At 71.6% G+C, this 57,468-nt stretch carries 47 protein-coding genes, 1 tRNA gene, 1 rRNA gene and 2 pseudogenes (1 of these 51 only partly in view); 20 read left to right on the top strand and 31 right to left on the bottom strand.

The genetic code is table 11. The features are described from left to right. From dapF to miaA, 3 genes are all read right to left on the bottom strand, one after another. On the bottom strand, positions 1-180 hold the start of the coding sequence (gene dapF / locus IO33_RS0117235; protein WP_031165671.1) for a diaminopimelate epimerase. Its footprint begins 690 nt before the window's first position; 180 of the gene's 870 nt are visible here — the first part of the coding sequence; the start codon lies at positions 178-180; its stop codon lies off the left edge, out of view. 126 nt (positions 181-306) lie between these two features. Beyond that, entirely contained in the window at positions 307-945 is a 639-nt protein-coding gene (locus IO33_RS0117230) for a hypothetical protein (protein ID WP_031165669.1), read from the bottom strand. Positions 946-1,052: 107 nt separating this feature from the next. After that, positions 1,053-1,991 carry a tRNA (adenosine(37)-N6)-dimethylallyltransferase MiaA gene (miaA, locus tag IO33_RS0117225; RefSeq protein ID WP_031165667.1) on the bottom strand — a complete coding sequence of 313 codons (939 nt, stop codon included), beginning with the start codon at positions 1,989-1,991 and terminating at the stop codon, positions 1,053-1,055. Between the two features lie 183 nt (positions 1,992-2,174). Here miaA and IO33_RS44250 point away from each other — a divergent pair, with 183 nt between their 5' ends. Both IO33_RS44250 and IO33_RS0117215 read left to right on the top strand, forming a co-directional pair. Next, on the top strand, positions 2,175-2,465 hold the full coding sequence (locus IO33_RS44250) for a hypothetical protein (protein ID WP_031165665.1): 291 nt from the start codon (positions 2,175-2,177) through the stop codon (positions 2,463-2,465). Between the two features lie 26 nt (positions 2,466-2,491). Next, complete coding sequence (locus IO33_RS0117215; RefSeq protein WP_031165662.1) at positions 2,492-2,776, top strand: antitoxin; 285 nt, start codon at positions 2,492-2,494, stop codon at positions 2,774-2,776. A gap of 316 nt (positions 2,777-3,092) precedes the next feature. Here IO33_RS0117215 and IO33_RS0117210 read toward each other — a convergent pair whose 3' ends face one another. The 4 genes from IO33_RS0117210 to IO33_RS52530 are packed head-to-tail and all read right to left on the bottom strand — an operon-like array spanning position 3,093 to position 6,292. Further along, entirely contained in the window at positions 3,093-3,806 is a 714-nt protein-coding gene (locus tag IO33_RS0117210) for a class III extradiol dioxygenase subunit B-like domain-containing protein (RefSeq protein WP_031165660.1), read from the bottom strand. A gap of 28 nt (positions 3,807-3,834) precedes the next feature. Beyond that, entirely contained in the window at positions 3,835-4,122 is a 288-nt protein-coding gene (locus IO33_RS0117205; protein WP_051926832.1) for a hypothetical protein, read from the bottom strand. A gap of 55 nt (positions 4,123-4,177) precedes the next feature. Beyond that, entirely contained in the window at positions 4,178-5,704 is a 1,527-nt protein-coding gene (gene miaB, locus IO33_RS0117200) for a tRNA (N6-isopentenyl adenosine(37)-C2)-methylthiotransferase MiaB (RefSeq protein WP_031165656.1), read from the bottom strand. Between the two features lie 3 nt (positions 5,705-5,707). After that, the gene (locus tag IO33_RS52530; RefSeq protein ID WP_245235828.1) at positions 5,708-6,292 is read right to left on the bottom strand and encodes a hypothetical protein; all 585 of its coding nucleotides are present in this window, start codon (positions 6,290-6,292) and stop codon (positions 5,708-5,710) included. A 437-nt stretch (positions 6,293-6,729) separates the two neighbouring features. Here IO33_RS52530 and IO33_RS0117190 point away from each other — a divergent pair, with 437 nt between their 5' ends. The 3 genes from IO33_RS0117190 (at position 6,730) to IO33_RS0117180 (ending at position 9,301) form a co-directional block, all read left to right on the top strand. Next, on the top strand, positions 6,730-7,089 hold the full coding sequence (locus tag IO33_RS0117190; RefSeq protein WP_031165652.1) for a DUF6204 family protein: 360 nt from the start codon (positions 6,730-6,732) through the stop codon (positions 7,087-7,089). A gap of 83 nt (positions 7,090-7,172) precedes the next feature. Next, entirely contained in the window at positions 7,173-7,616 is a 444-nt protein-coding gene (locus IO33_RS0117185) for a MarR family winged helix-turn-helix transcriptional regulator (protein ID WP_031165650.1), read from the top strand. Between the two features lie 221 nt (positions 7,617-7,837). Continuing rightward, the gene (locus IO33_RS0117180) at positions 7,838-9,301 is read left to right on the top strand and encodes a hypothetical protein (RefSeq protein WP_051926830.1); all 1,464 of its coding nucleotides are present in this window, start codon (positions 7,838-7,840) and stop codon (positions 9,299-9,301) included. A 100-nt stretch (positions 9,302-9,401) separates the two neighbouring features. Here the strand turns inward: IO33_RS0117180 and IO33_RS0117175 are convergent, their stop codons facing one another. Continuing rightward, on the bottom strand, positions 9,402-9,830 hold the full coding sequence (locus IO33_RS0117175; RefSeq protein WP_031165646.1) for a pyrophosphohydrolase domain-containing protein: 429 nt from the start codon (positions 9,828-9,830) through the stop codon (positions 9,402-9,404). 106 nt (positions 9,831-9,936) lie between these two features. Between IO33_RS0117175 and IO33_RS0117170 the strand changes: the two genes are divergently transcribed. After that, positions 9,937-10,935, top strand: a complete 999-nt coding sequence (locus tag IO33_RS0117170) for a TAXI family TRAP transporter solute-binding subunit (protein WP_031165644.1) — start codon at positions 9,937-9,939, stop codon at positions 10,933-10,935. 54 nt (positions 10,936-10,989) lie between these two features. Here the strand turns inward: IO33_RS0117170 and IO33_RS0117165 are convergent, their stop codons facing one another. Continuing rightward, on the bottom strand, positions 10,990-12,393 hold the full coding sequence (locus IO33_RS0117165) for a sensor histidine kinase (protein WP_031165642.1): 1,404 nt from the start codon (positions 12,391-12,393) through the stop codon (positions 10,990-10,992). 9 nt (positions 12,394-12,402) lie between these two features. Beyond that, positions 12,403-13,089, bottom strand: coding sequence for a response regulator transcription factor (locus tag IO33_RS0117160; RefSeq protein ID WP_031165640.1), 687 nt, complete (start codon positions 13,087-13,089; stop codon positions 12,403-12,405). A gap of 290 nt (positions 13,090-13,379) precedes the next feature. Here IO33_RS0117160 and IO33_RS0117155 point away from each other — a divergent pair, with 290 nt between their 5' ends. The 8 genes from IO33_RS0117155 (at position 13,380) to IO33_RS0117125 (ending at position 19,695) form a co-directional block, all read left to right on the top strand. After that, complete coding sequence (locus tag IO33_RS0117155; RefSeq protein ID WP_031165638.1) at positions 13,380-14,156, top strand: amino acid ABC transporter ATP-binding protein; 777 nt, start codon at positions 13,380-13,382, stop codon at positions 14,154-14,156. A gap of 74 nt (positions 14,157-14,230) precedes the next feature. Next, positions 14,231-15,070 (top strand): glutamate ABC transporter substrate-binding protein, encoded by an 840-nt coding sequence (locus IO33_RS0117150; protein ID WP_031165636.1) that lies wholly within the window; start codon positions 14,231-14,233, stop codon positions 15,068-15,070. 75 nt (positions 15,071-15,145) lie between these two features. Further along, positions 15,146-15,811, top strand: a complete 666-nt coding sequence (locus IO33_RS0117145; protein ID WP_031165633.1) for an amino acid ABC transporter permease — start codon at positions 15,146-15,148, stop codon at positions 15,809-15,811. Beyond that, positions 15,808-16,728 (top strand): amino acid ABC transporter permease, encoded by a 921-nt coding sequence (locus tag IO33_RS0117140; RefSeq protein ID WP_031165631.1) that lies wholly within the window; start codon positions 15,808-15,810, stop codon positions 16,726-16,728. Before IO33_RS0117145 ends, IO33_RS0117140 begins: the two co-directional genes overlap by 4 nt. 178 nt (positions 16,729-16,906) lie before the next feature. Beyond that, entirely contained in the window at positions 16,907-18,520 is a 1,614-nt protein-coding gene (locus IO33_RS0117135) for an FAD-dependent monooxygenase (protein ID WP_031165629.1), read from the top strand. Positions 18,521-18,597: 77 nt separating this feature from the next. Further along, positions 18,598-18,684, top strand: a complete 87-nt coding sequence (locus IO33_RS54090; RefSeq protein ID WP_313960178.1) for a putative leader peptide — start codon at positions 18,598-18,600, stop codon at positions 18,682-18,684. 67 nt (positions 18,685-18,751) lie between these two features. After that, on the top strand, positions 18,752-19,285 hold the full coding sequence (locus tag IO33_RS0117130) for a cupin domain-containing protein (protein WP_031165627.1): 534 nt from the start codon (positions 18,752-18,754) through the stop codon (positions 19,283-19,285). Then, on the top strand, positions 19,282-19,695 hold the full coding sequence (locus IO33_RS0117125) for a rhodanese-like domain-containing protein (RefSeq protein WP_031165625.1): 414 nt from the start codon (positions 19,282-19,284) through the stop codon (positions 19,693-19,695). The genes IO33_RS0117130 and IO33_RS0117125 overlap by 4 nt, the downstream gene beginning before the upstream one ends. A gap of 98 nt (positions 19,696-19,793) precedes the next feature. On the opposite strand, the gene IO33_RS0117120 is transcribed toward IO33_RS0117125, so the two are convergent. The 4 genes from IO33_RS0117120 to IO33_RS0117105 all read right to left on the bottom strand — a co-directional run bounded on the left by IO33_RS0117120 (position 19,794) and on the right by IO33_RS0117105 (position 25,986). Next, on the bottom strand, positions 19,794-22,322 hold the full coding sequence (locus IO33_RS0117120) for an ABC transporter permease (RefSeq protein ID WP_031165623.1): 2,529 nt from the start codon (positions 22,320-22,322) through the stop codon (positions 19,794-19,796). A gap of 219 nt (positions 22,323-22,541) precedes the next feature. Continuing rightward, on the bottom strand, positions 22,542-23,405 hold the full coding sequence (gene recX, locus IO33_RS0117115) for a recombination regulator RecX (RefSeq protein WP_031165621.1): 864 nt from the start codon (positions 23,403-23,405) through the stop codon (positions 22,542-22,544). A 3-nt stretch (positions 23,406-23,408) separates the two neighbouring features. Continuing rightward, positions 23,409-24,536 carry a recombinase RecA gene (recA, locus tag IO33_RS0117110; RefSeq protein ID WP_031165619.1) on the bottom strand — a complete coding sequence of 376 codons (1,128 nt, stop codon included), beginning with the start codon at positions 24,534-24,536 and terminating at the stop codon, positions 23,409-23,411. Between the two features lie 268 nt (positions 24,537-24,804). Continuing rightward, the gene (locus IO33_RS0117105; RefSeq protein ID WP_245235827.1) at positions 24,805-25,986 is read right to left on the bottom strand and encodes an oxygenase MpaB family protein; all 1,182 of its coding nucleotides are present in this window, start codon (positions 25,984-25,986) and stop codon (positions 24,805-24,807) included. Positions 25,987-26,219: 233 nt separating this feature from the next. Between IO33_RS0117105 and IO33_RS0117100 the strand changes: the two genes are divergently transcribed. Continuing rightward, positions 26,220-26,963, top strand: a complete 744-nt coding sequence (locus tag IO33_RS0117100; RefSeq protein WP_031165614.1) for a hypothetical protein — start codon at positions 26,220-26,222, stop codon at positions 26,961-26,963. 46 nt (positions 26,964-27,009) lie between these two features. On the opposite strand, the gene IO33_RS0117095 is transcribed toward IO33_RS0117100, so the two are convergent. Together IO33_RS0117095 and IO33_RS0117090 are read right to left on the bottom strand one after the other, a co-directional pair. After that, positions 27,010-28,254 carry an AI-2E family transporter gene (locus IO33_RS0117095; protein WP_209438870.1) on the bottom strand — a complete coding sequence of 415 codons (1,245 nt, stop codon included), beginning with the start codon at positions 28,252-28,254 and terminating at the stop codon, positions 27,010-27,012. A 127-nt stretch (positions 28,255-28,381) separates the two neighbouring features. Then, a complete protein-coding gene (locus tag IO33_RS0117090; RefSeq protein ID WP_031165611.1) occupies positions 28,382-28,576 on the bottom strand; it encodes a DUF3046 domain-containing protein in 195 nt (64 codons plus the stop codon). An 80-nt stretch (positions 28,577-28,656) separates the two neighbouring features. On the opposite strand from IO33_RS0117090, the gene IO33_RS0117085 reads away from it, so the two are divergent. Further along, positions 28,657-29,601 (top strand): hypothetical protein, encoded by a 945-nt coding sequence (locus IO33_RS0117085; protein ID WP_031165609.1) that lies wholly within the window; start codon positions 28,657-28,659, stop codon positions 29,599-29,601. A gap of 111 nt (positions 29,602-29,712) precedes the next feature. Here IO33_RS0117085 and IO33_RS52525 read toward each other — a convergent pair whose 3' ends face one another. The 3 genes and pseudogenes from IO33_RS52525 to IO33_RS52515 all read right to left on the bottom strand — a co-directional run. Next, positions 29,713-30,021: an AzlD domain-containing protein gene (locus IO33_RS52525; protein ID WP_031165607.1), complete on the bottom strand. Its 309-nt coding sequence runs from the start codon at positions 30,019-30,021 to the stop codon at positions 29,713-29,715. Beyond that, positions 30,018-30,446, bottom strand: a pseudogene (locus IO33_RS52520) (AzlC family ABC transporter permease); the annotation flags it as partial. The pseudogene IO33_RS52520 and the gene IO33_RS52525, both read right to left, overlap by 4 nt. Before the next feature lie 58 nt (positions 30,447-30,504). Next, positions 30,505-31,326: pseudogene (locus IO33_RS52515) on the bottom strand (AraC family transcriptional regulator); the annotation flags it as partial. Between the two features lie 170 nt (positions 31,327-31,496). Between IO33_RS52515 and IO33_RS0117065 the strand changes: the two are divergent. The 3 genes from IO33_RS0117065 to IO33_RS0117055 all read left to right on the top strand — a co-directional run bounded on the left by IO33_RS0117065 (position 31,497) and on the right by IO33_RS0117055 (position 38,404). Further along, the gene (locus IO33_RS0117065) at positions 31,497-36,500 is read left to right on the top strand and encodes an ATP-dependent helicase (protein ID WP_031165601.1); all 5,004 of its coding nucleotides are present in this window, start codon (positions 31,497-31,499) and stop codon (positions 36,498-36,500) included. Positions 36,501-36,652: 152 nt separating this feature from the next. After that, complete coding sequence (locus IO33_RS0117060; protein ID WP_031165599.1) at positions 36,653-37,498, top strand: Fpg/Nei family DNA glycosylase; 846 nt, start codon at positions 36,653-36,655, stop codon at positions 37,496-37,498. Between the two features lie 141 nt (positions 37,499-37,639). Beyond that, complete coding sequence (locus IO33_RS0117055; RefSeq protein ID WP_031165596.1) at positions 37,640-38,404, top strand: SDR family NAD(P)-dependent oxidoreductase; 765 nt, start codon at positions 37,640-37,642, stop codon at positions 38,402-38,404. Between the two features lie 370 nt (positions 38,405-38,774). Here the strand turns inward: IO33_RS0117055 and IO33_RS0117050 are convergent, their stop codons facing one another. The 9 genes from IO33_RS0117050 to IO33_RS0117010 all read right to left on the bottom strand — a co-directional run bounded on the left by IO33_RS0117050 (position 38,775) and on the right by IO33_RS0117010 (position 53,230). Beyond that, complete coding sequence (locus tag IO33_RS0117050) at positions 38,775-39,245, bottom strand: Dps family protein (protein WP_031165594.1); 471 nt, start codon at positions 39,243-39,245, stop codon at positions 38,775-38,777. 193 nt (positions 39,246-39,438) lie between these two features. After that, positions 39,439-39,813 carry a helix-turn-helix domain-containing protein gene (locus IO33_RS0117045; protein WP_030655977.1) on the bottom strand — a complete coding sequence of 125 codons (375 nt, stop codon included), beginning with the start codon at positions 39,811-39,813 and terminating at the stop codon, positions 39,439-39,441. A 109-nt stretch (positions 39,814-39,922) separates the two neighbouring features. Then, entirely contained in the window at positions 39,923-40,468 is a 546-nt protein-coding gene (locus tag IO33_RS0117040) for a CinA family protein (protein ID WP_031165591.1), read from the bottom strand. Next, on the bottom strand, positions 40,465-41,232 hold the full coding sequence (gene pgsA, locus IO33_RS0117035; protein WP_031165589.1) for a CDP-diacylglycerol--glycerol-3-phosphate 3-phosphatidyltransferase: 768 nt from the start codon (positions 41,230-41,232) through the stop codon (positions 40,465-40,467). The genes IO33_RS0117040 and pgsA overlap by 4 nt, the downstream gene beginning before the upstream one ends. After that, on the bottom strand, positions 41,229-42,701 hold the full coding sequence (gene rimO / locus IO33_RS0117030) for a 30S ribosomal protein S12 methylthiotransferase RimO (protein WP_031165587.1): 1,473 nt from the start codon (positions 42,699-42,701) through the stop codon (positions 41,229-41,231). Before rimO ends, pgsA begins: the two co-directional genes overlap by 4 nt. A gap of 95 nt (positions 42,702-42,796) precedes the next feature. After that, on the bottom strand, positions 42,797-43,642 hold the full coding sequence (locus IO33_RS0117025) for a helix-turn-helix domain-containing protein (protein ID WP_031165585.1): 846 nt from the start codon (positions 43,640-43,642) through the stop codon (positions 42,797-42,799). A gap of 280 nt (positions 43,643-43,922) precedes the next feature. Continuing rightward, positions 43,923-46,664 (bottom strand): DNA translocase FtsK, encoded by a 2,742-nt coding sequence (locus IO33_RS0117020; RefSeq protein ID WP_031165583.1) that lies wholly within the window; start codon positions 46,662-46,664, stop codon positions 43,923-43,925. Between the two features lie 124 nt (positions 46,665-46,788). Then, the gene (locus IO33_RS44240) at positions 46,789-47,451 is read right to left on the bottom strand and encodes a response regulator (protein WP_245235831.1); all 663 of its coding nucleotides are present in this window, start codon (positions 47,449-47,451) and stop codon (positions 46,789-46,791) included. A gap of 316 nt (positions 47,452-47,767) precedes the next feature. Beyond that, positions 47,768-53,230, bottom strand: a complete 5,463-nt coding sequence (locus IO33_RS0117010; protein ID WP_107069330.1) for a HAMP domain-containing protein — start codon at positions 53,228-53,230, stop codon at positions 47,768-47,770. 409 nt (positions 53,231-53,639) lie between these two features. Between IO33_RS0117010 and IO33_RS0117005 the strand changes: the two genes are divergently transcribed. After that, positions 53,640-56,399 carry a SpoIIE family protein phosphatase gene (locus IO33_RS0117005; RefSeq protein ID WP_037685581.1) on the top strand — a complete coding sequence of 920 codons (2,760 nt, stop codon included), beginning with the start codon at positions 53,640-53,642 and terminating at the stop codon, positions 56,397-56,399. A gap of 38 nt (positions 56,400-56,437) precedes the next feature. Here the strand turns inward: IO33_RS0117005 and IO33_RS0117000 are convergent. The 3 genes from IO33_RS0117000 to rrf all read right to left on the bottom strand — a co-directional run. Next, positions 56,438-56,510: transfer RNA gene (locus IO33_RS0117000), tRNA-Thr, on the bottom strand. Between the two features lie 85 nt (positions 56,511-56,595). Further along, positions 56,596-57,258, bottom strand: coding sequence for a DegT/DnrJ/EryC1/StrS family aminotransferase (locus tag IO33_RS0116995; RefSeq protein WP_031165578.1), 663 nt, complete (start codon positions 57,256-57,258; stop codon positions 56,596-56,598). A 115-nt stretch (positions 57,259-57,373) separates the two neighbouring features. Further along, positions 57,374-57,468: ribosomal RNA gene (rrf, locus tag IO33_RS45950) — 5S ribosomal RNA — on the bottom strand; the annotation flags it as partial.

Raw genomic sequence — 57,468 nt, 5'->3', positions numbered from 1 at the left:
CTCCGGGTGCGCGGCCGAGCGCACCACGTGCAGCACGCCGTCGCCGCCGATGCCGGCCCGGCGGTCGCACAGGACGGCGACGGCGGCCGGGCTCAGGTCGAGGGCGTTCTCCGGGTCCGGGACGATCACGAAGTCGTTCTCGGTGCCGTGACCCTTGAGGAAGGCGATCCGTGTGCTCATTCCTCGATCGTACGGGGTCGTCCCGCTCCGCCGGGCCGGGCCGGCGGGGCTGGTACGGGGCGGTGGAGCGGTGCGGGCCGGCAGGGGTTGATCGCGCGGTCACCCGCCCCCCGGAGAAGGCACGCTTCAGCGGAGCCTTGCCACGCGCCACATCGCGAGGATCACCACTACGGCCACCAGCAGGACGTATCCGAGGACGACCCGCCAGTCGGGGCGGCGGCCCGAACCCCGGGCCGGCAGGCCGGGCCAGGTGTAGCCCACCCTGCGGGCGGCCATCATGCCCCAGCCGGCGGCGCAGGAGCAGATCAGCAGGCCGAGCATGGCGATCACGGCACCGCTGTCGCCGAAGTCGAAGGCGAGCGGGAAGGCGAACATCAGGGAGCCGACGGCGGACAGGCCCACGATGGGAGCGAGCTGCCAGATGCGCAGCCGGCGCTGCGGACGCAGCTCGACCTCGACCTCCGGACCGCCCGGGTACATCTCCTCGGGCTCCGGCCCGTCGTCGGTCACGCCGTCCGGCGTCTCGTCGGGCCCGTCGTCCGTCAGCCGGGCTTCGGCGAGGACCTCCTCGGTCAGCCCGTGCCCGGCCGACCGGCCGCCGGTGACCAGGCCCTCGGCCGGCCGGGCGTCCGTGCGCCGGCCTTCGGCCAGCTGGTTCTCAGCCCGGCAGTCCCCGGGGGCGCGGCCCTCGGCCCGGTCCGGTTCGTCACCCTCGGTGGTGACGTGCTCGGCACTTTGTGCGGTGTCGCGAGGGCTGGCCTCCATCGCCACGCGCCCTCCCAACTAGGCTCCACTTGGTCGATCGAAGCTCGATGATGGCACGGTCCCGAAGTCCGCGATGACCGGCGGCGCATCCCGATGCCATGACGTGATCAGGCTGTGACCGGTCGTTCGACCAACGCCAGGGCCTGCTGCGGAAGTTCCCCGCGATCCACCACGGCCCCACTCAACCAGTGCACCCGGGGATCGCGCCTGAACCATGAATCCTGACGGCGCGCGAAGCGTTTGGTCGCACGGACGGTCTCGGCCCGCGCTTCCGCTTCGGTGCACTCCCCGGCGAGCGCCGCGAGCACCTGCTGGTAGCCCAGCGCGCGCGACGCCGTGCGCCCCTCGCGCAAGCCCTGCGCCTCCAATGCGCGTACCTCGTCCACGAGGCCCGCCTCCCACATCCGGTCGACGCGGCGTGCGATGCGTTCGTCCAGTTCCGGGCGAGCCACGTCGACACCGATCTGGACGGTGTCGTAGACGGAGTCGTGACCGGGCAGGTTCGCGGTGAAGGGCCGGCCGGTGATCTCGATCACCTCCAGCGCCCGGACGATACGACGGCCGTTGCTCGGCAGGATCGCGCGGGCGGCCTCCGGGTCGGCGGCGGCCAGGCGGGCGTGCAGCGCGCCGGAGCCGCGTAGGGCCAGCTCCTCCTCCAGGCGGGCCCGGACCTCGGGGTCGGTGCCGGGGAACTCCAGGTTGTCGACGGCACCTCGGACGTACAGGCCGGAGCCGCCGACCAGGACCGGCCAGCGGCCGTCGGCGAGCAGCGCGTCGATCCGGGCGCGGGCCAGTTTCTGGTACTCGGCGACGGAGGCGGTGACCGTGACGTCCCAGATGTCCATCAGGTGGTGCGGGATGCCGCCGCGCTCCTCCGGCGTCAGCTTGGCGGTTCCGATGTCCATCCCTCGGTACAGCTGCATGGAGTCGGCGTTGACGACCTCCCCACCGAGGTGCTGGGCCAGGAAGACACCGAGATCGGACTTTCCGGCCGCGGTGGGTCCGACGACGGCGATGACGCGGGGGGTGGAGGGTGCGCTGCTCACCGCACCAGTCTCGCAAACCTCCCGGCGGGGTCTCGAACGAGTTACGTGACAGGTGGGGTCCCTGGTCGTTGCCCGTGGCGAGGTACCGCCCTCCGGTCCGCCGGAGGCGGTGACCCCGGCGGCGCAACCGTACGCACCGGGTAACGCGGGAATTCGCCCGCACGAGTACCGTATGGAGTGGATATGGGCGTTTTTGCACGACTCCTCGGCAGGTCGAAGGCGACTCCGGAGGCGTCGGTCGCCGAGGCGGAGACCGGCGCGGAGTCGGCGGGGGCCGAGGTGGCGGAAGCGGAGTCGGCGGAGACGGAGGCGGCCGGTTCGGCGGAGGCGAAGGGTTCGGCCGGGGACGGGAGCGAGGACGTGGCGGCGCCGGACGCCGGTGCGGACGACGCATCCGACGGTTCCGGCATCCCCAAGCAGCAGTCCGCCGATGAGGCCGCCGACAACGAGGCCGGCGAGGGCGCCCGCAGGTAGGTAACTCCCGCGAGGGAAGGTGGACCATGGGTCTGTTGGACAACATGAAGGACAAGCTCGGCCCGGCCAGGGACAAGGTGTCGGACCTCGCCCGGCAGCACGGCGACAAGGTCCAGCACGGCATCGAGAAGGCCGCGAAGGCCGTGGACGAGCGGACCAAGCACAAGTACAGCGACAGGATCCAGGCGGGCACCGGCAAGACCAGGGAGGCGATGGACCGCCTCGCGCACAAGGAAGGCCCCGGCCCGCAGAAGGCCACCGGCCATCCGATGCCCCCCACCCCGCCGGAGGGCCCGCCACCGGCCTCGTGAGTCTGCTGAGGGGCACAGGGATCGGCGGACGGTCGTGGAGCGCACCGGCTCCCGGCCGTCCGCCCTTGTGCGCGCGGGGCCGAGGCTCCGCGCATACCTTCGCCGCGGCCCGTGACCAGGGGCCGTCACACCCCCCTGCGCCCACGTGACACCCCGGCCGGCACGCGCACCACTGCAGCCACACCCGCGAGGCCGCCCGCACCCCGCCGTGCAACCGGGCGCCCGCACGCACCCCGCCACGCCGCACTCGCCGCGACCGGACAGCCGCCGCACCCCGCCGCATGCCCGCGTACGGCCACAGGGGCGCCGCGCCGGGTCAGGACCAGGTGGCCACCACATACCCCACGCCGTACGGCGCGTCCTCGTACAGCAGCGCGCCGGCCAGGTCCGCGCCCTCGGCTGCGCCGGCCAGGACCTGCCAGGAGGACCGGCCGGAGGCCTTCAGCTCGTGCGCCAGCCCGGCGTCCAGCGCCCGGACGGCCGCCACGTCCGCGGCGCCCAGCGCCCGCGCGACCTCCGCGTCGAAGGGTGCCGCCCGCTCGTCCAGGTAACCCGGCGCCTTGACCGTGCGGCACGCGCTGGCATCACCCATCACCAGCAGCGCCACCCGCCCGGCCCGGGCGCCGATCTCCCTTCCGGCTTCGGCACACCGCTCGGGCGCGAGCGGTACCCCGACCCCGAGCCCCTCGATCGGGACATCGCCCCAACCGGTGCGCTGCAGCAGCCAGGCGCCGACGGCCAGCGACGGCGGCAGTTCCCGCTCGACGGCGGCGCCCGTCGCGGTGCCGAGGCGTACGTCGAGGTCGACCCCGAACCCGCGGAAGGATCCCGGGCTGCCCTGCGGAAACGATCCGCGCCCGCTCTGCTCGGCCGGACCGACGACCACCAGGAGGTCCGGACGGGCCGCGGCGAGCACACCGAGCGCGTCGGAGCAGGCCGAGCGTGCGGCGTCCATCTCGGGAGCGGCACCCGCGGCGACCTCGGGCACGAGCAGCGGAGGGCAGGGACAGAGTGCGGCGGCGACAAGCATGACCGGCAGGTTACGCGTCCGGGGGCGGTCAGTAGGTGATCGGCCCCGAGTCCCACTCCAGCTCGGTGAACAGGAAGTGGTAGGTGAACACCCCGCCGGACGAGCCGTCCCCGGCCAGCATCCAGCCGTCGGCGGTGCGGTACCGGCGCATCCGCACCGGATACCGCGGATGCCGGGGCTGGTACAGGCGTACCAGCTCCCCGAACCGCGCCTCGGCCTCCTCGCGCGTACCGTCGATCGTGGCCATCAGCTCGTACTGCCTGCGGTACGGCCCCTCACCAGGCGGTGTGTCCAGCAGCAGCGCCCATCGAGGCATCAGCTCGCCCCCGTCCCCCGTTGTCACATGGCCGGCACGTCGCCGGGCGTGTCCGTCAGTCGCAGCCGCAGCCGGAACCCGTGGCGACCGGCAGCGGGGCCGGCACGCCGATCTTCGGCAGGCCCAGCATGACACCCGCCGGCTTGGCCGCCTCGGCGGCGTTGCGCTTCTCCCAGGCGTCCCCCGCGCGCGTGCGGCGCACATCGAGGACGGGGCCCTCGGCGAGCAGGTGGTGCGGGGCGGCGTACGTCACCTCGACCGTGACCACGTCACCGGGGCGGACCTCCTGCTCCGGCTTGGTGAAGTGGACCAGCCGGTTGTCGGGGGCGCGGCCGGACAGGCGGTGGGTGGCGCCGTCCTTGCGGCCCTCGCCCTCGGCCACCATCAGCTCCAGCGTGCGGCCGACCTGCTTCTTGTTCTCCTCCCAGGAGATCTCCTCCTGGAGGGCGACGAGCCGCTCGTAGCGCGCCTGGACGACCTCCTTGGGGATCTGGTCGTCCATGGTGGCGGCCGGGGTTCCGGGGCGCTTGGAGTACTGGAAGGTGAAGGCCTGCGCGAACCGCGCCTCGCGGACGGCGTGCAGGGTCTGCTCGAAGTCCTCCTCGGTCTCGCCGGGGAAGCCCACGATGATGTCGGTGGTGATCGCGGCGTGCGGGATGGCGGCGCGCACCTTCTCGATGATCCCGAGGTAGCGCTCCTGCCGGTACGAGCGGCGCATCGCCTTCAGGACCGTGTCCGAACCGGACTGCATCGGCATGTGCAGCTGCGGCATGACGTTCGGCGTCTCGGCCATGGCGGCGATGACGTCGTCGGTGAAGTCACGCGGGTGCGGGGACGTGAAGCGGACGCGCTCCAGGCCCTCGATGGACCCGCAGGCGCGCAGCAGCTTGCTGAAGGCCTCGCGGTCGCCGATGTCGGAGCCGTACGCGTTGACGTTCTGGCCCAGCAGCGTGATCTCGGAGACGCCCTCGGCGACCAGCGCCTCCACCTCGGCGAGGATGTCGCCGGGCCGGCGGTCCTTCTCCTTGCCGCGCAGGGCCGGGACGATACAGAAGGTGCAGGTGTTGTTGCAGCCGACGGAGATCGACACCCACGCCGCGTACGCGCTCTCGCGCCGGGTCGGCAGGGTGGACGGGAACGCCTCCAGGGACTCGGCGATCTCGACCTGCGCCTCCTCCTGCACACGGGCGCGCTCCAGCAGGACCGGCAGCTTGCCGATGTTGTGCGTGCCGAAGACGACGTCCACCCAGGGCGCCTTCTTCACGATGGTGTCGCGGTCCTTCTGCGCGAGGCAGCCGCCGACCGCGATCTGCATGCCGGGCCGCGTGGCCTTCCTGGGCGCGAGCCGGCCGAGGTTGCCGTAGAGCCGGTTGTCGGCGTTCTCCCGGACGGCGCAGGTGTTGAAGACGACCACGTCCGCGTCCCCGTCCGACCCCTCGGGGGCCCGGACGTACCCGGCGTCCTCGAGCAGCCCGGCCAACCGCTCCGAATCGTGGACGTTCATCTGGCACCCGTAGGTGCGGATCTCGTAACTCTTGGGTGCGTGAACGTCCACTGCGGGGCTCCGGTCGCTGCTGGTCATGTGTCAAGGGTAGGCGGTCTTGGGAGAGCCTCCGTCGCAGCGCCTCACGGCCCCCGCCCGCCCTCGTTGACCAGCGGTTTCCCGCCGAAGTCGGCCCATGGTGCGCGGTGCGCCCGCGGCAGGGCCGTCAGCGGGCCGCCCGTCGGTCGGGCGCCGGGCGGAGCCGAGCAGCGGGAGGCACACCGAGCGCAGCGGCGGCAGGAACCGGGCGTGCTCCTCCGCAAGGACCGCGAGGGGCCGGGACGTGGCCCGGGTGACGTCGGAGGGCAGCACGTCGTAGTCGTTGGTGCCGGCCCGCGGGACCGCGACCGCCGCGTGGTAGATCCGCCGGACGCCGCGGTCCGCCAGGGCGCCCGCACCGGTCGCGGCCACGGTGCCGGGCAGGACCGCGCGGCCCGGGACCCCCTGCGCGGCGGCCCACGCGTGCAGTTCCTGGGTGTGTCCGCGCCGCTCCCGTACCTGCTCGGTGTGTTCCCGCTCGCGCCGGCGGCTGCGGTCGGCCGCGCGCTGGGTCAGCAACGCGCACAGCAGCGTCCCGACGACTCCGACGACCGCGACCACGGGTGCGGTCGCTCCTCCGACGTCCACGCCGTCCCCTCCCGCCGTCGCCCTGTCCCGGCCCGTCGCTCGGTCCCGGCCCGTCGCGATGCGCCGACCCGTCGCCCTGTCCCGACGCAAGCGAAGCAGGAGGCGCCGTGCGCGGTGAACTCGCGGCCCGTTCGTCGCCCCGGATTCGCCCCGGCGCCGCCCACGGGACAGCGGGAGAACCGGGGAACCGGGCGCCGGACGGTCGAATCCCGGTTGTTGTACGGGAATCGGGCGAAGCGGAGGGACGGATGGTCCGGTCCGGGGCCATCATGAGGCACCGGGGGACGACGGGCCGGCAGGCGGTGGGGGGATCCCGCCGGCCCGTGTGCCGGGGCGGACGCAGGTCGGGTGAACGGCGGAGACGTCGCCCGGGACCATCGGCGGCGCCCCCGAAAACCCGGTGGAGGCGGCACACTCCCTGTGCCTAAGGTCGCGGCATGAGTACGCGTACCTTCCGGATCACCGTCCGCGGCGCCTTCGACGGCCTCACCGACGCACAGCGGGCAGCACTGCTGGCCGACGCGGCCGAACACGACGTGCTACGCGCCGCGTTCACGCCCGAGGGCAGCCTCACCTACGACATCGCCGCCCGGCCGGCCTTCGTCTTCCGTTACTCCGACACGGGAGAGGAAGAGGAGGACATCCTGGAGGCGACCGAGCGGGCCGAGGAGGCGGCGAAGGCCTGGCTGACCGAGCGCGGCTACGGCTTCAAGAACCTCCGTTCCACCGCCGAGGACCTCTCCCAGGCGCCGATGGGCAAGCGGCAGCGGCGCGCGGCCCGTTCGAACGGCGCATAAACTTGACCACTCAAGGACATGGCAATGATTGGATGCCCGTTCGTACGGCAGGAAGGCCGGGGCAGGGGCGGTGAGCGGCGGCGATGAGTGACACCCTGGACGCGGCGCTGCGGCTGGTACGGGCCCAGGCGGCGCTCGTACGGCGCTTCGACTCCCGGCTGAGCGGGCTGCACGGCGTCAGCCTCGCCGACTTCACCGTGCTCCTGCGGCTGTCGCAGGCACCCGGTGGACGGATGCGCCGCATCGACCTCGCCGAGGCACTGGGTCTGACCGCCTCCGGGGTCACCCGCGGGCTGGCTCCCCTGGAGCGGATCGGGCTGGTGACCCGCGAGGCGGACGCCCGGGACGCGCGCGTGGCCTACGCGTCCCTGACCACGACGGGCCGACGGCGACTGCGGGAGATGCTCGCCACGGCAGAGGAGACGGCCGCCGACCTCTTCACCGCCCCGGCATGGGACGCCGAGGACGTCACACAACTGGCGTCCCTGCTGGCCCGCCTCGGAGGCACCGGCCTGACCGGCCGCTGAACCCACTCCTCAACGTGCCCGGCCTGCCGGCGGTTTCAGTCAGCGCTTACCTGAAATCGCCGTGGCACAGGTCACGTTGAGTTGTGGCCGGTTTGTGAGGGAGCCATGTACGCGCGCATGGCATGCTCATGGCTCGTCACGAGTTACCGACCGGTTCTACCTACGAGTAGACCGCGTGTCCGGTACCTCTCTGCCACCCCCCACTTCACACAGGACCCTCCATGCGCAGACGCATGCGGCACAGACGTGCCCTGTTGCCCGCCTTCGCCGTGACCGCCCTCTTCCTCGCCTCGGCCTGCTCCTCGTCCGCCCCGCACGCCGAACCGCCGGCGACCGCCGGGCACGGTCCCCGGGCCGCCGGGGCCACCGGCACACCCGACGACGGCACGGACCACCCGCTCGCCGTCGCCGCCGCGCCCGCCACCGGTGCCACCGCCACCGCCACCGCCACGGCGGGACCGGCCGGTTCCGGACGACGGGCGCACAAGACGACGCTCGCCATCAGCTCGTACGACAGCCACACCCGGCGGGCCGTGCTCACCGCCAAGCCTGTTCACAGGGGGAGTTCAGCGGGTACCCCCTCCCCCACCACTTCCCCCTCCGGGCGCCCCTCCGGCAGCCCCTCCGCCGCCCCGCACAAGGCCGCCGTCGGCGACGTGATCGCCAGTGCGCCCGCGCCCGGGGCACCGCAGGGGCTGCTCGCCAAGGTCACCAAGGTGATCGGCGAGACGGACGGCGGCACCGAGGTGCAGACCGCACCGGCCACGCTCAACGCGCTGCTCGGCGACGAGACGGCGAAGGGCGAGGTGCCGGTCGACCCGTCGTCCTTCACCGTCGACAAGCTGCTCCCCGATGTGAAGGTGTCCTGGGCCAAGGCCGGTGACGTGCACGTCGGCCCCAAGGGTGCGACGGTGCCGCTCGGCAGCCTCCGCCTCGACGTGAGCGCCGGCCTGCCGACGGCCCAGGACGCCCCGGCCTCGGCCGGCGCCGCGGTGAAGGGATTCGTCCAGGTCGCCCCGCAGGTCGACTTCACCTATGGCGGCGCCGGCACGGACACCCCGCCCGGCTCCGCCTACCTCGGCGTGTCCGGCGACTGGACCTCCGGCTGGGCGGTCAAGGGGCGGGCCGCCGCCACCACGGGGGCTCCGCTGCGGATCCCGTTCGCCAAGCTGCACGCCGATCCGGTCCTCCAGGTCGGCCCTGTCCCCGTCGTCGTCAATCTGGACCTGACCTGCTACTTCCAGATCAGCGGCGACGGGCATGTCACCGTCGACGTCGAGCAGAACCTCAAGGGCGACTTCAAGGCGGGCGGCACCTTCGGGCCGGCCAGGGGCTGGACGCCGGTCAGCTCGTCGGACATGACGAGCACGCCCGTCCGCGCCTCCCTCACCGCCGCCGGGAACGTGAAGACGGCGCTGGGCGCCGAGGCCTCGGTCGGCCTCTACGGCGCCGTCGGTGTCACCGCCGACCTGGCCCCGTATCTGCGCGGCGAGGCCTCCGGAACGGTCACCTCCTCCGCTGGGGGCGGGACGAAGGCCAAGGGCTCCTGGGACGTGTACGGCGGGGTCGACCTGTCCGGGACCCTGCGCTTCCAGCTTTCCGTCTTCGGTACCCCGGTGATCCAGCGGAGCATCCCGCTGGGCACCCTGAACCGCGAGTGGAAACTGGCAGGCGGCACCTTCTAGGCACCCGGACCAGGCCCCCTCGGACCCCAGGCACCCGGGCAACTGGAACCCCGGGCACGCGGCAACAGGAACCCCAGCTACCGGACAACAGGCACTCGGGCTACGCCGTCGGATCAGAGGCACCACGCTGCGCCGCCGGTATCCATCCCTGGTGGCGCAGCACGGACGACACGTCCGGCGCCTGGTAGTGCTCCCCCTTGAGGACCTTGCCGTCGGCCCGGCGGGCGACCTGCCCGTCCGGGCCGAGCTTGCTCATGTTGGCCCGGTGGATCTCGGCGATCACCTGATCGAGGTCGATGCCGTGGACCAGAGCCGTGCCGTACGCCACGTAGACCACGTCGGCCAGCTCGTGCGCGAGCCGGTCCAGCGGACCCTCGACCGCGACCTCGGCGACCTCCGCCGCCTCCTCGGCGAGCAGTTCCCCTCGGTGCGCCGCCAGTTCGGGGTCCACCTCCGTCGGCGTACTGCGGGCGTCGAGACCGAAGGCGCGGTGGAACTCACGGACGAGGTCGGCGGGAGAAGTGCTCATGCGACGACTGTAACGGCCGCCACTGACAGAGCCCCGGGTCCGCCGGCGGCCCCGGAGTGACCCCCGGCCCTGGTCAGCGGCGCTCCCGGCCTGGCAGGATCGCCGCATGTCCAAGGTGTTCCCCTCCCTCAGCAGGCGCCGGGCGCTGCCGGCCGCGGCCGCCGGTTCCGTGCTGCTCGGGCTGCTGTTGTGGTGGCTGCTGCCGCTGGGCGAGAAGCCCCCGAGCGGGACGATCGTCTTCAGCACCGGCACGCCCCGCGGGGTCTACCAGGAGTACGGCGAGCGGCTGCGCGCCGAGTTCGCCAAGGACATGCCCGACCTGACGGTGAAGCTGCTGAACAGCGACGGTTCGCAGGAGAACGTGCAGCGGGTGGCGACCGGCAAGGCCGACTTCACCATCGCGGCGGCCGACGCGGTGGAGGCGTACCAGCTGAGGCACGGCCGCGGTGCCGGACGGCTGCGCGGGGTGGCCCGGCTCTACGACGACTACGTGCAGCTCGTCGTGCGCAGCGACTCGGACATCAGGACCATCGCGGACCTGCGGCACAAGCGGGTGGCGACCGGGCTGCCCGACTCCGGGGTACGGCTGATCGCCGAGCGGGTGCTGAAGGCCGCCGGCATCGATCCGCGCAAGGACATCACCCCCGCCGCGGACGGCATCGACACCGGCCCGGACCGGCTGGCGCGGCACCGGCTCGACGCCTTCTTCTGGTCGGGCGGGCTGCCCACCAAGGGACTGGTCACGCTGGCGAAGAAGCCCGCCTTCAAGTTCGTGCCCATCGAGGGCGACCTCGTCACCAAGCTGCACAACGAGGGCCAGGCGGCGCGCTACTACCGTGCCACCAACATCCCCGAGTCGGCCTATCCGACCATGCAGCAGGGCAGCGAGGTCCCTACGATCGCCGTGTCCAACCTCCTGATGACCCGCACGGACGTCGACCCCCGGTTGACCGAGTGGGTGACCCGCACGGTCATCAAGAGCCGCGACGGCATCGGTGCCCACGTCCACTCCGCCCAGCTGGTCGATCTGCGCACCGCCATCTACACCGACCCCCTGCCCCTGCAGGAGGGCGCCCGGCGCTACTACCGCTCGATGAAGCCATAGCTCGCGGGGGCCGGCCCCTGGGCCCGGCGGACCGCGGAGGCGGGGCTCCCCGCGTCAGGATTCCCTGTGCCGAGGCACGGCCACCGTCACCCGCAGCCCGCGCGGCTCATGGTGGGCGTACTCGATCGAGCCGCCGCCCGCCGCCAGCAGGGCGCGGGTGATGGACAGGCCCAGTCCCGAACCCTTGACGTTCTGATGGCGGCCGCTGCGCCAGAACCGGTCGCCCACGCGCGCGAGTTCCTCGTCGGTGAGACCGGGCCCGGTGTCGGTGACGACGACCGTGGAGGTGTCGCCGTCGGCGGCGACGGTGACCTCCACCGTGCCGCCTTCCGGGCTGAACTTCACGGCGTTGTCGATCACCGCGTCCAGGGCGCTGGACAGGGTGACCGGGTCCGCCCAGGCGGTCGTGGGCGGGCAGTTTCCGGCCAGCCGGACCCCCTTGGCATCGGCGGCCGGAGACCAGGCGGCGACCCGCTCCGCGGCGAGCGCGCCGATGTCGGTCAGTGTCAGGTCCGCGTCGACGTGCTCGGCCAGCGCCAGGTCGAGCAGGTCGTCCAGGACCTGCGCCAGGCGCTTGCCCTCGGTGCGGACCGAGGCGATCTCCTCGTTGCCCTCGGGGAGTTCGAGGGCGAGCAGTTCGATGCGCAGCAGCAGCGCCGCGAGCGGGTTGCGCAACTGGTGCGAGGCGTCCGCGACGAAGGCGCGCTGCTGCTCCAGCACGTCCTCGACGTTGTCCGCCATCTCGTTGAACGAACGGGCCAGGCGTCTGAGTTCCGGCGGTCCGCCGGCGACCGCGACCCGGGACTTCAGCCGCCCGGTGGCGATGTCGTGGGTGGTGGCGTCCAGCACCCGTACCGGTCTGAGCACCCAGCCGGTCAGCCGCAGCGCCGCGCCGACGGCCAGCAGCATCGCCGCGCTCTCGCCGGCCGCTATCAGCAGCCACCCGCGCAGCGTCTGCGAACGCATCTGTCCGGTGGGCGAGTCGGTGACCACGACCGCCACCACGTCCCCGTCCCGGATCACCGGCGAGGCGACCACCAGCCGGCTGCGCTGCCAGGGCCACACCTGCTTGGGGTCGTGGCTGCGCCTGCTGAGCAGTGCCTCGTCGAAGGCCTCCCGCACCTCCCCCTTACGGGGTACGAACCAGTCGCCGGGCGCATTGGCCATCGCGGAGCCGTTGCGGTAGAAGACGCCGGCCCGGATGCCGTAGACGCCGTAGTAGCTGTCCAGTTCGCTGCGCAGGGCCTCCTGGCGCTCGTCGGTGCCGGTGCGGCGCGATCCGCCGGGCCGCTCGGTGACGAACTGGGCGAGCGCCGCGAAGCGTGCCGTGTCGTCGATGCGGTCGACGACGACCTTCTGCTGCTGTGCGGCGGCCACGCTGAGGGCGAGGGGGAAACCGAGGGCGAGGAGGACGGCCGCCATCAGGACGATGAGCAGCGGCAGCAGGCGTGCGCGCACCCGTCCCCGCTAGGCGGCCGGGGCGACGAGCCGGTAGCCGACGCCGCGTACGGTCTCGATCAGCGCGGGCTGGCGCAGTTTGGCGCGCAGGGAGGCGACATGCACCTCCAGGGTGCGGCCGGTGCCCTCCCAACTGGTGCGCCAGACCTCGCTGATGATCTGTTCCCGCCGGAAGACCACACCCGGGCGCTGCGCGAGCAGGGCGAGCAGGTCGAACTCCTTGCGGGTCAGCTGGACCACCGAACCGTCCACGGTGACCTGCCGGGTGGGCAGTTCGATGCGTACGGGACCGAGGTGCAGGGCGCTCTCGGCGCCGGCCGCCGGGTCCTCGGGGACGGTGCGCCGGCTGACGGCGTGGATCCGGGCGAGCAGCTCGCCGGTGTCGTACGGCTTCACCACGTAGTCGTCGGCGCCCAGGTTGAGCCCGTGGATGCGGGAGCGGACGTCGGAGCGCGCGGTGACCATGATCACCGGGGTGCTGGTGCGCTTACGGATCTTGCCGCAGACCTCGTAGCCGTCCTGGTCGGGCAGGCCCAGGTCGAGCAGGACCACGCCGAAGCCGGCGCCCTCGGGGACGAGGGCCTGCAGGGCCTCCTCGCCGCTGCGTGCGTGGGTGACGTCGAAGCCGTGTCGCGCGAGTACGGCGGACAGGGCCGCGGCGACGTGGTTGTCGTCCTCGACGAGCAGCAGTCTCATCCCGGCCCCCTCCGGTTCAGCGGTCGTACGGTCTGGGTACTGGCGCGCCGTGTAGCTCACGCGCGCGTGCACCATGGCAGTGACGCCGATGGACAAAGACGGCGTCAAGAGCGTTCCGGTTGCCCGTCGGTTCCGTTATCCGGCCGATACGCACACGAGGGGCAAGTGCTACGACACGTGTCCGTTTGCTATCGGATCGTGATGCTCAGATCTCCCTCAGATGTGATGACGCAGGTCACAGCCCCTCATTACTGTCCTCGGAAACCCGAGGAGGACGGAGTCCGAGAGCGATGACCAAAGTACCGGTGGCCAAGGAAGACGTGGCCACGTCCGACGAACTGGTCGTCCTGAAGAGCGTCAACAAGCACTTCGGCGCGTTGCATGTGCTCCAGGACATCGACCTGACGATCGCCCGCGGCGAGGTCGTCGTGGTCATCGGGCCCTCCGGGTCCGGAAAGTCGACTCTGTGCCGCACCATCAACCGCCTGGAGACGATCGACTCGGGCACCATCGCGATCGACGGCAGGCCCCTGCCCCAGGAGGGCAAGGAGCTGGCCCGGCTGCGGGCCGACGTCGGGATGGTCTTCCAGTCCTTCAACCTCTTCGCGCACAAGACCGTGCTCGAGAACGTGATGCTGGGGCAGCTCAAGGTCCGCAAGGCGGACAAGAAGCAGGCCGAGGAGAACGCCCGGGCGCTGCTCGACCGGGTCGGCGTGGGCACCCAGGCCGACAAGTACCCCGCCCAGCTGTCCGGCGGCCAGCAGCAGCGCGTGGCGATCGCGCGGGCGCTGGCGATGGGCCCGAAGGTCATGCTCTTCGACGAGCCGACCTCCGCCCTCGACCCCGAGATGATCAACGAGGTCCTCGAGGTCATGCAGCAGCTCGCCCGCGAGGGCATGACGATGGTCGTCGTCACCCACGAGATGGGCTTCGCACGATCGGCTGCGAACCGGGTGGTCTTCATGGCCGACGGCCGGATCGTCGAACAGGCTGCGCCCGACCAGTTCTTCAGCAACCCGCGCAGCGACCGGGCCAAGGACTTCCTGTCCAAGATCCTGCACCACTGACGGCGCGCCACCCGGGCGCCCTGGGTCGCCTTTTCCCACGGACCTCGTTCCTCACCATTCGAAGGATGTTCAGCATGAAGCTCCGCAAGGTCACCGCCGCCTCGGCCGCCGTACTCGCCCTGACCGTGGGCGCCACCGCGTGCGGCGGCGGCAAGAAGGACGACAACGGCTCCTCGGGCGGTGGCGGCAAGAAGATCGCCATCGGTATCAAGTACGACCAGCCGGGCCTCGGCCAGCAGACCCCGCAGGGCTACGCGGGCTTCGACGTCGACGTGGCCACCTATGTCGCCAAGAAGCTCGGTTACAGCGCCGACCAGATCGAGTGGAAGCAGTCGAAGAGCGCCGACCGCGAGACCATGCTGCAGCGCGGTGACGTGCAGTTCATCGCCGCCACCTACTCGATCACCCCGGAGCGTCAGCAGAAGGTCGACTTCGCCGGTCCGTACCTGCTGGCCCACCAGGACGTGCTGCTGCGTGCGGACGACACGAAGATCAAGGCTCCCAAGGACCTGAACGGCAAGAACCTGTGTTCGGTGTCTGGTTCGACGTCGGCCCAGAACCTCAAGACCAAGCTGGGTCTCAACCCCAACCTCCAGACGTACCCGACCTACTCGGCCTGTCTCTCGGGCCTGCAGAGCGGCGCCATCGAAGCCCTCACCACGGACGACTCGATCCTCGCCGGTTACGCCGCCCAGGCCCAGTTCAAGGGCAAGTTCAAGCTCGGCGGCTTCAAGATGACCAACGAAAACTACGGCATCGGCGTCAAGAAGGGCAGCGACCTCAAGGCCAAGATCAACAAGGCCCTCGAGGAGATGGTCTCCGACGGCTCCTGGAAGGCGGCCGTGCAGAAGAACTTCGGCCCGGCCAACTACAAGAACGAGCCCGCCCCGAAGATCGGCGACATCAAGAGCTGAGGCAACCCCCGCCCGGTGCGCCGCTCCTGACGGCGGCGCACCGGGGCATCCTTACACGCGGAAGCGCGGGAGATCGTGTTCGACTTTCTTGACAAGTACGACGTGCTGGGAGCGTTCTGGACGACAGTGCAGCTGACGCTGCTGTCGGCCGCGGGCTCCCTGGTCTGGGGCACTCTGCTGGCCGCCATGCGGGTGGGCCCGGTACCGCTGATGCGCGGTTTCGCCACCGCCTACGTGAACATCGTGCGGAACATCCCGCTCACGGTGATCATCCTGTTCTCCTCGCTGGGCCTCAGCCAGACGCTGGGAATCACCCTCGGCGCGCACGACTTCCAGGTCCAGGGCTTCCGGCTGGCCGTGCTCGGTCTGATCGTCTACACCGCGACCTTCGTGTGCGAGGCGATCCGGGCCGGCATCAACACCGTGCCGGTCGGCCAGGCGGAGGCCGCCCGCGCCATCGGTCTGAGCTTCCCCCAGGTGCTGTTCCTGGTCGTGCTGCCGCAGGCCTTCCGCGCGGCCGTCGGCCCGCTGACCAACGTGCTGATCGCGCTGACGAAGAACACGACGGTGGCCTCCGCGATCGGCGTGGCGGAGGCAGCACTCCTGATGAAGAAGATGATCGAGAACGAAGCGCAGTTGCTGGCGATCTCCGCGGTCATCGCCCTCGGGTTCGTCTGCCTGACCCTGCCGACGGGTCTGATCCTCGGCTGGGTCGGCAAGAAGGTGGCGGTCAAGCGATGACTTCGGTTCTTTACGACGCCCAGGGCCCGCGCGCCAAGCGGCGCAACGTCCTCTACACGGCCCTCTTCCTGGTCGCCATGGCGGCCGTCGTGTGGTGGGTGTACAAGGCCCTCGACGACAAGGGACAGCTGGAGTGGGCCCTGTGGAAGCCCTTCTTCAGCGGCACCGCGGCGTACTCGACGTACATCTGGCCCGGTCTGGAAAACACCCTGAAGGCGGCGGCGCTGGCGATGGTCATCGCGCTTCCGCTGGGTGCCGTCCTCGGTATCGCCCGGCTCTCGGACCACATGTGGGTGCGCGTGCCGGCCGCGGTCGTGGTCGAGTTCTTCCGTGCGATCCCCGTCCTGGTCCTGATGATCTTCGGGCTCGCGCTCTTCGCCCAGTACACCGACGTCAGTTCGGACGACCGACCGTTCTACGCGGTCGTGACCGGTCTGGTGCTGTACAACGCGTCGGTGCTCGCGGAGATCGTCCGCGCGGGCATCCTCACCCTGCCGAAGGGCCAGTCCGAGGCGGCCATGGCGATCGGCCTGCGCAAGGGTCAGGTCATGCGGCTCATCCTGCTGCCGCAGTCGGTCACCGCGATGCTCCCGGCGATCGTCAGCCAGTTGGTCGTCGTCGTGAAGGACACGGCCCTCGGCGGCGCGGTGCTCACCTTCCCCGAACTGCTGTCCTCGGCCAACCCGATGTCCGGCTACTACGGCAACATCATCGCCTCGCTCACCGTCGTCGCCGTGATCTACATCGTCATCAACTTCTCGCTGACCTCGTTCGCGGGCTGGCTGGAGGGCCGGCTGCGGAGGCGCAAGAAGTCGACGGGCGTGGTGCTCGGATTCCAGGACGTGGCGGACATCGCGGGTACGGCGGCGACCGGAGACGGCGTCGGCGCCGGGGCCGGCCCTGCCGGGCTCGCCTGACGCCTCGTCACGTCACCCGTACGGCGCGCAGAGGCAGTGGCATGATCGCCACTGCCTCTGGTCACTTGACGCAAACTCTGCCAATGGGTTGCATACGTTCTGTGACCGTGCACCTCGCTTCACCTTCCTGTTCCTCTCCGTCCGTCAGGGCACCACTGCGGACAGGAGGCGCTGCGCCGTGGACCCGGTGATCATCGTCGGAGCGGGGCCGGTCGGGCTCACGCTCGCCCTGGCGCTGGCCCGCCAGGAGGTGCCGTCCGTCGTCCTGGACGAGGGCCCCGGCAAGGGCGAGCCACGCCCGGCGCGCACCGCCGTGCTGCGCGAGGACACGGCCGCGCTGCTGGAGCGGCTGACGAAAGTGGCGCTCGGTGAGCACGGCGTGCGCTGGGCCGGATGGCGGTCTCTGCGGCGCAAGCAGGTGATGAACGAGGTCGTCTTCGGCGAGCGTGACGCCGCCCCGCTGCACATCGCCCAGCACGTCGTCACGAGCGCCCTGCGCGCCGCCGTCGCCGACGAGCCGCTGGTCAAGGTCGCCGTGGACAGCCGCCTGGACTCGATCGAGCAGGAGCGTTCCGGCGTCACCGCGCACACCCGTGGGCCGAAGGGCATCTGGTGGCGTGGCAGTTATCTGGTCGGCTGCGACGGACCCCGCTCCACCGTGCGCAAACTCCAGGACATCCGCTTCCCGGGCCGTACCGCGGTGGAGCGACACGCGGTCGCCGCGCTGCGCGTGGAACTTCCTTGGGAGGGCCGGGCGTTGCTCCATCGGATGCCGCCGTGGCGGCAGTCCGGGCCCTCGGCCGGGGAGGTGACCGCCCGCCCCCTCCCGGACGGCGTGTGGCGCCTGGACTGGCTGCTGCCACCGGGCAAGGAGCTGGTCACGCCCGAGACCCTGGTGGCCCGGATCCGCGAGACCCTCGCGGGCTGGACGAACGGCTCCACACCGGCGTACGAGCTGCTCGACACCGGTGTCCACATGGTGCACCACCGGCTGGCCCGCCGCTGGCGCGTCGGCCGGGTCCTGCTCGCCGGGGACGCGGCCCATCTGCTCGGCGCACTCGGCACCCAGGGGCTGGACGAGGGCCTCCGGGACGCCGACAACCTCGCCTGGAAGCTGGCCGTGGTCTGGCACCACGGCCCGCACGAGGCGCTGCTGGACAGCTATCAGGCCGAGCGGCGCGCGCTGATCACCGCCCGGCTGCGCGCCGCGGACCTGGCGCTGCCGGTGCTGCGCGGGGCCGGCGGCCTGCGCCAGATGGTCCCGGGCACGGCCCGCGGCCACGACGTGCTGCTCACGGACGGTCACCTGGGGCGCGGTCCCCTCGGCGCGCCGGGGGCGTACGCCGACTCCCCGCTGGCGCCCCGGCACCTGCAGGGCGAGATCCCCGTCGACACCCCGCCCGGCGCACAGGTCACCGACGTACGGGTCACCGCGGAGGACGGTTCCTTCGTCCAGCTGCGCGACCGGCTGGGCCGCGGCGCGCTGCTCGTCGTGCTGATCGCGCCGGGCACGGGCGTGTGGGCCCGCAAGCACTGGGTGTCCGCCGGGGTCATGCCCCGCCTCGCGGCCGCGGTGACCGCGCTGCCGCACCCGGCCGAGCTCCTGGTGGCGGAGGAGTACCCGGGTGCGCCGGCGCACAGCGTGCTGCTCGTGCGCCCCGACGGCCACCTGGTCACCACGTTGAGCGGGGTCCGTCCGGCCGACCTCTACGCGGCGGCGGAGGCGACGCTGGGCGGCGCGGTGAAGGAGGAGGCGGAGGCGGAGGCGGAAGCCGGCTCCGGCGTGCGCTGACCGCGCGCCCTGTCACCCTCCGTCCACATGGTGACGGTGAGTTGACCGGAGTACCCCGACATGCTGTACTCCGGACCATGACCGACACCTGTGTGCGCCTGTGGCGGAGGGTCCATATGGACCTCGTCCGCTATGCGGGCTGCGTGTGTCGTCCGTCCTGCTGAATTCGCCTTCCTTTTTCGGGCGCCGTCGCGCGCCCGTTCCGCGAACCCACTTCAGGACGGTGTGTCCGTGTCTGTTCCCTCTCCTTCCGCGTCCCCTGCCGTCGGTTCGGCACCCACGCAGGCGGACCTCTTCGACTTCGTACGACGTACGGCCGCCGACGCCGAGCTGATCGCCTCCCTGCCGCTCGACCCCGAGGGCCGCACCTGGGTGCGGCTGCAGGGACCGGGAGGCAGTGAGGCCTGGCTGATCGGCTGGCCGCCCGGCACCGGGACCGGCTGGCACGACCACGCCGACTCGGTCGGCGCGTTCCTCACCGCCTCCGGCGAACTCAGGGAGAACTCGCTCGCCGCCCGGCTGCCCACCGACGGCTGGAAGACCCTGGAACTCTCCGAGGGCGTGGACCGCGAACGCCGGCTGCCGGCCGGCGAGGGCCGTGCGTTCGGCCATCACCATGTCCACGAGGTCCTCAACGAGTCCCGCGAACGCCACGCGATCTCCGTCCACGCCTACCACCCGCCGCTGCCGCGGATCCGCCGTTACAGTCGCACCGGCCAGGTGCTGCGCCTGGAGCAGGTCGAACGCCCGGAGGACTGGCAGTGAGCGGCACCCTCGGCCGAGCGCCGGTCGGCATCGACGCGTTGCTGGAGCGGGTCCGCGCGGACTACCGGCGCATCGAGGCACGTGAGGCGCACGAGGCGGCGCGGAGCGGTACGGCGCTGCTGGTCGACATCCGCTATGCGGCCCTGCGGGAGCGGGACGGGCTGATTCCCGGTGCCCTCGTCATCGAGCGCAACGAGCTGGAGTGGCGCCTCGATCCGCAGGGCAGCCACCGCGTTCCCGAGGCCACCGGTCACGACCTGCGCGTCGTGGTGATCTGCAACGAGGGCTACGCCTCCAGTCTCGCCGCCGCCTCCCTCCACCAACTGGGCCTGCACCGGGCGACGGACCTGGTGGGCGGCTTCCAGGCGTGGCGCGCGGCGGGACTCCCGGTGGAGCCGGCGAGCCCCTGATCCGCGGCGCCCGCGGGGACCTGGAGCACAGCGGGCACCGGAAGCGCTCGGAACCCCCGTGTCCCGGCACGGGGGTTCCTCGCGGTCCGTCCCGGCTCCTACTCCTTCGCCGTGGCCACCGTCACCGCCGGCACCCGCAGCACCGCCCGCCCCGGAACCGAGCTGGCCACGAGCGCGAGCAGGCCCGCGATCCCGACGACGGTGACATAGAGCAGAGGCGTGACCGACGGCGCCGCACGGCCCGTCATCCCGGCGCTGAACGCGGTGAGCACGGCGAGGGCGATCCCGCTGCCGAGCGAGGTGGCGAGGAACAGGACGGACAGCACCTCGGTGCGCAGCATCCGGAGCACCTGACGGCGGGTCGCGCCGGCGAGGCGGAGCAGGGCGAACTCCCGGACACGCTCTGCCACGGACATGGCGAGCGTGTTGACGACGGCGATGGCGGTGAAAGCCAGCACGAGCCCCATGGCGAGATAGTTGACCTCGGCGTTCGTCCGCTGCCGGTCCGCCTGCAGAGCGTCGGCGTCGGCCGGCGAAAGAATCCGCAGCCCCGGGAACTCACGGAGTGTAGTCGCGAGTTGTGTCTGTGTACGGGTCGTGCCGACGAGGACGGAGGAGGCGAGCGGGTTGTCGACGTGGCGGGCGACGAGGTCGTGGGAGAAGGTGAAGTCACCGAAGCCGAGACCCCGGGCGTAGACGGCGGCGACGGTGAGCGTGGCGGGCGTGCCGTCACCGAGGGTGAGTTTCAGGGTGCTGCCGGGCTTCACATGGTGCTGGTCCGCGGCCAGCTGACTGACGGCGACCGTGCCGGGGCCGAGCCGGTCGAGGGAGCCGGCGGTGACCTGCGGATCCCAGGTGCGGGTCAGACCCGCCGGGGTGACGCCCTGCGCGGGGTACTTGTCGAGGCCCACGCGGATGGTCGTCCGGACGACTTCGGTGACGGTGTCGTCTCCCGTGCGCAGCCGTCGGGCGGCCTCTGCGGGGACGCCCGGCCCCTGCGCGGCGACGACCCAGTCGGCTCGGACACCTGCGCGGGCCTGGCTGCGGGCGGCGTCGCCGAGCGTGGACTGGACGAACAGCACGGTGCAGGTCATGCCGATGAGCAGGGTGAGGGGGGTGACGACGGAGGCCATACGGGCGGCGTTGCCGCGCAGGTTGGCGGTGGCGAGGCGGCCGCCGTGGCCGGTGAGCCGGAGCGGGCCGGCGAGCAGCAGCGCGGCCGCCTCGACGAGCAGGGGACCGAGCAGGGCGACGGAGGTGGACAGGACGACGACGGCGAGGAAGGTCACGGGCGTCGAGGCGGGCTCGGTGCGCAGGGAGGTGAGGACGACGACGAGGACGGCTCCACCGGCGAGCAGCAGCAGTCCGGCGGCTGTCCGCCCCCAGGCGGGACGGGTCCGCTCGGCCCTGGCCTCGGCCAGAGCCTCGGTCGGGCGGATCCGGGCGATCCTGCGGGAGGCGATCCGGGCTGCTGCCCAGGCACCGAGCAGGGTGGCGGCGAGGGCGGCGAGCGGCGGGAAGACACTGACGGTGTGCTCGAGCGTGTCGGGTACGGCGCCCAGGGCGACGAACCTGGCGTGCAGCCAGCTGCCCAGCGGCAGCCCGAGCAGCGCGCCCGTGGTGCCCGCCGCCGTGCCGACGATCAGCGCCTCCCGGCCGAGGAGCTTGCGGATCTGCCCGGGCGTGGCGGCGATGGCGCGGAGCAGGGCGAGTTCGCGGTGGCGCTGCTGCACGGTGAGCGCGAAGGTGCCGACGACCACGAGCACCGCCACCAGCAGTGAGGTTCCGCCCATGGCGCCGCCCATGCTGACCAGCCGGGTGCGGGCGGCAGCGGCGTCCAGGAACTCCACGGGCCCACGGGCTGCCCCGGTGCTGACCTGGGCAGTGGTGCCGTGCAGAGCCCGCGCCACGGCGTCGCGCACCTGCCCGGCGTCCGTCCCCTTGGCCGGCAGTACGCCGAAGGCGCTGACCTGCCCCCGGTGCGCGGCCAGCCGGCGGGCCTCGGCGGCGGAGAAGAACAGGGACGTCTGGTGGCGTACGGCGGTGGCAGGGGTGGCGATACCGGTGATGCGGTAACCACGCGGGGCCCGCGTGGACTGCACGGCGAGCCGGTCACCGGGCCGCAGCCCGGCCCGTGCCGCGAGGTCGCTGTCGATGACCAGATCCCCGTCGGACGTGGGCGCGCTGCCGGCGGTCAGCCGGTACGGCGTCAGCACGGCGGATTCCCAGGCATGTCCGTAGGCGGTACGGCCGCCGGTGCCGGCCGGGGTCAACGGCTGGGCGAGGAAGGTGAGTTCGGGCACCACCCGGGCCACACCGGGGACATGGGAGAGTCTGGTGCGCAGTTCCTGTGGGAGCCAGGCGCGCTCGGCGATGGGTTTCGCCTTGTGCTTGACCTTGGTCTTGCCCTTCTTGTGCTTGACGGTGGTCTGGTGGACGTACTGGTCGCCGGAGACCACGACGGGGGCGGCGGCGTAGCGCTCGGTGCGGATGGTGCCACGCAGGCCGGTGTCGAGGAGGGTGCCACAGGCGGTGATCAGAGCGGCCGCGCACATCAACGCGAGGAAGGCGCCGAGAAAACCCGCCTTTCGTGCACGGACGGTCCGGAGGGCGTATCGCAGCATCATCGAGCGGGCTCTCTTCTGTTGTGCGCGTCGGCTGGGTCGTACGCGGCCGGCCTCGGCGGGGTGCGTGCCATGGTCCGGAGCGTGCGTACAGAATCGTCCGCGCGGGGCCGGGAGAGCACTGCGGTGGTCCGGCGTCTTCGGCGGGGGTTAACCCCACCGAGTACCTTCAGCAGCCCGGCGGGACCCGCGATCCGAAGCCGCCCGCGCCGCCCCGGGGACTCAGAAGTCCCCTTCTCCGAGGAACTCCGTGTCCTCGCCCTCTTCCTCCAGGGCCTGGCGGACGACCCGCAGGGCCATGCCCTCGGGGTAGCCCTTGCGGGCGAGCATGCCGGCGAGGCGGCGGAGCCGCTTGTCGCGGTCGAGGCCTCGGGTGGCGCGCAGTTTGCGGGCCACGAGCTCCCGGGCCGTCGTCTCCTCCTGCTCGGAGTCGAGCTGGGAGACGGCCTCGTCGATCAGCGCCGAGTCGACCCCCTTGGTGCGCAGCTCCCGGGCGAGCGCCCGGCGCGCGAGTCCCCGCCCATGGTGCCGGGACTCCACCCAGGCGTCCGCGAACGCGCTGTCGTCGATCAGCCCGACCTCCTCGAACCGCGACAGCACCTCCTCGGCCGCGTCCTCGGGGATCTCCCGCTTACGCAGGGCGTCCGCGAGTTGCTTGCGGGTGCGCGGGGTCCCGGTGAGCAGGCGCAGGCAGATCGCCCGTGCCCGCTCAACCGGGTCCCCTGAAGACTCCCCCCGCTCGGCCCTCGACGAGGAAGGGGGGCCTTCGTCCTCACCGGGCGCGTCCCCGAAGCCGCGCCGCCGCCGGCCCCGCCCCCGGCCGCCCCGCGGGCCGACGCCACTGCCGGAGTCGTGGCCGGACGAGCCACCCCCGTACGGGTCGCCGCCCGTGCCGCCCGGGTGGGCGTCGCCGTCGTCCCCGCGGCCCCCGGGTCCGCGGTACTCGTCGTGCCCGCCCTGACCGTCCTCCCCGTGTCCGTCGTCACCGCCCCGAGCGGAGTGCGGGTAGCCTCCGCTGCCCCTTCCCCGCAGGGGGCCGGGGGTGGCGGCGTACTCGTACTCGGCCCAGTCGGTTCGTCGTGTCACGGGTCAGCTCTTGGCTGCGGCGGCCTTGGGCTTGGTGGCCTTGGCGGCTGCCGGGGCGGGCGTCGTCTTGGCGTCGTCGGCTGCAGCGCTGGTGACCGCCGCGTCCGTGCCCGGCTCGGCGGCGGGCTCCTCGGGCCGGACCCCGACGCCCAGCTTCTCCTTGATCTTCTTCTCGATCTCGTTGGCCAGGTCGGGGTTGTCCTTGAGGAAGTTGCGCGCGTTCTCCTTGCCCTGGCCGAGCTGGTCGCCCTCGTACGTGTACCAGGCGCCGGCCTTGCGGACGAAGCCGTGCTCCACGCCCATGTCGATCAGGCCGCCCTCGCGGCTGATGCCCTGGCCGTAGAGGATGTCGAACTCGGCCTGCTTGAAGGGCGGGGCGACCTTGTTCTTGACGACCTTGCAGCGGGTGCGGTTACCGACTGCCTCCGTGCCGTCCTTCAGGGTCTCGATGCGGCGGATGTCGATGCGCACCGAGGCGTAGAACTTCAGCGCCCGGCCACCCGTCGTGGTCTCCGGGGAGCCGAACATCACGCCGATCTTCTCGCGGAGCTGGTTGATGAAGATCGCGGTGGTCTTGGACTGGTTGAGCGCGCTGGTGATCTTCCGCAGGGCCTGGCTCATCAGACGGGCCTGCAGACCGACGTGGCTGTCGCCCATCTCGCCCTCGATCTCCGCGCGCGGGACGAGCGCGGCGACGGAGTCGATGACGATGAGGTCGAGCGCGCCGGAGCGGACGAGCATGTCCACGATCTCCAGGGCCTGCTCGCCGTTGTCCGGCTGGGAGAGGATCAGGTTGTCGATGTCGACGCCGAGCTTGCGCGCGTACTCGGGGTCGAGGGCGTGTTCGGCGTCCACGAAGGCGACCTGGCCGCCGGCCTTCTGCGCGTTCGCCACCGCGTGCAGGGTCAGGGTCGTCTTACCGGAGGACTCCGGTCCGTAGATCTCCACGACACGGCCGCGCGGCAGGCCACCGACGCCGAGGGCGACGTCGAGCGCGGTCGACCCGGTCGGGATGACCTCGATGGGCTCCTTCGACCGCTCGCCCATGCGCATGACCGCGCCCTTGCCGAATTGCCGTTCAATCTGTGCGAGCGCGGCGTCGAGCGCCTTCTCGCGGTCGGTTCCTGCCATGGGTTCCACCCGGTTTGCTTGAGTCGATCGCTTCACGTCAAAGACGCTAACGCCTGCCACTGACAATGCGCCCCGACGCAGGCCCAGCCTGTGGATAACCGAGGGACTTCCTCCAGCAAAACGGGACGAAATCCACCACCCGAAGCCTCGCCTGAGCCTCCATGAGAATGGATGTTCGATTTTCGTGTCAAGCGCCACCACGTCTGCGGAGGGGGCGCCTGAGCCGCCATGCTCAGGCGCCCCGCGCCGCCCGGTCCGGCTTTCCAGGTCAGGACGGGTGGGACTCGGTCAACCCGGTGGGAACCTGCCACTCGTAGCGGCGGCCCTTGTTGCTCAGCCGCAGGCCGTTCTTGAAGACGACCAGACCCAGCTCGCTCGCCGCCTTCGCCGCAAGGGGCGCCGTGTCGCCGGCCTTCCCGTAGCCGTAGTTCAGCACGGACCCGGCCTGAAGCGCCGACTTGGTGAGGTCCGCCGGCGGAACCTTGACGAGGTCGGCGGCCTGGTCCCCGATCAGGTGCCGGATCAGTGTCGGCCCGGCTCCGGCGAAGACCGGTCCGGGCAGGACCTCACGGATGAAGTCGAGCACGCCCTTGGTCAGGGCGATGCCGGCCTCCGAGGACTTCTGCTGGCGCCGCAGGATGGTGTCGAAGAGCTCCGCGCCCTCGTCGAAGGAAGACGGGTTCAGCCGGTCATCGACCCCCAGGACGTACCCGACGATCCGCCAGACATGGAAGAAGGCGTCGCGGTCCCTGGGCGGCAGGTCGACACCGAGTCGGCCGAGCCCCCGTGGGATGACCACCGAGAAGCTCATCAGCGTCCCGGCCAGGTCCTCCTGGTTGACCGGCAGGCCCCACGCCCGGGTCCAGTCGCCCTGCCGGCCGACGTGGTAGCGCATGGTCGCGTGCAGCAGGCGGATCTTCTGTGCCGAGCGGATCCCACGCCCGCGGGGCTCCAGGCCCCCGTCGTCGAGGACGTCGACCACGAACTGCGAGGTCTCCATCAGCCTGCGGTACACCCCCGAGGTCAGGCGCTGCGAACGTGCGAGCACCTGGGCCCCGTCTCCGCAGCCGTAGCACAGGGGGAGGGAGGCGCACAGCAGTGTCGAGACGACCAGCGTCTCGTAGCGTCCCAGCAAGGCGCGACCGCGCTCGATCAGCTCCCGGTCGGCCCACTCGGGCAGTGCGGAGGTCTGCTCGAAGTACCGCTGGAGCCGGGACGGCAGGCCGGCGGGCAGTGCGTCGCCGTTCTTGCCGAACGCGAGCAGCGCCTGCCGCACCTCTTCCTGCCTCCCCAGCTCGTAGATCTCGGCGATCGCGGCGTCGCCCACCGCGTCACCGGTCCCCCGCATCCGGTCCAGCACGTCGTTCGTCCACACACCGGCAGGCATTCCGGCCTCCTGGAAGCAGGTCATGGGCGACTCCCGGACGGAGCCGTCGGCCAACGCACGCATGATCACACACCGTGGCAGATCGAATACTTTGAGCGATCAGTTTTTGGACATGCCAAGGTCCGGGCGCCGCCGAAGAACGCCCCCCGCGACCGGCGCCACTCACACTTCGCCGACGCTGCTCACACCTCACCGGCACAGGACATCGGCCTCGGGCACCGCTGCTTCCCGTGGTGTACGGCGGGTGCCTTCGGCCGGACGACGACCGCGCGGGCCGCTCCCGGGAGCCTTGGCCCATGAAGAATCCCCGCGCCGTCGACCGGCTCTGTCACGCGACGGGGCTGCTCCTCGTCCTGTCCGGTCTCGTGCATCTGCTGGTGTTCGCGGTCGACGGCGGCCCGTGGGACGGCCCCGTCTCCTGGCGCAAGCCCGTCACCTTCGGGCTCTCCTTCGGGCTGACGCTGATCGCGATCACCTGGGTCACGTCGTACCTGCGTGTCGGTCCGCGGCTGCGCTCGGCCCTTTTGCTCGTCTTCTCCGCCGACTGCGTGGTGGAGGTCGGCGGGATCACCCTCCAGGCGTGGCGCCGGGTGCCCTCGCACCTGAACATGGAGACCCGCTTCGACACCGCGGTGTCCATGACGCTCGCGGTGGGCGGCGGCGTGCTCGTCGCCCTGCTCACGGTCTTCGCCGTCGCATCCTTCCGGCACCGGCCGGCAGGCCCCGCCGGCATGCCGCTCGCGGTCCGCTCCGGGTTCGCGCTCCTGCTGGTGGCGCTGGCGTCCGGGGCGGCGATGATCGCGCGCGGCGTCGTACTGACCAGGACCGGCCACCAGGAGGCCGCCTACCACTCGACCGCCCCGCTCAAGCCCCTGCACGGCGTGAGCCTGCACGCCGTGCTCGTCCTGCCCGCGCTGGCCTGGCTGCTGTCCCGCTCGCCCTGGAGCGAGCGGACCCGCCGGCGGATCGTTGCCACGGCGGCCGGCTGTTACGCGGCCGCGGTCGCCGGGGCGGGGGTGTGGGCGGTGCTGACGTACTGAGGACAGGACCGGCCATGCGGAAGACGGGACCGGCGCGGCACCGGCCCTACGCCTCCTCCGTCTCGGGCTCAGCGGCCCGCAGCCGGCGTATCCGCGCCAGCATCCCGGGGCCGCCCGGCCCCCGGCCGCGGTGTCCGTACACCCTGGGGTCGTCCGTGACGGCGTACCGCTTCACGTACGCCCCGAGGAACGCCTGGAGGGTGGCCACCGCCGGGATGGCGATCAGCGCACCGACGGCGCCCAGCAGCGCGGTGCCCGCGATGACGGAGCCGAAGGCGACCGCCGGGTGGATGTCGACCGTCTTGGACGTCAGCTTGGGCTGGAGCATGTAGTTCTCGAACTGCTGGTAGACCACGACGAAGACCAGCACCCACACCGCGTACCAGGGCGCGACGGTGAACGCGATCAGCATCGGCAGCGCCCCCGCGAGGTAGGTGCCGATGGTGGGGATGAACTGCGAGACCAGACCCACCCAGACACCGAGCACGGGCGCGTACGGCACGCCCAGGGCCTGGAGCAGGATGTAGTGGGCGATGCCGGAGATGAGCGCCATCAGACCGCGCGAGTAGAGGTAGCCACCCGTCTTGTCGACGGCGATCTCCCAGGCGCGCAGTACCTCGGCCTGGCGGGCGGGCGGCAGCACGGAGCACAGCGCGCGGCGCAGCCGGGGACCGTCGGCGGCGAAGTAGAACGAGAACAGCCCCACCGTCAGCAGCTGGAACAGCCCGCCGAGCACCTGCGCGGAGACGTCGAGGACCCCGGCGGCGCTGTTCTGCGCGTACTTGCGCAGCCAGTCGGAGTGCAGCAGGCCTTCCTGGACGTCCACACGCCGCAGCTCCGTGTGGAAGGTCTCATTGATCCAGTTGATGAGCGAGTCAAGGTAGGCCGGGAAGCCTTCGACCATCTTGATGATCTGGCCGGCCAGCATGGAGCCGAGCAACGTGACGAACCCGGCGGCGACGATCGTCAACCCGAGGAAGACCAGGAAGGTCGCGAGCCCCCGGCGCATGCCGCGGGAGGCCATCCGGCTCACCGCGGGCTCTATCGCCAGGGCCAGGAAGAATGCGATCAACATGTTGATCAACAGCCCGGTCAGCTGGTGGAAGGCCCAGCTGCCGAGCTGGAACGCGGCGATCAGCGCGAGCGCGAGCACCATCGCGCGCGGCAGCCAGCGCGGCATGCGGCCGGCCGCAGCGACGGCGCCGGGGGCCGGGGGCCGGTCCGGCGGTGTCGTACCGGTCGGTGCCGCCTGCCGGGGCAGCGGCTCGTTGGTCTCGTCAGTGGGTGCCACGCGCCAAGTCTCGCCCACGCCACCGACAACCTGCGCCCACCTGCGGTCTTCGTGACCGATCGGTGCCGTAGGACCCCGAGCCGCACGGACGATCCGGGGCGTTTCGGGCAGCGCCCGGGCCGGGGCGTCAGCGCCGCTCGCCCGGTACCTGCATGACCGTGCAGACCACGCGCCACACGTCCTTCGCGTCCCAGCCGGCGGCCAGCGCCTCCTTCACCGTGCGCCCGCCGAGCTCCGACATGACGTGATCGCGTGCGAAGGTGTCGGCGTACCCCGGACCGAAGTGTTCCGCCATCCGCTGCCAGAAGACCGTCAACCGCATGACTCCAGTATCCCGCCCCTGGGGGTGGGCCCCGGCCGGGAGCGCTTGCCGAGACCGCTTTCCGCCCTACGGTCTGACGCATGGCCGAAACCGGAGCTTCCCCACTCCCCTCCACGCCCCCGGCGCGCTCCCCGCTCTTCCGCGCCGAGCAGTTCGTGTGGCTCACCGCGCGCGTGCTGGAGCAGCGCCTGTTCGCGCACCACTTCCTGCACGGCACCCCGGACGCGGTGGAAGCGGCACTGGACGCCTACCGCAACGAGGACGGCGGATACGGGCACGCGCTGGAGCCGGATCTGCGCGGCCCGGTGAGCCAGCCTCTGCACACCGCGCACGCGCTGCGCGTCCTTGACGCCATCGGGCGCTGCGGCGGGCAGCGGGTCGAGCGCGTGTGCCGCTACCTGACCTCGGTCTCCAGCGCGGACGGCGCCCTGCCGGCGATCCGCCCCAGCCAGCGCGGGTATCCCACGGCACCGTTCGTCCCGATCGTCGACGATCCTCCCAGCGAGCTGCTCGCCACCGGACCGGTGGTCGGGCTGCTGCACCGCAACGAGGTGTGGCACGCCTGGCTGTTCCGGGCCACCGACTTCTGCTGGCAGGCCGTGGAGTCCCTGGAGAAGTCCCACCCGTACGAGGTGGAGGCCGCCGTGGTGTTCCTGGACGCCGCTCCCGACCGCTCGCGCGCGCAGGCCGCCGCGGACCGGCTCGGCCGCATGGTGCGCGAGCAACGGCTCGCGGTGCTCGACCCGAACCGGCCGGGCGCGTATCCGGTCGCGTCCGGCTACGCCCCCGGCGAGCACCACTTCCCGCACGACTTCGCCAGGAGTCCGGAGTCACTCGCGCGCGCGTGGTTCACGGACGACGAGATGGCCCGGTCCCTGGACCACCTGGCCGCGGAGCAGCAGGACGACGGCGGCTGGCCGGTCCGATGGCGCCAGTGGGCCCCGGCCCCCGCACTGGAGGCACGCGCCATGGTCACCATCGAGGCGCTGCGCACCCTGCGGGCGTACGGCCGTTTCGTCGGCTGAGCCGATGCCCCGCGGCGGCCGGCCGCGTCCCGCGGGGCGGCAAAACCGGGTCACCTCACGCGCGAGGCCGACCGCAATCGCGGAACCCGTGTGCGGTACCGGACCCACCCGTCACCCTCCCATGGCCCGTACGCCCGCCGTCACCACCACGGCAGCCGCCACGACCAGCAGGAACGGCGCGCGCAGCAGCAGCGCCACGGCGGCCGCGCCGAGTCCGGCGACCCGTGCGTCCAGCACGAGCGCGTGCCCGTCGGCGAAGGTCTGCTGGGCCGTGAGCGCCGCGAGCAGGGCGACGGGCAGCAGGGCGGCGAGCCGCCGGACGAACGGCCGCTCCATGGCGCCCGCGGGCACCAGCAGCCCGGCGAGCTTGACGGCGTAGCAGCCGACGGCGGTCAGGCCGATCGCGATCCAGGTGTTCACCGGTCCTCCTTCGGCTTTGTCGGTCCATCCGCCCCGCGGGGCCCCTCCGCGGCCCCTGCGGCGCGTCGGCCTCGTCCCATCCGGCGGCCCTCGGCGACCAGCGCGATCGGCGCCGCCAGGGCCGCCACCAGGACCGGGACACCGGCCGGCAGGACGGGCAGGAGGCCGAGGCCCAGCAGGATCGCGAGGCCCGCCACCGTACGCTCGGTGGCCGTCTTCAGCATGGGCGCGAGCAGAGCGAGGAAGACGGCGGGCCCGGCCGCGTCCAGTCCCCACGCGCGCGTGTCGCCGATGGCCTTGGCACCGAGCGCACCGAGCAGCGTGGTGAGGTTCCAGAGCACGTACAGCGTGAGCCCGGTGACGGTGAAGCCGATCCGCCGGGCGCGCCGGGTCGGCTGGGCCAGGGTGACCGCCGTGGTCTCGTCGTTTGCGCCCGCGCACCGGCCCCGGCCCGTCCGCGTTCCAACGCCCCCGCTCCGGCCCCGGCTCGCCTGGGTTCCTGCGCTCGCGCTGGTAGGCCCCCGGCGGCACGCCGACGATCCGGGTGAAGTGCCGGTTCAGGTGGGGCTGGTCGGTGAAGCCGACGGCGACCGCCGCCTCGGCGGGGGCCGCCCCCGCGTCGAGCAGGAGGCGCGCGCGGCGTACGCGGGCGTCGGTCAGCCACGCGTGCGGCGGCATGCCGTAGCGGTCACGGAAGGCCCGCAGCAGTGCGAACGGGGTGGTGCCGAGGTCGGTGGCCAGCCGTTCCAGGGTCGGCGGCTCGGCCATCCGCTCGTGCAGCACCTCACGCGCGCGCAGCGCGATGCCGGCCCCGGCCGTGCGGACCGGCCGCTCCGGCAGCGGGCCGCCGTTCAGCCGCAGCAGCCTGGTCACCGCGACCCGCAGCAGCGTGTCGGCGGCCAGCGCGTTGCCCTCGTCCGCCGCCCGGAGCACCTGGTGGACCAGGCGGACGGTGTACGGGTCGTCGAGGACGGGACTGAGGAAACCCGGTGTCCCGCGGATGGCGGTGGTCTCGGCCGCGATCGCGGCGACCACCTCGGGCGAGGGGTAGACCGCGCCGTACCGCCAGCCCTCGGGGACGCCGGCGCGGCCGGTGTGCGGGGTGTCCGGATTGACCAGCGCGAGGGATCCCGCTCCCGCGGACACGTCGGAGCCGCGGTGGTGGAAGACCTCGACGCCGTCGGCTATGGCCGCGATGACGAAGTGCTCGTGGGTGTGGCGGACGAAGGTCTTGCGGATGTACCGGGCCCGCAGCAGGTCCACGCCCGGCAGGTCGTCGTACCGCCAGTGCCGCGCACGCTCCACCGGCCGGTCCCCACCCGCCTCCGCACCGGTTCGTCCGTCGCTGCGCCGAGCACCACCCGCCATACGCCCATTGTCCGCGCGACGGCCCGCGCACGGCCCGCGCCTCGCCTTGCCCCATGACATTTGCCCAGGTCAGCGCGATTGTCAGTGGTCGGGTGCAGGATGGACGCATGGTCAGCTCCGCACGCCGAGCCCTCGACGGCTTCTCCCCCGCGACCCGCGGCTGGTTCACGGGGGCGTTCTCCGCGCCCACCGCGGCCCAGGCCGGCGCGTGGCAGGCCATCGGCGCGGGTTCGGATGTGCTGGTGGTGGCCCCGACCGGCTCGGGCAAGACCCTGGCCGCGTTCCTCGCCGCTCTGGACCAGCTGGCCCTCGCCCCTCCCCCGGCCGATCCGAAGAAGCGCTGCCGGGTCCTCTACGTGTCCCCGCTGAAGGCCCTCGCGGTCGACGTCGAGCGGAACCTGCGCAGCCCGCTCACCGGCATTCGGCAGGAGTCCGTGCGTCTGGGCCTGCCCGAGCCCGAGGTCAGGGTCGGTATCCGCTCCGGCGACACCCCGGCGGCCGAGCGGCGCGCCCTGTCCACGCGTCCGCCGGACATCCTGATCACCACCCCCGAGTCGCTGTTCCTGATGCTGACCTCGGCCACGCGCGACGCGCTCACGGGCGTGGAGACGGTGATCCTCGACGAGGTGCACGCGGTCGCGGGCACCAAGCGCGGCGCGCATCTCGCGCTCTCCCTGGAGCGGCTCGACGAGCTGCTGCCACGGCCGGCCCGCCGGATCGGCCTGTCGGCGACCGTCCGCCCGGTGGACGAGGTGGCCCGGTATCTCTCCCCACGCCGCAAGGTGGAGATCGTCCAGCCGGAGTCCGGCAAGGAGTTCGACCTGTCCGTGGTCGTCCCGGTCGAGGACATGGGCGAGCTGGGCGGTGCCCCGGCGGCCGACGCGGCCGAGGGCGCGGAGCGGCCGTCGATCTGGCCGCATGTGGAGGAGCGGATCGCCGACCTGGTCCAGTCCCACCGCTCCACGATCGTGTTCGCCAACTCCCGGCGCCTCGCCGAGCGGCTGTGCAACCGGCTGAACGAGATCGCCTACGAGCGGGCGACGGGCGAGACCCTGGACGAGCACCACTCCCCGGCCCAGCTGATGGGCGGCTCCGGCGCGGCCCAGGGCGCGCCCCCGGTGATCGCCCGCGCGCACCACGGCTCGGTCTCCAAGGAGCAGCGCGCGCTGGTCGAGGAGGACCTGAAGGCGGGCCGCCTGCCCGCCGTGGTCGCCACGTCCAGCCTGGAGCTGGGCATCGACATGGGCGCCGTCGACCTGGTCGTGCAGGTCGAGTCCCCGCCCTCGGTCGCCTCCGGGCTGCAGCGCGTCGGCCGCGCGGGGCACCAGGTGGGCGCCGTCTCCACCGGTGTCGTCTTTCCCAAGTACCGCGGTGACCTCGTCCAGGCGGCCGTGGTCACCGAGCGGATGCGCTCGGGCTCGATCGAGTCCCTGAGGGTGCCCGCGAACCCGCTGGACGTCCTCGCGCAGCAGCTGGTCGCGATGACGGCGCTGGACACCTGGCAGTTCGACGACCTGCTCGCCGTGGCTCGCCGTGCGGCCCCCTTCGCGTCGCTGCCCGAGTCGGCGTTCACGGCGGTCCTCGACATGCTCGCGGGCCGTTACCCCTCCGACGCGTTCGCCGAGCTGCGCCCGCGCGTGGTGTGGGACCGCGTGACCGGCGAGATCACCGGCCGCCCGGGCGCCCAGCGGCTCGCCGTCACCTCCGGCGGCACGATCCCCGACCGCGGCCTGTTCGGCGTCTTCCTCGCCGGTTCCGACCCGAAGAAGGGCGGCGGCCGGGTCGGCGAGCTGGACGAGGAGATGGTCTACGAATCCCGGGTCGGTGACGTCTTCACCCTGGGCACGAGCTCCTGGCGCATCGAGGACATCACCCGTGACCGGGTCCTGGTCTCCCCCGCCCCCGGCGTGCCGGGCCGGCTTCCCTTCTGGAAGGGCGACCAGCTGGGCCGGCCGCTGGAACTGGGCCGCGCGGTGGGCGCGTTCCTGCGCGAGGTCGGCTCGCTCCCCAAGGACGACGCCCGGCTGAGGCTGCTGACGGCGGGCCTGGACGCCTGGGCGGCGGACAACGTGCTGTCGTACCTGGACGAGCAGCGCGAGGCCTGCGGCCATGTTCCGGACGACCGCACGATCGTCGTGGAGCGCTTCCGTGACGAGCTGGGTGACTGGCGGGTCGTCGTCCACTCCCCCTTCGGCGCCCAGGTCCACGCCCCCTGGGCCCTCGCCCTGGGCGCCCGCCTGGCGGAGCGGTACGGCATGGACGCCCAGGTCATGCACGCCGACGACGGCATCGTGCTGCGCCTGCCCGACGCGGACCTGATGGGCCTGGACCTGCTCGACCAGGCACCGACGAGGGCCGGCACGGAATACGACAGCGAGCAGGCGCCCGTCGGGGCGGCGGACGTCGTCTTCGACAAGGGCGAGGTCGACCAGACGGTCACCGACCAGGTCGGCGGCTCCGCCTTGTTCGCCTCCCGGTTCCGCGAGTGCGCCGCCCGCGCGCTGCTGCTGCCGCGCCGCAACCCCGGCAAGCGCACCCCGCTGTGGCAGCAGCGCCAGCGGGCGGCGCAACTGCTGCAGGTGGCGAGCGAGTTCGGTTCGTTCCCGATCGTCCTGGAGGCGGTCCGCGAATGCCTCCAGGACGTCTTCGACGTTCCCGGGCTCGTCGAGCTGATGGGCGACATCGAGTCCCGCCGGGTGCGCCTGGTCGAGGTCACCACCCCGGAGCCGTCCCCGTTCGCCCGCTCCCTGCTGTTCGGGTACGTCGCCCAGTTCCTCTACGAGGGTGACTCCCCGCTGGCCGAGCGCCGCGCCGCCGCACTGTCCCTGGACTCGCGGCTGCTGGCCGAGCTGCTCGGCCAGGCGGAGCTGCGCGAACTGCTCGACGCCGAGGTGCTGACCGAGCTGGAGCGCGAGCTGCAGTGGCTCACCGAGGACCGCCGGGTCAAGGACGTGGAGGGCGTGGCCGATGTGCTGCGGCTGCTCGGTCCGCTGACCGACGTCGAGCTGGTCGCGCGGGGTGCGGACCCGCAGTGGGCGCGCGAGCTGGCCGGCGCGCGCCGGGCCATCAAGGTCCGGATCGCCGGCGCCGACCACTGGGCGGCGGTCGAGGACGCGGGCCGGCTGCGCGACGCGCTCGGCACGGCGCTGCCGGTCGGCGTGCCCGAGGCCTTCACCGAGCCGGTCAAGGACCCGCTGGGCGATCTCCTCGCCCGCTATGCCCGCACGCACGGCCCGTTCACGTCGGCCACGGCTGCGGCCCGCTTCGGCCTCGGCGTGGCGGTCACCGAGGGCGCCCTGCAGCGGCTCGCCGCGAACGGCCGGGTGGTGCAGGGCGAGTTCCACCCGGCGGGCATCGGTCAGGAGTGGTGCGACGCGACCGTACTGCGCCGCCTGCGCCGCCGTTCCCTGGCGGCCCTGCGTCACGAGCTGGAGCCCGTGCCACCGGCCGCGCTCGCCCAGTTCCTGCCGCAGTGGCAGCACATCGGAAAGGGGCACGGCGTGCGCGGCATCGACGGACTGGTGCGCGCCGTCGAGCAGTTGCAGGGCGCTTCCGTGCCCGCCTCCGCGCTGGAGAAGCTGGTCCTGCCCTCTCGCGTGGCGAACTACACGCCCGCGATGCTCGACGAACTCACCTCCGCGGGTGAAGTGGTGTGGGCCGGCGCGGGTGCGCTGCCCGGCAAGGACGGCTGGGTCTCCCTCTATCTGGCCGACGCGGCGCCGCTGCTGCTCCCTGCGCCCCACCCTCTGGAGCTGACCGCGCTCCACCAGTCCGTCCTGGACGCGCTCTCCGGTGGCTACGGCCTGTTCTTCCGTCAGATCGCCGACCAGGTCCGTGCCACCACCCACCCCGACGCCACCGACCCCCAACTGGCCGACGTCCTCTGGGACCTGGCCTGGTCGGGCCGGCTCACCAACGACACCCTCGCGCCGATGCGCTCCCTGCTGGGTTCGGGCCGTACGGCGGGGTCGACCGCCCACCGCGCCAGACGCAGCGTCCCACGGGGGCGCTACGGCTCCCTGACGGCCGCCGCGCGCACCGCCTCCCGCACGGGCCCGCCGACGGTCGCCGGCCGCTGGTCGCTGCTTCCGGCGGCCGAACCGGACGCCACCGTGCGCGCCCACGCGCTGGCCCGCACGCTCCTGGACCGGCACGGTGTGGTCACCCGCGGGGCGGTCGCCGCCGAGGGGATCGAGGGCGGGTTCTCGGCGGTGTACCGGGTGTTGTCCGCGTTCGAGGAGAGCGGCCAGGCGCGGCGCGGATATGTGGTCGAGGGCCTGGGCGCTGCGCAGTTCGCCATGGACGGCGCGGTGGACCGGCTCCGCGCGGTATCCAACGCCCGTGAGCGCGGCGACGGCCTGACCGCCCCGGCCCGTCAGGACGGCTTTGCCGCTCCGGGGCTGCCGGGCGGCTTCCCCGACGCGCCCTTCGCGGGCGGCTTCGGTACGACCGGCGGCGCACCGCACGACCACGCGCTGCCCGGCCCCTTCGACGGAAGCGGAGCCGACGGCGGTTTCGCGCACCCCGGCCTCGACGGCGACTTCACCTGGCCCCCCGCGGACCCCCCGCCCGGCCCCGGTGACTACGTCTCCCCCCGCGACCTCGCCGACCCCTTCGGCTCCCCCGGCTACGGCGGCCCCCGCGGGGGCGGAGCCGGCGCCTACGGATCACCGGCGAGCCGGGGGTACGGCAACGGTCGTACGAGCCGGTCCGCGCCCGACCCCCGTGCGGTGGTGCTCGCCGCGGCCGACCCCGCCAACGCCTACGGTGCGGCCCTGTCCTGGCCCGAGCCGCCGACCGGCGCCGGGCACAAGCCGGGCCGCAAGGCAGGCTCGCTGGTCGTCCTGGTGGAGGGCGAGCTGACGCTGTACATGGAGCGTGGCGGCAAGACGCTGCTGGCCTGGCCCGCCGGTCCGGACACGGCGGCCCAGGACGACCTCCGGCTGCGCACGGCCGCCGAGGCCTTGGCCGCAGCGGCGCGCGCGGGCTCCCTCGGCACGGTCACGGTCGAGCGGATCAACGGCGCCCAGGCCCTGACCTCGCCGATCGGCGCCCTTCTCGAAGCAGCGGGCTTCGTGGCCACACCGCGCGGCCTGCGCCTGAGAGCGTGACACCGCGCCGGGTGCAGCGGCGCCGGGAAGGACCGCGCCCTGCCGTCTTCTCTCCGCGGCACCCTCGTGGCGCATCACGCCCACACGGCGGTAGCCGCACGTCGGCGACGGCCCCGCGCCCCTGGGGGCACTGCCCGTGGCACCCTTGACGCATGCCCGAAGGTGACACGGTCTGGCAGGCCGCGAGGCGGCTGCACGAGGCCCTCGCGGGCAAGGCGCTGACCCGCAGCGACTTCCGGGTCCCGAAGTATGCGACGGTGGACCTCACCGGCCGTACGGTGCTCAGCACCATCCCGCGCGGCAAACACCTGCTCACCCGCTTCGAGGGCGGTCTGACCCTGCACACCCATCTGCGGATGGAGGGGACCTGGAAGGTGTACGGCACGGGCGAGCGCTGGCGGGGCGGCCCGGCCCACCAGATCCGGGTGGTGCTCGGCACGGCCGACCGTACGGCCGTGGGCTACCGTCTCCAGGTCCTCGAAATGCTGCGTACGAGCGAGGAGGAACGGGTCGTCGGCCACCTCGGCCCCGACCTGCTCGGCCCGGACTGGGACCCCGACCGCGCGCTGGCCAACCTCCTCGCCGACCCCGCCCGCCCGCTCGGCGAGGCGCTGCTCGACCAGCGCAATCTCGCCGGCATCGGCAACGTCTACAAGAGCGAGCTGTGCTTCCTGCTGGGCGTCACCCCGTGGCTCCCGGCCGGCGCGCTGTCCGCGGACCGCGCCGAGCAACTGCCCGTGCTCGCCAAGCAGCTCCTGGAGGCGAACCGCGACCGTCCGGTCCGGCAGACCACGGGCCTGCACCGGCACGACCTGTTCGTCTACGGCCGCGCGCCCCGCCCCTGTCTGCGCTGCCGGACCCCGGTCCGGGTGGCCGACCAGGGCGACGGCACCCAGGAGCGCCCCACCTACTGGTGCCCCGCCTGCCAGCCGGGTCCCGCCCCCGCTCCCGGCTCACCGCAGCGCTGGCGGGACCGCTATCCCCGCCGCACCGCCTGAGGACGCGCCCCCGCACCACCCGCCGCACATCCGGTGCGCCACCGCGCCGCGGACTCCTGAACCAGTCAGCCGAGGGCTCCTGAACCAGTCACCACCTCCAGCTAATTGACGGACCGTCAGATGCGCTCGTACGGTCCTTTCATGGCCCTCGCCCCGTACGACCTCACCGGACGCACCGCATTCGTCACCGGAGCCGCGGGCGGTATCGGCCGCGCCTCCGCGGTTCTGCTCGCCGAGGCCGGCGCGACGGTGCACTGTGCCGACCGGGACGCCGACGGCCTGCGCGGCACGGCGGAGCTGGTCGGCAAGCACGGCGGGACGGTCCGTACCCATGTCCTGGACGTCACGGACCGGGCGGCCCTGGCCGGGGCCGTTCATTCCTGCGCGCGTCTGGACGTGATGGCGGCGATCGCCGGGATCATGCACAGCAGCTCCGTGCTGGAGACCCGCGAGGAGGATCTCGACCGGGTGCTGAACGTCAACTTCAAGGGTGTGCTGTACGCCTGCCAGGAGGCGGCCCGCCTGATGATCGCCCGGAACACGCGGGGCAGCATCGTCACCATGGCGTCCGGCGCGGTCGACACCGGCGGCTCCGGACTGCTCTGCTACGGCGCGGCGAAGGCGGCCGTGGTCCAGCTGACCAAGACGCTGGCCACCGAGGTCGGACGGCAGGGCATCCGGGTCAACGCGATCGCACCGGGATGGATCCGTACCCCGATGACCGACCGGCACGACGGCGAGGCGCAGGCGCACACCGAAGGGGTGATGGCCCGTATGTCACCGCTGGGCCGGGTCGGCGAGCCGGAGGACGTCGCTCACGCGGTGCTGTATCTGGCGTCGGACGCGTCGGCGTTCACGACCGGTCAGATACTTCGCCCGAACGGGGGTGTGGCGATGCCCTGGTAGCGTCCCCCGCCCGCCAGGCGCTCCCCCAGCGCCCCGCCGGAACCGCGTCTGCCGCCTGCCCCTTGGGCACGCAGTGCACCGGCAGCAGGCTGAGCCCCCATCCGCCGGCCGCCACGGCGCCCTCCAGAACGCCCGCGCCGTCCCCCAGGGCGATCCGCAGCACGGCCCACCACCACACGGCCCCCAGCGCCAGGGCGGCCCCCCAGCGCACTATCCGTCCCACCATGCCCGCCACCACCTCCCGCCGGACGCTAGACCGCCACACCGGCCACGCGGGAGGCGCACCGACGGCTCACGGATGCAGCACCGCAGACAGCCTGCCCAGCACAGGGCACGAAGCAGCACCGGCGGCGAATCCCGGCCGCACCCCCTAGGCGTTCTCCGCCTGGAACATCCAGTGATGCTTCTCCAGATCCGCGGTGATCCCGATGAAGATGTCCTGGGACACCGGATCCGGGTCTCCTGTCGCGGCCACCCGCTCCCGCATCCGGGTGATCACGGCGCCGAGCGCGTCCACCATGGTCCCGACGGCGTCCGTGTCCTTGATCCAGCCCGCCGGAGTGGTCTTGACGCCGCTGCCGGAGGCCACCGTGGCGGCGCGTCCGTCGGGCGGCACACCCAGGGCCGAGGCCCGCTCGGCGACGGTATCGGAGTGGGTGCGCGCGGAGGCGACGACCTCGTCGAGCTGGAGGTGGATGGAACGGAAGCGTGGCCCGACGACGTTCCAGTGGATCTGTTTGGCGACCAGCGAGAGGTCCACCAGGTCGACCAGGGCACCCTGAAGCGCCTCGGCCACGGTCTTCAGGTCCGCGTCGGCGAACGGGCTCTTCACGACGTACATCCGCTTCCTCCGGTGCGTTCGGGCGCTGTCACATCCCTCCCACCATGACCGCACCACCCAAGGCCGGCAAACGGACGCATACCGGAGCGGAAACGGCAGAAGCCCCGGCCGGCGCTCCAGGTCTCCCTGGGCAGCCGGCTGGGGCTTCGGACAGCTTCGGACAGCTCGGTTCGCTAAGCCGCGCGCGCGTGACTCACGCGGCGACCACGTCCACCGCCTCCGCGGGCGCCTTGATGGTCACCCGTTCCGGTGGCACACCGGTCACCGACACCGAACCCAGCATCGGACGGACCGGCGTGGGCACGGGCTCGGTGGCCCGGGCGGACTGGGCCAGTTCGGCGAGCGCCAGCTCGTCGCTCACTTCCCGCATGAGTTCCGACATCCGTACGTCCAGCGCGTCGCAGATGGCGGAGAGCAGCTCGGAGGAAGCCTCCTTCTGCCCCCGCTCCACCTCGGAGAGATAGCCGAGTGAGACTCGGGCGGACGAGGAGACTTCGCGCAGAGTACGGCCCTGGCGTTGGCGCTGCCGACGCAGCACGTCACCCAGCAGGCGACGGAGCAGAATCATCGGTGGCTCCCTCCTCGGACCGCGTAGCCGCATCCTTCTCGCCCCACCGTACCGCCTTGCGCCGCGGCCGTGCGGGGAGCGATGTCGTGTTCACTCAGGGCTGCAAACATCAAAACCCCCCGTTCCGTTCCGTATCCTGTGCCCGCTCATTCCCGGTCTGTTCGCCCGCAAGCCCCCTCAGAAGCTGTGCGAGTACGCTCCGTACACTCTCCATACGAATTTCCGCACGGCTGCCGTTCAACCGCAGGGCCTCCACTTTTCCGCCAGCGGCAGAACGGAGGCGGTCCGTGAGCGGCCCGTCGACGGCCACGAACACCGTCCCGACGGGCTGCCCGTCCTGGGGGTCGGGGCCGGCGACCCCGGTGGTGGCGACGCCCCAGTCGGCGCCCAGAGCCTTCCGTACTCCGGCTGCCATCTGGCTCGCGACCTGCGGATCCACCGCTCCTCGCTGCGCCAGCAGGGTGGCGTCGACGCCCAGCAGCTCATGCTTCAGCTCGGTGGCGTAGGCGGTGACCGAACCCCGGAACACCTTGGACGCTCCGGGGACCGAAGTGATCTCCGCCGCCACCAGGCCACCGGTGAGCGACTCGGCGACGGCAAGGGTCTCGCCCCTCACGGTCAGTAGTCGCACCACTTCGGTGGCCGGTGAGCTCACGCTTCCTTCTCCTCCAACGCTGCCGCGCGCTCGGCGATTCCCTTTCGGCGCAGCACAATGGCTTGTCTTACGTAGTCGAGGCCGGTGACGACGGTGAGGACGACGGCCGCGGCCATGACCCAGAACCGCAGGGTGGCCAGCCATCCGGTCAGCGCCAGGACGTACATCCCGACCGCCACACCCTGGGTGAGGGTCTTGAGCTTGCCCCCACGACTGGCCGGGATCACGCCGTAGCGAATGACCAGAAAACGCAGGAGGGTGATGCCGAGTTCCCGGCCGAGGATCAAGGCCGTCACCCACCACGGCAGATCGCCCAGGCCCGACAGACAGATGAGCGCCGCCCCCATGATCGCCTTGTCGGCGATGGGGTCGGCGATCTTCCCGAAGTCGGTGACCAGGTTGTAGGTGCGCGCCAGATGCCCGTCGAACAGGTCGGTGATCATGGCGACGGCGAAGGCCGCCCAGGCCAGCGAGCGCCAGGCCGGGTCGTAGCCGCCGTTCGCCAGCATCAGCGCCACGAAGCCGGGCACCAGGACCAGCCGGAGCATGGTCAGCAGATTGGCGACGTTCCAGACACTGGCCTGGTTGACGGCCGCGGCCGCGATCTTGCCGCCGCGTGGTGTCCTGCCGCCACCCTCGCCACCCTCGGGACCTGAAGCAGAACCGGAGACCTCGGACGCCACGCCGTCGGCAGCGGCGGCGGGACCCCGGGCGCCGTGCGCGCCGGAGGAGCCGCCCGCGGCGGATGCCGGGACTCCGGTCATCTGCCCGCCTCCTCACTACACGCGAGCGAGCCGGTCAGCGGCTCGGCCACCAGGTCGACACCCTCCGTACCGACCACCTTCGCCTCGACCATACGTCCGACGCTCAGGCCCTCGCCGCTCGTGAGCAGCACCTGGCCGTCGGTCTCGGGCGCCTGGTGCGCGGCGCGGCCGTACACGCCCTCTTCCTCGTCGACGGACTCGACCAGGACGCGCACCGTTTCCCCAAGGCGCTCCTCGGCACGCTGCGAGACCAGTTCCTCGGCCAGCCGGGACACCCGCGCGAGGCGTTCGGCGACGACGTCCTCGTCGAGCTTGTTCTCGTAGGTGGCCGCCTCCGTGCCCTCCTCGTCGGAGTAGCCGAAGACACCGATGGCGTCCAGGCGGGCGCCGTTCAGGAAGCGCTCCAGCTCGGCCAGGTCGGCCTCGCTCTCGCCGGGGAAGCCGACGATGAAGTTGGAGCGGACGCCGGCCTCGGGGGCCTTGGAGCGGATCGTGTCGAGCAGCTCCAGGAACCGGTCGGTGTCGCCGAAGCGGCGCATGGCGCGCAGCACGTCGGGCGCGGAGTGCTGGAAGGACAGATCGAAGTACGGGACGACCTTGGGGGTGGAGGTCAGGACGTCGATGAGCCCCGGGCGCATCTCGGCCGGCTGCAGGTAGCTCACACGCACCCGCTCGATGCCGTCGACCTCGGCCAGCTCGGGCAGCAGGGACTCCAGCAGCCGGATGTCGCCCAGGTCCTTGCCGTAGGAGGTGTTGTTCTCGGAGACCAGCATGATCTCCTTCACCCCCTCCTCGGCCAGCCAGCGAGTCTCGTTCAGTACGTCGCTGGGGCGACGGGAGATGAAGGAGCCGCGGAAGGACGGGATCGCGCAGAAGGAGCAGCGCCGGTCGCAGCCGGAGGCCAGCTTGACCGAGGCGACCGGGGAACCGTCCAGCCGTCGGCGCAGGGGCGCACGCGGGCCGGAGGCGGGCGCCACGCCCTGCGGGAGGTCGGCCGGGCCGTGGCCGGGCAGCGCGACGGCGGCGGCCGACTCCTGCCGCTCGGCCGGGCTGATCGGGAGCAGCTTGCGGCGGTCGCGCGGGGTGTGGGAGGCGTGGACGCCACCGGACAGGATGGTCTGCAGGCGGTCGGAGATGTCCGCGTAGTCGTCGAAGCCGAGCACGCCGTCGGCCTCGGGCAGCGCCTCGGCCAGCTCCTTGCCGTACCGCTCGGCCATGCAGCCCACCGCCACGACGGCCTGGGTTCTGCCATGATCCTTCAGATCATTGGCCTCAAGGAGGGCGTCGACGGAGTCCTTCTTCGCGGCCTCGACGAAGCCACAGGTGTTGACCACGGCGACGTCGGCTTCCGCGGCGTCCTCCACGAGCTGCCAGCCGTCCGCCTCCAAACGGCCTGCGAGCTCCTCGGAGTCCACCTCGTTACGGGCGCAGCCGAGAGTGACGAGAGCGACGGTACGGCGTTCAGGCATGGGCTCAAGACTACTTTGTCTCACCGACAGCCCACGTCGACGGGGTTGGCCGATCTTGGCCGACCCCGTCACACCGGCACTTCGCGCAGCTGTCGTCAGCCCGCGACCGGGTCGCCCTTCGTGTAGGTCAGGCGCTCCACGGCACCCGGCTGGAAGTTGTCGTCGATCTTCTTGCCGTTGACGTACAGCTCGATCGCGCCGGCGTCGCCGAGGATCAGGTTGATCTTGGAGCCGTCCTGGAAGGTCTTGGACTGGCCCTTCTTCAGCAGTCCGTCGAAGAGCATCCGGCCGTTGTGATCCTTGGCCGAGATCCAGCTGCGTCCGTTGGGGGCGCTGACCTGGACGGTCACCTTGTCCTGGGGCGCGGCGGCGATGGCACTGTCGGAGGGCTCGGTGCTCGGCGCGGCGTGCTTGTCCTTCTTCGGCGTGGGCGAGGCGGGCTTGCTCGCCGCGGGCGTACGGCCACCCTCGGCGACCTGCGACTTCGCATCGTTCCCCGAGCCGCCGCCCTTGACCGCGGTGAAGCCGACGAAACCGATCACGACGACGATCGCGGCGACCATGGCCGCGGTCCAGTTCGGCCCGCGACGCTCGGGCCGGATGCGCTCCGCCTCGAACAGGGGTGCGGCCGGCGTGGGCTCGGGGCGACCGCCGCGCTCGGCGTCGAACTGGGCGATCAGCGGCGCGGGGTCCAGGCGGACCGCCTTGGCCAGCGTGCGGAGGTGCCCGCGGGCGTACACGTCGCCACCGCACGGCGCGAAGTCGTCCACCTCGATGGCGTGCACGATGGCGGTGCGGACACGAGTGGCGCTGCTGACGTCCTCCACGGTGAGCCCGGCCGCAATCCGCGCCTGCTGCAGGGCGCGGCCCACGGAGACGCGAGCCTCCTGGGACTCGTCTGGGAACGGACGCTCGTCTTCAGGGGAGTTGCCGATGGACACGGGGGCGCCTTTCGAGCGTGTAGCCACCTGCGCTGGAAGCTCAGTCTAGGGGTGGTACGAAAGGGTGGGGCAACCGGGCGGTGGGACTTTGTACCCCATCGGAACGGCCGGACGTTTCGAGGGCTTGACAGGCAGATACCCCATGATGGGACGACTACCTGTCCTCTCGCTCAACTGGACGTACGACAAAGGGAAACGGTTGCTCCCCGTTCTCTAACAGGTGGATCACGACGAATCCGGCCACCCGGCGTAACCGGGGTCCGCCGGACGGCCCTTCGTCCTACCCCTCGGACTCCCCGCGGATCAGGGCGAGCACGCCGTCCAGTTCGTCGGGCTTCACCAGAACGTCACGCGCCTTGGAGCCCTCGCTCGGTCCCACGATGCTGCGGGACTCCATGAGGTCCATGAGCCGGCCGGCCTTGGCGAAGCCGACCCGCAGCTTGCGCTGCAGCATGGAGGTCGACCCGAACTGGGTGGAGACGACCAGCTCGGCCGCCTGGCACAGCAGGTCGAGGTCGTCACCGATGTCCTCGTCGATCTCCTTCTTCTGCTTGCTGCCGACCGTGACGTCGTCGCGGAAGACCGGCGCCATCTGGTCCTTGCAGTGCTGCACGACGGCCGCGACCTCGGCCTCGGTGACGAACGCGCCCTGCATACGGGTGGGCTTGTTCGCCCCCATGGGCAGGAACAGACCGTCGCCCTTGCCGATCAGCTTCTCGGCCCCGGGCTGGTCGAGGATGACCCGGGAGTCGGCGAGCGAGGAGGTGGCGAAGGCCAGCCGGGAGGGCACGTTGGCCTTGATGAGACCGGTGACCACGTCGACCGACGGACGCTGGGTGGCGAGCACCAGGTGGATACCGGCCGCGCGCGCGAGCTGCGTGATGCGCACGATCGCGTCCTCGACGTCGCGCGGGGCCACCATCATCAGGTCGGCCAGCTCGTCCACGATCACCAGCAGGTACGGGTACGGCTGCAGCTCCCGCTCGCTGCCCTGGGGCGGCTTGGCCGTGCCCTCGCGCACCGCACGGTTGAAGTCGTCGATGTGCCGGTAGCCGTAGGCCGCGAGGTCGTCGTAGCGCAGGTCCATCTCGCGGACGACCCACTGCAGCGCCTCGGCGGCCCGCTTGGGGTTGGTGATGATCGGCGTGATCAGGTGCGGGATGCCCTCGTAGGCGGTCAGCTCGACCCGCTTGGGGTCGACCAGGATCATCCGGACGTCCTCCGGGGTCGCCCGCATCATGACCGAGGTGATGAGGCAGTTGATGCAGGACGACTTGCCCGAACCGGTGGCGCCGGCGACCAGCATGTGCGGCATCTTGGCCAGCGAGTGCATCACGTACCCGCCCTCGACGTCCTTGCCGAAGGCGACCAGCATCGGGTCGTCGTCCTCGGCGGACTCCGCGAGGCGCAGTACGTCGCCGAGGTTGACCATCTCGCGGTCGGTGTTCGGGATCTCGATGCCCACCGCGGACTTGCCGGGGATGGGGCTGATGATCCGCACGTCCGGGCTGGCGACGGCGTACGCGATGTTCTTGGTCAGCGCGGTGATCCGCTCGACCTTCACGGCGGGACCGAGCTCGACCTCGTAGCGGGTCACCGTCGGGCCGCGGGTGAAGCCGGTGACGGCCGCGTCGACCTTGAACTCGGTGAAGACCTGGGTGAGCGAGGCGACGACCGCGTCGTTCGCGGCGCTGCGCGCCTTGCCGGGGCCCCCGCGCGTGAGGAGGTCCAGCTTCGGCAGCGCGTAGGTGATGTCCCCGGAGAGCTGGAGCTGCTCCGCCCGCGGGGGCAGGTCGCGCAGCTCCTCGGGGGCCTTCTTGGTCAGGTCGGGGACGACCCCGGCCCTGGGTTTCTCCTGCTGGGGGCGCGCGGCCGGGACCGGCGAGGGCGCGGGTTCGGGGGCCGGCGCGGGCGCGGGCACCGGCGTGGTCTCCTGGCGGTCGCCGACGCTGACGCCCTGGGTGAGGTCGGCGACCAGCGGGGACGGCGGCATGCCGTGCAGCACCGCACCGTCGAGCGCCGCGGCGGCCTCGGCCGCGACGTCCACGGCGTCCATGTGGCGCTGCGGATCCGGCTGGGGCACCGCGGAGCGCCTGGGGCGGCCACGGCGCTGCGAGAGGGCCTCCTCCTCGGCGCCGTCGGGGTCGTAGGCCCGGGGGGCGGCCGAGCGCTTGCGGGGGCGCGCGGGCAGCGCCTCGCGCCACTGCTCGTCGTAGCGCGCGTCGTCCCCCGTGAACTCCTCGGCCTCGTAATCGTGCAGTACGCCCAGGCGCACGCCGAGCGCCCGCAGCCGCTGGGGGATGGCGTTGACCGGGGTGGCGGTCACCACGAGGAGACCGAAGATCGTCAGCAGCACCAGCAGGGGGACCGCGAGCATCTCGGTCATCGCGTACGTCAGCGGGGTGGCCGCCGCCCAGCCGATGAGGCCGCCGGCGTCCCTTATCGCCTGCATGCCGTCGCTGCGCGCGGGCGACCCGCAGGCGATGTGGACCTGGCCGAGCACGCCGATGACGAGCGCGGACAGGCCGATCACGATCCGGCCGTTGGCCTCCGGCTTCTCCGGGTGCCGGATGAAGCGCACGGCGATCACCGCGAGCAGTATCGGCACCAGCAGGTCGAGCCGGCCGAAGGCGCCCGTGACGAGGATCTCCACCAGATCGCCGACGGGGCCCTTCAGATCCGCCCAGGTTCCGGCGGCGACGATCAGCGCGACACCGAACAGCAGCAGCGCGACGCCGTCCTTGCGGTGGGCCGGATCGAGGTTCTTCGCGCCCTGCCCTATGCCGCGGAACAAGGCGCCGACAGCGTGCGCGCACCCAAGCCAGAGGGCGCGCACGAGCCGGTACACGCCCCCGGTGGGGTTCGGGGCCGGCTTGGGGGCCGCCTTCTTGGCCGGTGCCTTCTTCGCGGGCGTCTTCTTGGCAGGGGCCTTCTTCGCTGCGGCCTTCTTCGCCGGAGCCTTCGCGGGAGCAGCCGCCTTCTTCGCGGGCTGCTTCTTGGCTGCGGGGGGACGTGAGGCCATGGGTGTGAGATTACCGGGGGAGACGACAGCGGACACGTGTGCCCACAGCTTCACCCGTTCGTGTCGCCCTTGACGGGGCGCGGAACTGACGCACGCTCATGGACAACCGCCACCCGGGCGTACGTCAGTTCTGCGCCGGCACCGTCGAGCCGCCGGTGCCGGTACCCGGCTCCAGGGCGTCGAGCGCACGCCGCAACCCGGTGAGTTTGCGCTCCAGATGGGCCGCCGTGGCCACCGCGGCCGCGTCCGCCGAATCGTCGTCCAGCTGCTTGGACAGCGCCTCGGCCTGCTCCTCGACGGCTGCGAGCCGCGCGGACAGCTCGGCGAGCAGCCCGGCGGACTCCTTGCCGCCGACCCCGCCCTTGCCGCCGCCCTCCAACTGCAACCGCAGCAGTGCCGCCTGCTCGCGCAGCTGGCAGTTCTTCATGTACAGCTCGACGAACACCGACACCTTCGCGCGCAGCACCCACGGGTCGAACGGCTTGGAGATGTAGTCGACCGCACCCGCCGCGTAGCCGCGGAAGGTGTGGTGCGGGCCGTGGTTGATCGCCGTGAGGAAGATGATCGGGATGTCCCGGGTCCGCTCGCGCCGCTTGATGTGCGCGGCCGTCTCGAACCCGTCCATACCCGGCATCTGGACGTCCAGCAGAATGACCGCGAAATCGTCCGTGAGCAGTGCCTTGAGCGCTTCCTCCCCGCTCGATGCCCGCACCAGCGTCTGATCGAGCGCAGAGAGGATCGCCTCCAGCGCCAGCAGATTCTCCGGCCGGTCATCGACCAGGAGGATCTTGGCCTTCTACACCATGGCCCGCCCTCCTCGCCCCGGCGGTACACCGGGCGCCGCCCCAGGGGACGACTCCCTTTCGCCGCCCGTCCTTGTGCCGGTCATCGTAGCCGCACCCCGCCTGTCGCCACACCCTGTCACCGCGATGTCACTGTGCACGTACCGCAAACGCGGCGGGGGCCGGGATGGTTCCCGGAATCCCGCATTCCCATACGTTGCCAGCCACCTTAGGTCGTCCGTTCGCCGTCACCGCAAGTGGGCAACTCCCGACACACGCCGAGGGTTCCCCGGCCGTTCACATCACGGCGCGCCGATCGTGTCACTCCCCGCCCATCCACTGCTGCATCACGGCCAGCAGATGATCCGGGTCGACCGGCTTGGTGACGTAGTCGGAGGCACCGGACTCGATCGCCTTCTCCCGGTCGCCCTTCATCGCCTTCGCGGTCAGCGCGATGATCGGCAGTCCGGCGAACTGCGGCATCCTGCGGATCGCCGTGGTCGTCGCGTACCCGTCCATCTCCGGCATCATGATGTCCATCAGCACGACCGCCACGTCGTCGTGCTGCTCCAGCACCTCGATGCCCTCCCGGCCGTTCTCGGCGTACAGCACCGAGAGGCCGTGCTGCTCCAGGACGCTGGTCAGCGCGAACACGTTGCGGATGTCGTCGTCGACGATCAGGACCTTCTCGCCGCCGAACCGCACCCCGGGCGCGGCCTGCGGCGCACTCTCCGGCTCCGGGAGCGCCGTCCGGTACTCGGACCTCTGCTCACCCTGCGGCAGACTCCGCCGCCGGCGCCGGAAGAGCGCCGCGGGACCGTTCTGCGTCTCCTGGTACGACTTCACCTCGGCCGGGGTCTCGATCTCCACGGCGGACAGCTCCGAGGACCGCCCCGCCTCGGAGGCGAGCAGCTCGCCGGCCTCCAGCGGGGGCACGGACTGCTGGTAGCCCTGCGGCGGCAGTTCGCTCGGGTGCAGCGGCAGGTACAGCGTGAACGTCGAACCGCGGCCCGGCTCGCTCTGCGCGTGGATCTCACCGCCGAGCAGCTGCGCGATCTCCCGGGAGATCGACAGGCCGAGGCCGGTGCCGCCGTACTTCCGGCTGGTCGTGCCGTCCGCCTGCTTGAACGCCTCGAAGATCACCCGCATCTTGCTGGCGGCGATACCGATGCCGGTGTCCGTCACCGAGAACGCGATCAGCGGCGCGTCCGCGTTGGTCAGCGAACCGGCCTCCAGCAGCTGCTCCCGGATACCCAGCGGCACATCCGCGCCGGAGGGCCTGATCACCAGCTCCACCGACCCGGAGTCGGTGAACTTCACCGCGTTCGACAGCAGGTTGCGCAGCACCTGCAGCAGCCGCTGCTCGTCGGTGTGCAAGGTCGCCGGCAGCTCCGGGGAGACCCGTACGGACAGGTCCAGGCCCTTCTCCGCGGTCAGCGGCCGGAACGTGGCCTCCACGTAGTCCACGAGCTGCACGAGCGCGATACGCGTCGGAGAGACGTCCATCTTGCCCGCCTCGACCTTCGACAGGTCGAGGATGTCGTTGATCAGCTGCAGCAGGTCGGAACCGGCACCGTGGATGGTCTCGGCGAACTCCACCTGCTTGGGCGACAGGTTGCCCTCGGCGTTGTCGGCGAGCAGCTTCGCCAGGATCAGCAGCGAGTTGAGCGGCGTACGCAGCTCGTGCGACATGTTGGCGAGGAACTCGCTCTTGTAGCGCATCGACACCGCGAGCTGCTCGGCACGCTCCTCCAGGACCTGCCGGGCCTCCTCGATCTCGGTGTTCTTCACCTCGATGTCACGGTTCTGCCGGGCCAGCAGCTCGGCCTTCTCCTCGAGTTCGGCGTTGGAGGCCTGCAGCGCCTTCTGCCGGTTCTCCAACTCGGCCGAACGCTCGCGCAGTTGCTCCGTCAGCTCCTGCGACTGCTTGAGCAGCTGCTCGGTCTTGGTGTTGACCGAGATGGTGTTGACGCTCGTCGCGATCATCTCGGCGATCTGGTTGAGGAAGTCCTTCTGGATCTGCGTGAACGGCGTGAAGGAGGCCAGCTCGATCACACCGAGCACATTGCCCTCGAACAGCACCGGCAGCACGATCACCTGCGCCGGCGGAGCCTCGCCGAGCCCGGAGGAGATCCTCAGATACCCGCTGGGCGCGTTCTCCACCAGGATCGTGCGCTTCTCCTGCGCGGCCGTACCCACCAGCGCCTCACCCGGCCGGAACGACGTCGGCATGGAGCCCATCGAGTAGCCGTACGAACCGAGCATGCGCAGCTCGTAGTGGTCCTCGGCGTCGCCGCTCAGCTCCTGGCCCTCCATGAGGGACATCGCCACGAAGAACGCGCCGTGCTGCGCGGACACCACCGGCGTCAGCTCGCTCATGATCAGCGAGGCGACGTCCTCCAGGTCACGGCGCCCCTGCATCAGCGCGGAGATACGGGCGAGGTTGCCCTTGAGCCAGTCCTGCTCCTCGTTGGCGATCGTCGTGTCGCGCAGGTTGGCGATCATCTTGTTGATGTAGTCCTGCAGCTCCTGGATCTCGCCGGACGCGTCGACGTCGATCTTCAGGTTCAGATCACCGCGGGTCACCGCAGTCGCCACGCGCGCGATGGCACGCACCTGCCGGGTCAGGTTCCCGGCCATCTCGTTCACCGATTCGGTGAGGTCCCGCCAGGTGCCGTCGACGTCACGCACGCGTGCCTGACCGCCCAGCTGCCCCTCCGTGCCCACCTCACGGGCCACCCGCGTGACCTCCTCGGCGAAGCTGGACAGCTGGTCGACCATCGTGTTGATCGTCGTCTTCAGCTCAAGGATCTCGCCACGGGCGTCAATGTCGATCTTCTTCGTCAGGTCACCCTTGGCGATCGCCGTGGTGACCATGGCGATGTTGCGCACCTGACCGGTCAGGTTCGACGCCATCTGGTTCACCGACTCGGTGAGGTCCTTCCAGGTGCCGGCCACACCCGGCACATGCGCCTGACCGCCCAGGATGCCGTCCGTGCCCACCTCACGAGCCACCTTGGTGACCTGGTCGGCGAACGAGCTCAGCGTCTTCACCATCGTGTTGATCGTGTCGGCGAGCTGTGCCACCTCACCACGCGCCTCGATGGTGACCTGACGCGTCAGATCACCGTTGGCGACCGCCGCGGCCACCTGCGAGATGTTCCGCACCTGCATGGTCAGGTTGTTGGCCATCAGGTTGACGTTGTTGCTGAGGTCCTTCCAGATACCGGTGACCCCCGGCACGTGCGCCTGACCGCCCAGGATGCCCTCGGTGCCCACCTCACGGGCCACCCGGGTCACCTGTTCGGCGAAGCTCGACAGCTGATCAACCATCGTGTTGACCGTCGTGACGAGCTCAAGAATCTCGCCCTTCGCGTCAACCGTGATCTTCTTCGACAGGTCGCCCTTGGCGACCGCCGTCGTGACCTCGGCGATGTTGCGCACCTGGATCGTCAGGTTGTTCGCCATGAAGTTCACGGACTGCGTGAGGTCCTTCCAGGTACCGGAGACACCCTGCACCTCGGCCTGACCGCCGAGGATGCCCTCCGTACCCACCTCACGGGCCACCCGGGTGACCTCCTGGGCGAACGACGACAGCTGGTCCACCATCGTGTTCAGCGTGTTCTTCAGCTCCAGGATCTCCCCGCGCGCGTCCACGGTGATCTTCTGGGAGAGGTCACCGCGCGCCACCGCGGTGGCCACCTGCGCGATGTTGCGCACCTGCGCCGTCAGGTTGCCGGCCATGCCGTTCACGGAGTCCGTCAGGTCCCGCCACACCCCGGCCACACCGGGCACCTGCGCCTGACCGCCGAGCCGGCCCTCCGTACCCACGTCCCGCGCGACCCGCGTCACCTGGTCGGCGAAGGCGGACAGCTGATCAACCATCGTGTTGATCGTGTTCTTCAACTCAAGAATCTCGCCGCGCGCGTCAACGTCGATCTTCTGCGACAGGTCGCCGTTGGCCACCGCCGTCGTCACCTGGGCGATGTTGCGCACCTGGGACGTCAGGTTGCCGGCCATGAAGTTGACGGAGTCCGTCAGCTCCTTCCAGGTGCCCGACACGCCGTCCACCCGGGCCTGACCGCCGAGCCGGCCCTCCGTACCTACGTCCCTGGCCATCCGCGTGACCTGGTCGGCGAAGCTCGACAGCTGGTCCACCATCGTGTTCACGGTGTTCTTCAGCTGGAGCATCTCGCCGGACACGTCCACGGTGACCTTCTGGGACAGGTCGCCGTTGGCCACCGCCGTCGTCACCTGGGCGATGTTGCGCACCTGACCGGTGAGATTGCGGAACGCCGTGTTGACGGAGTCCGTCAGGTCCTTCCAGGCACCGGCCGCGCCCGGCACCTGCGCCTGGCCACCCAGCTCACCCTCGACACCGATCTCCCGCGCGACCCGCGTCACCTCGGCACCGAACGCCGACAGCTGGTCCACCATCCCGTTGACGGTGTTCTTCAGCTCCAGCATCTCGCCGGCCACGTCGACCGTGACCTTCTGCGACAGATCACCGCTGGCCACCGCAGTCGTCACCGTGGCGATGTCCCGCACCTGCGTGGTCAGGTTCCGGAACACCGTGTTGACGGAGTCCGTCAGGTCCTTCCACGTACCGGCCGCGCCCGGCACGTTCGCCTGGCCGCCCAGCCGCCCCTCCGCGCCGACCTCGTTCGCGACACGCGTGACCTCGTCCGCGAAGATCCGCAGTGTCTCGGTCATCTGGTTGATCGTCTCGGCGAGCTGCGCCACCTCGCCGCGCGCCGGAACCGTCACCTTCCGCGACAGATCACCGTTGGCGACAGCCGTCGTCACCTGTGAGATCCCACGCACCTGCGCGGTCAGGTTGCCCGCCATCGTGTTGACGGAGTCGGTCAGCTCCTTCCACACACCGGCCACACCCGGCACCTGCGCCTGACCGCCCAGGATGCCCTCGGTGCCCACCTCACGCGCCACCCGCGTGACCTCGGAGGAGAAGGACGACAGCTGCTCCACCATCGTGTTGACGGTGTTCTTCAGCTCCAGCATCTCGCCCGCGACATGCACGGTGACCTTGCGTGACAGGTCACCCCGTGCGACCGCCGTCGTCACCAGCGCGATGTCACGCACCTGTGCGGTGAGCCGGTTCGCCATGGTGTTGACGGACTCGGTCAGGTCCTTCCACGAACCCGACATACCGCGCAGCTGGGCCTGACCGCCGAGCTTGCCCTCGGTGCCGACCTCACTGGCCACGCGCGTGACCTCGTCCGTGAACGTCGACAACTGGTCGACCAGGTTGTTGACCGTCCGGCCGACCTTCAGGAACTCACCCCGCAGCGGATGACCCGTACCGTCGTCCGGAGCCTGCGTCCGCAGCTCCATACGCGGGGACAGATCACCCTCGGCGACCGCCGTGAGCACCCGGCCGACCTCCGAGACCGGCCAGACGAGATCGTCCACCAGCGCGTTGGAGGCGTCGATCGCGGACGCCCACGACCCCTCACAGGCCCCCGTCTCCAGCCGTTCCGTGAGCTTCCCCTCACGGCCCACCATGCGCCGCACCCGGGACAGCTCACCGGTCAGATGCAGATTCCGGTCGGCCACCTCGTTGAAGACGGCCGCGATCTCCGACATCACACCGTCCCCGGAGACGGTGAGCCGCTTGCGGAAGTTCCCGTCCCGCATCGAGACGAGAGCCGCCAGCAGCCGGTTCAGGGCAGCCGTGTCCACCTCGGTGGTGCCGCCGCGCCTGCCCAGGGACGGTCCGCCTTTCGCGCGCGTCTTCGTGCCACGCGTCGCCGCGCCAGACTCCACTGTGTCCCTCCCGGAGGGGTAGACCGTTACTGCTGTGCTCGGCCGCTTCGACCCGGCACACCGCTGATCGGCATACCGGTTACCTCCACGTACCCGTTACTGCTGCGTATTTCTGCCAGACGAGATCCGGCCACACCAGGGGCTGCTGCCCGTCGTACACGGAACACACGCAGCCCGCCCCGACCTTCGTCAGAAGCCTGCCCAGTGTTTCACCCTGCCCGAACCAGGCCATAACAGTTCGGCAGCTTCGCACATCGTCCGCACACCCTGGGGGGTAAACACCGGCGACCGGCATCCGCTCGGACGGCGAAGGTAAGTAACCTTGCATGCGGCTGTCCAGCCGCACCGGTCCGACCGGCCTGGGCGGTGGCACGAGCACGAGCGGGCATCGGAGGGGCGGCCGCAGACCATGACCACCGGAGTCATCCCCGGGGGACAGTCCCCGGAGCCACAGCCGACGGGCGCGCTGATGCCGCAACAGCGGAGCGAGCCGGCCGGCCACGCAGCCCTGCACGTAGACAACCGGCCGAGGAGTTCTGTGATCACCGCGCGCGCGGCCGCCACCTTCGAGCCCGTCGGGCGATCGGTCGCGACCGCCCGGTCCTTCGTCCGCGACACCCTCCAGGGCTGGGGATTCGCCGACATCGTCGACGACGCCGTCGTCCTCACCAGCGAACTCGTGACGAACGCCGTCGTCCACGCGGGCACACACGCGGACGTCCTGTGCCTGCGCACCGAGGACGGCGTGCGCATCGAGGTCTCCGACCGCTATCCCGAGCGCGAGGTCCCCCTCCAGAACACCGGCGCGCCCATGGGCAGCCCCGACCGCGAGGGCGGCCGCGGCCTCCAGCTGTGCGCCGCCCTGGCCACCCGCTGGGGCGTCGACTACACACCCACCCACAAGAACGTCTGGTTCCAGCTCAACCTCCCCGAACGCGCGGTAGGCACCCGATCCGCCGGCCCCTCCCTGCCCGCCGAGCTGCTCCCGCTGGCCGACGGCCGGGTCCGCGTCGCCGTCCTCCAGATCGACCGCAAGGGCGCCATCACCTCCTGGAACGAGGACGCCGAGGAACTCTTCGGCCACACGGCAGGCGAGGTCATCGGCCGGCCCCTCACCGAACTCGCGGCCTGGCCGCACACCCCCGGCACCAGCACCGGCGTGGCCGAGGCCCTGCAGCTCTCCCGCTGGGAGGGCAGCTACGGCATCCGCGGCGCCGACGGCCGCGTGGCCCCGGTCTACGCCTCCCACCTCAGGGTCCGCGACACCGGCGGCGAGCCCTCCACCGTCTGCCTCCTGGTCCGCGACCACGAACGCGCCGTTCTCCAGTCCCCGCCGCGCGTGCCCGCCACCGACCAGAACCAGCCGTCCGACGGCCAGAGCAGCGACCCCTTCGAGGTCTTCATCGGCTCCCCCGCCCCGGACGACCTCGACGGCCTCCTGCAGCGCACGGTGGAGCGCGCCCGCGACATGCTCGACGGCGACTCCGCGTTCCTGCTGCTGGCCACCGACGACGAGACCGAGCTGGAGGTCCGCGCCTCCACCGGCCTGCCCTCCGCCCGCCAGCGCTTCGCGCGCGTGCCCGTCGAGGCCGGCCCCGGCCGCTACGGCTCCGCGCGGATGCCGGCCGTCCACGACGACCTCACCTCCGTACCCGGGGCCGTACCCCTGCTCTCCGGCACCGGGATGCGCTCGGTCGTCACGGTCCCGCTGAAGGTCGAGGGCCGCCTCACCGGCTCGCTCGGCGTCGCGGCCGAGGCACCGGGCCGGTACTCCAACGAAGAGGCACTGCGGCTGCAGTTCGCCGCCGACCGCATCGCCCTGGCCGTCGAGTCGGCCCGCCTGGGCGAGCTGGAGCGGCTGCGCCGAGGCTCCCTGAGCTTCCTGGTGGAGGCCTCCGACCTGCTGGCCGGCACCCTGGACCGCGACCAGACGCTCGCCCTGATGGCCCAGATGACGGTCCCCACCCTGGCCACCTGGTGCGCCGTCTACACGATCGCCGACCAGGCCTCCGAGCCGTACCTCTCGTACGTCCTGCACGAGGACGAGGAACTCATCGACGGCATCAAGTCGCTGCTGTCGAAGATCTCGCCGCCGGATCCGGTGCCGACGCCCGGCGCCCGCGTGTGGCCCACCCCCGGCGAGGTGGCCCACCAGGCCGCCCTGCGCAGCTCGATGCGCAGCCTCGGCCTGGCCGGCGGTCCGACGCACCAGATCGCCGCCAGTATCGGTCCCACCCTCGCCACGGCCTCCGCGGTGGGCGGCGAGACCGTCGTGCTCCCCCTCGTCGCCCGCAACCGCGTCATCGGCATGCTGGTCCTCGGAAAGCCCACCGACGAACACTTCCGCCAGGAGATCCTGGAACTGGCCGAGGACCTGTCCCGCCGGGCCGCCCTCGCCCTGGACAACGCCCGCCTCTACTCGGAGCGCACGGCGATCAGCCAGGCCCTCCAGCGCAGCCTGCTCCCGCCGGGGACGCCGCACATCGACGGCGTCGAAGTAGAGGTCATCTACCGCGCGGCCGGCGAGGGCAACGAGGTCGGCGGCGACTTCTACGACCTCTTCCCGATCGGCAACGGCGCCTACGGCTTCGCGATCGGTGACGTCTGCGGTACGGGCCCGAACGCGGCGGCGGTCACCGGCCTCGCCCGGCACGCGCTGCGCCTGCTGGCCCGCGAGGGTCTCTCCGGGCCGGCGGTCCTGCAGCGCCTGAACTCCGCGATCCTCGACGAGGGCGACCGCAGCCGCTTCCTGACCCTCCTCTACGGCGAACTGCGCCTGCAGGAGGACGGCAGCGCCGAGCTCAAGGTGGTCTGCGCCGGGCATCCGCTGCCGCTGCGCCTGCGCCAGGACGGCACGGTGACGGCGGCCGCCGAACCGCAGCCGCTGCTGGGCGTGATCGAGGACCTGGAGCTGCACGAGGAGACCGTCACCCTCGATCCGGGCGATGTCCTGCTGTGCGTCACGGACGGCGTCACCGAACGCCGTGAGGGCACGCGCATGCTGGGCGACGACGGCCTCGCCGACGTCCTCACGACGTGCACGGGTCTGACGGCGGGCGCGGTCGCGGCTCGCATCATGCGCGCGGTGGAACGCTTCGCGTCGGACGCCCCGTCGGACGACATGGCGATCCTGGCGATGCGGGTCCCGGGAATCCACAAGGAAGCATGAGAAAGACCCCGCCCGGAAGGGCGGGGTCTTTTTTACTGAGCCCCCAAACGGAATCGAACCGTTGACCTTCTCCTTACCATGGAGACGCTCTGCCGACTGAGCTATAGGGGCCTGTCGTTTTCGAGGTTTCCCTCGCGGCGACGAAGAAACTGTACCCCGAACCGGCCCGGGTTCCCAAATGCGTTCCGGCACCCGCTCAGAAGGCAGGCTGGAGCAGGCCTCCCAGGGCATTGCACGCGGACGCGATCCGCTGCATCTCCCGCTTGGTGAGCGACGCGTCCACGGGCAGCGTCAGCGTCTCGTCGGCGGCCCGCTCGGTCTCCGGCAGGGACACGCACCGACGGAACTCCGGCAGCCGGTGCACGGGCGTCTTGACCGGCACCCGGCACTCAACTCCCTTGGCCCGCAAGGCCAGCGCGAAGGCGTCGCGGTCCGGCCGGCCGTTCCCCGGCACCCGTACGACGTACTGCTGATAGGTGTGCCCGTCACCCCCGTCCGGCTTCCGTACGCCCTTCAGCTTGGCGTCGAGATACGCGGCCCGCTCCCTGCGCTGCGCTATCTCGTCGTACGGCGCCTCGGACTCGCCCTGTTCCAGTACGAGCAGCCCATGCCGCTGCCCGAGCGCGTGCAGCCGCGCGAGGTCCGCCGACCGTCCGAAGCGGTGGACGACAACGACCGCGGCCGTACGCGGAGTTACGGCTGCCTCGACGGCGCCGGGGGCGAGGCAGTAGGTCACCGGGTCTATGTCGGCGAACACCGGGAGCGCGCCGGCCAGGGTCACGGCCTCGGCGACTTCGACGTTCCCGAAGGCCGGTACGACGACCTCGTCACCGACTCCGACACCGGCGGCCCTGAGCATCGCAGCAGTTCCCATGTGCTGGATGCTGGGGGTGCGACGTGAACGACACGTTAAGCAAAACGTAAAAAGGCCGGACCCTGAACCGAAGTTCAGGATCCGACCTTTTGTAAGAATTGTTCGGCGGCGTCCTACTCTCCCACAGGGTCCCCCCTGCAGTACCATCGGCGCTGTGAGGCTTAGCTTCCGGGTTCGGAATGTAACCGGGCGTTT

The sequence above is a fragment of the Streptomyces durhamensis genome (assembly GCF_000725475.1).
Classification (GTDB): Bacteria; Actinomycetota; Actinomycetes; order Streptomycetales; family Streptomycetaceae; genus Streptomyces; species Streptomyces filipinensis.
The sequence above is the reverse complement of the archived record's forward strand: the minus strand, read 5'-3'. Positions and strand labels throughout refer to the sequence as shown.

Excerpts from the sequence above, each read along its gene's own strand:
- IO33_RS0117230 (WP_031165669.1), bottom strand. The coding sequence starts at position 945 with ATGGAGGCCAGCCCTCGCGACACCGCACAAAGTGCCGAGCACGTCACC.
- IO33_RS44250 (WP_031165665.1), top strand. The coding sequence starts at position 2,175 with ATGGGCGTTTTTGCACGACTCCTCGGCAGGTCGAAGGCGACTCCGGAG.
- IO33_RS0117215 (WP_031165662.1), top strand. The coding sequence starts at position 2,492 with ATGGGTCTGTTGGACAACATGAAGGACAAGCTCGGCCCGGCCAGGGAC.
- IO33_RS0117210 (WP_031165660.1), bottom strand. The coding sequence starts at position 3,806 with ATGCTTGTCGCCGCCGCACTCTGTCCCTGCCCTCCGCTGCTCGTGCCC.
- IO33_RS0117205 (WP_051926832.1), bottom strand. The coding sequence starts at position 4,122 with ATGCCTCGATGGGCGCTGCTGCTGGACACACCGCCTGGTGAGGGGCCG.
- miaB (WP_031165656.1), bottom strand. The coding sequence starts at position 5,704 with ATGACCAGCAGCGACCGGAGCCCCGCAGTGGACGTTCACGCACCCAAG.
- IO33_RS0117190 (WP_031165652.1), top strand. The coding sequence starts at position 6,730 with ATGAGTACGCGTACCTTCCGGATCACCGTCCGCGGCGCCTTCGACGGC.
- IO33_RS0117185 (WP_031165650.1), top strand. The coding sequence starts at position 7,173 with ATGAGTGACACCCTGGACGCGGCGCTGCGGCTGGTACGGGCCCAGGCG.
- IO33_RS0117180 (WP_051926830.1), top strand. The coding sequence starts at position 7,838 with ATGCGCAGACGCATGCGGCACAGACGTGCCCTGTTGCCCGCCTTCGCC.
- IO33_RS0117175 (WP_031165646.1), bottom strand. The coding sequence starts at position 9,830 with ATGAGCACTTCTCCCGCCGACCTCGTCCGTGAGTTCCACCGCGCCTTC.
- IO33_RS0117170 (WP_031165644.1), top strand. The coding sequence starts at position 9,937 with ATGTCCAAGGTGTTCCCCTCCCTCAGCAGGCGCCGGGCGCTGCCGGCC.
- IO33_RS0117160 (WP_031165640.1), bottom strand. The coding sequence starts at position 13,089 with ATGAGACTGCTGCTCGTCGAGGACGACAACCACGTCGCCGCGGCCCTG.
- IO33_RS0117155 (WP_031165638.1), top strand. The coding sequence starts at position 13,380 with ATGACCAAAGTACCGGTGGCCAAGGAAGACGTGGCCACGTCCGACGAA.
- IO33_RS0117150 (WP_031165636.1), top strand. The coding sequence starts at position 14,231 with ATGAAGCTCCGCAAGGTCACCGCCGCCTCGGCCGCCGTACTCGCCCTG.
- IO33_RS0117140 (WP_031165631.1), top strand. The coding sequence starts at position 15,808 with ATGACTTCGGTTCTTTACGACGCCCAGGGCCCGCGCGCCAAGCGGCGC.
- IO33_RS54090 (WP_313960178.1), top strand. The coding sequence starts at position 18,598 with ATGACCGACACCTGTGTGCGCCTGTGGCGGAGGGTCCATATGGACCTC.
- IO33_RS0117120 (WP_031165623.1), bottom strand. The coding sequence starts at position 22,322 with ATGATGCTGCGATACGCCCTCCGGACCGTCCGTGCACGAAAGGCGGGT.
- recA (WP_031165619.1), bottom strand. The coding sequence starts at position 24,536 with ATGGCAGGAACCGACCGCGAGAAGGCGCTCGACGCCGCGCTCGCACAG.
- IO33_RS0117105 (WP_245235827.1), bottom strand. The coding sequence starts at position 25,986 with ATGCGTGCGTTGGCCGACGGCTCCGTCCGGGAGTCGCCCATGACCTGC.
- IO33_RS0117100 (WP_031165614.1), top strand. The coding sequence starts at position 26,220 with ATGAAGAATCCCCGCGCCGTCGACCGGCTCTGTCACGCGACGGGGCTG.
- IO33_RS0117090 (WP_031165611.1), bottom strand. The coding sequence starts at position 28,576 with ATGCGGTTGACGGTCTTCTGGCAGCGGATGGCGGAACACTTCGGTCCG.
- IO33_RS0117085 (WP_031165609.1), top strand. The coding sequence starts at position 28,657 with ATGGCCGAAACCGGAGCTTCCCCACTCCCCTCCACGCCCCCGGCGCGC.
- IO33_RS0117065 (WP_031165601.1), top strand. The coding sequence starts at position 31,497 with ATGGTCAGCTCCGCACGCCGAGCCCTCGACGGCTTCTCCCCCGCGACC.
- IO33_RS0117060 (WP_031165599.1), top strand. The coding sequence starts at position 36,653 with ATGCCCGAAGGTGACACGGTCTGGCAGGCCGCGAGGCGGCTGCACGAG.
- IO33_RS0117055 (WP_031165596.1), top strand. The coding sequence starts at position 37,640 with ATGGCCCTCGCCCCGTACGACCTCACCGGACGCACCGCATTCGTCACC.
- IO33_RS0117050 (WP_031165594.1), bottom strand. The coding sequence starts at position 39,245 with ATGTACGTCGTGAAGAGCCCGTTCGCCGACGCGGACCTGAAGACCGTG.
- IO33_RS0117045 (WP_030655977.1), bottom strand. The coding sequence starts at position 39,813 with ATGATTCTGCTCCGTCGCCTGCTGGGTGACGTGCTGCGTCGGCAGCGC.
- pgsA (WP_031165589.1), bottom strand. The coding sequence starts at position 41,232 with ATGACCGGAGTCCCGGCATCCGCCGCGGGCGGCTCCTCCGGCGCGCAC.
- rimO (WP_031165587.1), bottom strand. The coding sequence starts at position 42,701 with ATGCCTGAACGCCGTACCGTCGCTCTCGTCACTCTCGGCTGCGCCCGT.
- IO33_RS0117020 (WP_031165583.1), bottom strand. The coding sequence starts at position 46,664 with ATGGCCTCACGTCCCCCCGCAGCCAAGAAGCAGCCCGCGAAGAAGGCG.
- IO33_RS0117005 (WP_037685581.1), top strand. The coding sequence starts at position 53,640 with ATGACCACCGGAGTCATCCCCGGGGGACAGTCCCCGGAGCCACAGCCG.
- IO33_RS0116995 (WP_031165578.1), bottom strand. The coding sequence starts at position 57,258 with ATGCTCAGGGCCGCCGGTGTCGGAGTCGGTGACGAGGTCGTCGTACCG.